This window comes from Flintibacter hominis, assembly GCF_014287965.1.
In the GTDB taxonomy this organism is placed as follows: domain Bacteria; phylum Bacillota; class Clostridia; order Oscillospirales; family Oscillospiraceae; genus Lawsonibacter; species Lawsonibacter aceti.
This window is the reverse complement of the sequence record NZ_JACOPO010000002.1, coordinates 338667-385111: the sequence shown is the minus strand read 5'-3', so window position 1 is coordinate 385111 and position 46445 is coordinate 338667. Positions and strand designations below refer to the sequence as shown.

46 protein-coding genes, 6 tRNA genes, 1 rRNA gene and 2 pseudogenes (1 of these 55 only partly in view) are annotated in these 46445 nt (G+C 48.8%); 19 read left to right on the top strand and 36 right to left on the bottom strand.

Features of this window, described 5'->3' with window-relative positions; translation table 11 throughout:
- Window positions 1-44 precede the first annotated feature (44 nt).
- The 7 genes from H8S11_RS05155 to H8S11_RS05125 all read left to right on the top strand — a co-directional run bounded on the left by H8S11_RS05155 (window position 45) and on the right by H8S11_RS05125 (window position 997).
- Window positions 45-119: transfer RNA gene (locus H8S11_RS05155), tRNA-Glu, on the top strand.
- A 120-nt stretch (window positions 120-239) separates the two neighbouring features.
- Window positions 240-355, top strand: a 5S ribosomal RNA gene (gene rrf, locus H8S11_RS05150).
- A 38-nt stretch (window positions 356-393) separates the two neighbouring features.
- Window positions 394-469 (top strand) — tRNA-Asn (locus H8S11_RS05145).
- A gap of 65 nt (window positions 470-534) precedes the next feature.
- Window positions 535-611, top strand: a tRNA-Ile gene (locus H8S11_RS05140).
- A gap of 3 nt (window positions 612-614) precedes the next feature.
- Window positions 615-690 (top strand) — tRNA-Trp (locus tag H8S11_RS05135).
- A 42-nt stretch (window positions 691-732) separates the two neighbouring features.
- Window positions 733-809: transfer RNA gene (locus H8S11_RS05130), tRNA-Asp, on the top strand.
- Between the two features lie 112 nt (window positions 810-921).
- Window positions 922-997, top strand: a tRNA-Thr gene (locus tag H8S11_RS05125).
- Between the two features lie 816 nt (window positions 998-1813).
- Here the strand turns inward: H8S11_RS05125 and H8S11_RS05120 are convergent.
- From H8S11_RS05120 to H8S11_RS05080, 9 genes and pseudogenes are all read right to left on the bottom strand, one after another.
- Entirely contained in the window at window positions 1814-2014 is a 201-nt protein-coding gene (locus H8S11_RS05120; protein WP_186852427.1) for a helix-turn-helix domain-containing protein, read from the bottom strand.
- The gene (locus H8S11_RS14355) at window positions 1986-2444 is read right to left on the bottom strand and encodes an RNA polymerase sigma factor (protein WP_186852426.1); all 459 of its coding nucleotides are present in this window, start codon (window positions 2442-2444) and stop codon (window positions 1986-1988) included. Before H8S11_RS14355 ends, H8S11_RS05120 begins: the two co-directional genes overlap by 29 nt.
- A gap of 296 nt (window positions 2445-2740) precedes the next feature.
- Window positions 2741-3824: pseudogene (locus tag H8S11_RS14350) on the bottom strand (tyrosine-type recombinase/integrase).
- Between the two features lie 158 nt (window positions 3825-3982).
- Window positions 3983-4246: a hypothetical protein gene (locus H8S11_RS05105; protein ID WP_186852425.1), complete on the bottom strand. Its 264-nt coding sequence runs from the start codon at window positions 4244-4246 to the stop codon at window positions 3983-3985.
- A gap of 12 nt (window positions 4247-4258) precedes the next feature.
- The gene (locus H8S11_RS05100) at window positions 4259-4894 is read right to left on the bottom strand and encodes a relaxase/mobilization nuclease domain-containing protein (protein ID WP_186852424.1); all 636 of its coding nucleotides are present in this window, start codon (window positions 4892-4894) and stop codon (window positions 4259-4261) included.
- A gap of 267 nt (window positions 4895-5161) precedes the next feature.
- Window positions 5162-5527: a helix-turn-helix domain-containing protein gene (locus H8S11_RS05095; RefSeq protein ID WP_186852423.1), complete on the bottom strand. Its 366-nt coding sequence runs from the start codon at window positions 5525-5527 to the stop codon at window positions 5162-5164.
- Window positions 5524-5733, bottom strand: a complete 210-nt coding sequence (locus tag H8S11_RS05090) for a helix-turn-helix domain-containing protein (protein WP_186852422.1) — start codon at window positions 5731-5733, stop codon at window positions 5524-5526. The genes H8S11_RS05095 and H8S11_RS05090 overlap by 4 nt, the downstream gene beginning before the upstream one ends.
- On the bottom strand, window positions 5720-5881 hold the full coding sequence (locus H8S11_RS05085; RefSeq protein ID WP_186852421.1) for a hypothetical protein: 162 nt from the start codon (window positions 5879-5881) through the stop codon (window positions 5720-5722). Before H8S11_RS05085 ends, H8S11_RS05090 begins: the two co-directional genes overlap by 14 nt.
- Before the next feature lie 1181 nt (window positions 5882-7062).
- Window positions 7063-8022 carry a LysR family transcriptional regulator gene (locus H8S11_RS05080; RefSeq protein WP_186852420.1) on the bottom strand — a complete coding sequence of 320 codons (960 nt, stop codon included), beginning with the start codon at window positions 8020-8022 and terminating at the stop codon, window positions 7063-7065.
- Window positions 8023-8188: 166 nt separating this feature from the next.
- On the opposite strand from H8S11_RS05080, the gene H8S11_RS05075 reads away from it, so the two are divergent.
- The 8 genes and pseudogenes from H8S11_RS05075 to H8S11_RS13900 all read left to right on the top strand — a co-directional run bounded on the left by H8S11_RS05075 (window position 8189) and on the right by H8S11_RS13900 (window position 14206).
- Window positions 8189-9190, top strand: a complete 1002-nt coding sequence (locus H8S11_RS05075) for a hydroxymethylglutaryl-CoA lyase-like TIM-barrel protein (RefSeq protein ID WP_186852419.1) — start codon at window positions 8189-8191, stop codon at window positions 9188-9190.
- 14 nt (window positions 9191-9204) lie between these two features.
- Window positions 9205-10167: a 2-hydroxyacid dehydrogenase gene (locus H8S11_RS05070; protein WP_186852418.1), complete on the top strand. Its 963-nt coding sequence runs from the start codon at window positions 9205-9207 to the stop codon at window positions 10165-10167.
- 30 nt (window positions 10168-10197) lie between these two features.
- A complete protein-coding gene (locus H8S11_RS05065; RefSeq protein ID WP_186852417.1) occupies window positions 10198-11598 on the top strand; it encodes a sodium/glutamate symporter in 1401 nt (466 codons plus the stop codon).
- 10 nt (window positions 11599-11608) lie between these two features.
- Window positions 11609-12751, top strand: a complete 1143-nt coding sequence (locus tag H8S11_RS05060) for an amidohydrolase family protein (protein WP_186852416.1) — start codon at window positions 11609-11611, stop codon at window positions 12749-12751.
- 46 nt (window positions 12752-12797) lie between these two features.
- Window positions 12798-13136, top strand: coding sequence for a hypothetical protein (locus tag H8S11_RS05055; RefSeq protein ID WP_186852415.1), 339 nt, complete (start codon window positions 12798-12800; stop codon window positions 13134-13136).
- Between the two features lie 156 nt (window positions 13137-13292).
- On the top strand, window positions 13293-13493 hold the full coding sequence (locus H8S11_RS14195) for a transposase family protein (RefSeq protein ID WP_186852414.1): 201 nt from the start codon (window positions 13293-13295) through the stop codon (window positions 13491-13493).
- Window positions 13471-13653, top strand: coding sequence for a helix-turn-helix domain-containing protein (locus H8S11_RS14190; protein ID WP_366460735.1), 183 nt, complete (start codon window positions 13471-13473; stop codon window positions 13651-13653). The genes H8S11_RS14195 and H8S11_RS14190 overlap by 23 nt, the downstream gene beginning before the upstream one ends.
- Window positions 13640-14206, top strand: a pseudogene (locus H8S11_RS13900) (ISL3 family transposase). The gene H8S11_RS14190 and the pseudogene H8S11_RS13900 overlap by 14 nt, the downstream one beginning before the upstream one ends.
- A gap of 493 nt (window positions 14207-14699) precedes the next feature.
- Here the strand turns inward: H8S11_RS13900 and H8S11_RS13775 are convergent.
- From H8S11_RS13775 to H8S11_RS04980, 12 genes are all read right to left on the bottom strand, one after another.
- Window positions 14700-14891: a hypothetical protein gene (locus H8S11_RS13775; RefSeq protein ID WP_207721908.1), complete on the bottom strand. Its 192-nt coding sequence runs from the start codon at window positions 14889-14891 to the stop codon at window positions 14700-14702.
- A gap of 102 nt (window positions 14892-14993) precedes the next feature.
- Window positions 14994-15659 (bottom strand): biotin-independent malonate decarboxylase subunit beta, encoded by a 666-nt coding sequence (locus tag H8S11_RS05030; RefSeq protein ID WP_207721907.1) that lies wholly within the window; start codon window positions 15657-15659, stop codon window positions 14994-14996.
- A 1-nt stretch (window position 15660) separates the two neighbouring features.
- Window positions 15661-15876, bottom strand: coding sequence for a hypothetical protein (locus H8S11_RS05025; protein WP_186852410.1), 216 nt, complete (start codon window positions 15874-15876; stop codon window positions 15661-15663).
- A 752-nt stretch (window positions 15877-16628) separates the two neighbouring features.
- Window positions 16629-17909: a TRAP transporter large permease gene (locus tag H8S11_RS05020; protein ID WP_186852409.1), complete on the bottom strand. Its 1281-nt coding sequence runs from the start codon at window positions 17907-17909 to the stop codon at window positions 16629-16631.
- Complete coding sequence (locus tag H8S11_RS05015; RefSeq protein WP_186852408.1) at window positions 17906-18403, bottom strand: TRAP transporter small permease; 498 nt, start codon at window positions 18401-18403, stop codon at window positions 17906-17908. The genes H8S11_RS05020 and H8S11_RS05015 overlap by 4 nt, the downstream gene beginning before the upstream one ends.
- A gap of 122 nt (window positions 18404-18525) precedes the next feature.
- Window positions 18526-19440, bottom strand: a complete 915-nt coding sequence (locus H8S11_RS05010) for a TRAP transporter substrate-binding protein (RefSeq protein WP_186852407.1) — start codon at window positions 19438-19440, stop codon at window positions 18526-18528.
- Between the two features lie 183 nt (window positions 19441-19623).
- Window positions 19624-20760 (bottom strand): amidohydrolase family protein, encoded by a 1137-nt coding sequence (locus tag H8S11_RS05005; protein ID WP_186852406.1) that lies wholly within the window; start codon window positions 20758-20760, stop codon window positions 19624-19626.
- Between the two features lie 11 nt (window positions 20761-20771).
- On the bottom strand, window positions 20772-21821 hold the full coding sequence (locus H8S11_RS05000) for an Ldh family oxidoreductase (RefSeq protein WP_186852405.1): 1050 nt from the start codon (window positions 21819-21821) through the stop codon (window positions 20772-20774).
- Window positions 21818-22390: an HD domain-containing protein gene (locus H8S11_RS04995; protein ID WP_186852404.1), complete on the bottom strand. Its 573-nt coding sequence runs from the start codon at window positions 22388-22390 to the stop codon at window positions 21818-21820. The genes H8S11_RS05000 and H8S11_RS04995 overlap by 4 nt, the downstream gene beginning before the upstream one ends.
- A 28-nt stretch (window positions 22391-22418) precedes the next feature.
- Window positions 22419-23030, bottom strand: coding sequence for an RraA family protein (locus tag H8S11_RS04990; protein ID WP_366460730.1), 612 nt, complete (start codon window positions 23028-23030; stop codon window positions 22419-22421).
- A gap of 112 nt (window positions 23031-23142) precedes the next feature.
- A complete protein-coding gene (locus H8S11_RS04985) occupies window positions 23143-23700 on the bottom strand; it encodes a 2-hydroxyacid dehydrogenase (protein ID WP_186852403.1) in 558 nt (185 codons plus the stop codon).
- 17 nt (window positions 23701-23717) lie between these two features.
- Window positions 23718-24131, bottom strand: a complete 414-nt coding sequence (locus H8S11_RS04980; RefSeq protein WP_186852402.1) for a Rossmann-fold NAD(P)-binding domain-containing protein — start codon at window positions 24129-24131, stop codon at window positions 23718-23720.
- Window positions 24132-24452: 321 nt separating this feature from the next.
- Here H8S11_RS04980 and H8S11_RS04975 point away from each other — a divergent pair, with 321 nt between their 5' ends.
- The 4 genes from H8S11_RS04975 (at window position 24453) to cas2e (ending at window position 28351) form a co-directional block, all read left to right on the top strand.
- A complete protein-coding gene (locus tag H8S11_RS04975; protein WP_186852401.1) occupies window positions 24453-25409 on the top strand; it encodes a LysR family transcriptional regulator in 957 nt (318 codons plus the stop codon).
- Between the two features lie 1023 nt (window positions 25410-26432).
- On the top strand, window positions 26433-26714 hold the full coding sequence (locus tag H8S11_RS04970) for a hypothetical protein (protein ID WP_186852400.1): 282 nt from the start codon (window positions 26433-26435) through the stop codon (window positions 26712-26714).
- Between the two features lie 363 nt (window positions 26715-27077).
- Entirely contained in the window at window positions 27078-28010 is a 933-nt protein-coding gene (gene cas1e / locus H8S11_RS04965; RefSeq protein ID WP_186852399.1) for a type I-E CRISPR-associated endonuclease Cas1e, read from the top strand.
- Window positions 28007-28351, top strand: a complete 345-nt coding sequence (gene cas2e, locus H8S11_RS04960; RefSeq protein ID WP_186852398.1) for a type I-E CRISPR-associated endoribonuclease Cas2e — start codon at window positions 28007-28009, stop codon at window positions 28349-28351. The genes cas1e and cas2e overlap by 4 nt, the downstream gene beginning before the upstream one ends.
- Window positions 28352-29507: 1156 nt before the next feature.
- On the opposite strand, the gene H8S11_RS04955 is transcribed toward cas2e, so the two are convergent.
- The 15 genes from H8S11_RS04955 to H8S11_RS04885 all read right to left on the bottom strand — a co-directional run.
- Window positions 29508-29783 carry an HPr family phosphocarrier protein gene (locus tag H8S11_RS04955; protein ID WP_147572919.1) on the bottom strand — a complete coding sequence of 92 codons (276 nt, stop codon included), beginning with the start codon at window positions 29781-29783 and terminating at the stop codon, window positions 29508-29510.
- 15 nt (window positions 29784-29798) lie between these two features.
- Window positions 29799-31526 (bottom strand): phosphoenolpyruvate--protein phosphotransferase, encoded by a 1728-nt coding sequence (gene ptsP / locus H8S11_RS04950; protein WP_186852397.1) that lies wholly within the window; start codon window positions 31524-31526, stop codon window positions 29799-29801.
- A 245-nt stretch (window positions 31527-31771) separates the two neighbouring features.
- Window positions 31772-32644 carry a Cof-type HAD-IIB family hydrolase gene (locus tag H8S11_RS04945; RefSeq protein ID WP_186852396.1) on the bottom strand — a complete coding sequence of 291 codons (873 nt, stop codon included), beginning with the start codon at window positions 32642-32644 and terminating at the stop codon, window positions 31772-31774.
- Between the two features lie 96 nt (window positions 32645-32740).
- Window positions 32741-34006 (bottom strand): PTS galactitol transporter subunit IIC, encoded by a 1266-nt coding sequence (locus tag H8S11_RS04940; protein ID WP_186852395.1) that lies wholly within the window; start codon window positions 34004-34006, stop codon window positions 32741-32743.
- A gap of 63 nt (window positions 34007-34069) precedes the next feature.
- Window positions 34070-34378, bottom strand: a complete 309-nt coding sequence (locus H8S11_RS04935; protein ID WP_186852394.1) for a PTS sugar transporter subunit IIB — start codon at window positions 34376-34378, stop codon at window positions 34070-34072.
- Window positions 34379-34400: 22 nt separating this feature from the next.
- Window positions 34401-34883, bottom strand: coding sequence for a PTS sugar transporter subunit IIA (locus H8S11_RS04930; RefSeq protein ID WP_186852393.1), 483 nt, complete (start codon window positions 34881-34883; stop codon window positions 34401-34403).
- Entirely contained in the window at window positions 34870-37098 is a 2229-nt protein-coding gene (locus H8S11_RS04925; protein WP_186852392.1) for a BglG family transcription antiterminator, read from the bottom strand. Before H8S11_RS04925 ends, H8S11_RS04930 begins: the two co-directional genes overlap by 14 nt.
- Before the next feature lie 2104 nt (window positions 37099-39202).
- Complete coding sequence (rbsD, locus tag H8S11_RS04920; RefSeq protein ID WP_147572906.1) at window positions 39203-39637, bottom strand: D-ribose pyranase; 435 nt, start codon at window positions 39635-39637, stop codon at window positions 39203-39205.
- Window positions 39638-39654: 17 nt separating this feature from the next.
- Window positions 39655-40722, bottom strand: a complete 1068-nt coding sequence (locus H8S11_RS04915) for a zinc-dependent alcohol dehydrogenase (protein ID WP_186852391.1) — start codon at window positions 40720-40722, stop codon at window positions 39655-39657.
- Between the two features lie 16 nt (window positions 40723-40738).
- Window positions 40739-41551, bottom strand: coding sequence for a sugar phosphate isomerase/epimerase family protein (locus tag H8S11_RS04910; RefSeq protein ID WP_186852390.1), 813 nt, complete (start codon window positions 41549-41551; stop codon window positions 40739-40741).
- Window positions 41548-42474: a shikimate dehydrogenase family protein gene (locus H8S11_RS04905; RefSeq protein ID WP_186852389.1), complete on the bottom strand. Its 927-nt coding sequence runs from the start codon at window positions 42472-42474 to the stop codon at window positions 41548-41550. The genes H8S11_RS04910 and H8S11_RS04905 overlap by 4 nt, the downstream gene beginning before the upstream one ends.
- A 98-nt stretch (window positions 42475-42572) precedes the next feature.
- Entirely contained in the window at window positions 42573-43607 is a 1035-nt protein-coding gene (locus H8S11_RS04900) for an NAD(P)-dependent alcohol dehydrogenase (protein WP_186852388.1), read from the bottom strand.
- A 24-nt stretch (window positions 43608-43631) separates the two neighbouring features.
- Window positions 43632-44936, bottom strand: coding sequence for a TRAP transporter large permease (locus tag H8S11_RS04895; RefSeq protein ID WP_186852387.1), 1305 nt, complete (start codon window positions 44934-44936; stop codon window positions 43632-43634).
- Window positions 44937-45479, bottom strand: coding sequence for a TRAP transporter small permease (locus tag H8S11_RS04890; protein WP_186852386.1), 543 nt, complete (start codon window positions 45477-45479; stop codon window positions 44937-44939).
- 88 nt (window positions 45480-45567) lie between these two features.
- Window positions 45568-46445, bottom strand: the 3' portion of a protein-coding gene (locus H8S11_RS04885) for a TRAP transporter substrate-binding protein (RefSeq protein ID WP_186852385.1). It continues 172 nt past the right edge of the window; only the last 878 of its 1050 coding nucleotides appear in the window; its start codon lies off the right edge, out of view; the stop codon is at window positions 45568-45570.

Sequence of the window (46445 nt, the reverse complement as noted above, 5' to 3'; positions counted from 1 at the left end):
TAATCAGTGGGTCCCGGGTTCGAATCCCTGAAGGCGCACCACACGGCCCGTTGGTCAAGCGGTTAAGACGGCGGCCTCTCACGCCGCAAACATGGGTTCGATTCCCGTACGGGTCACCATTTATAAAATGGTTCTTGACAATTGAGCAAAAACGGATATAATACTTACTGTTGGAAAGACGGTAAGGAGAGAAAAGGTAGTTTTTTCTTTGCTTACTTTCTTTCAAAGAGAAAGTAGTAGTTGGTGTTGATTAGGGCGAGGGTCCACCCGTTCCCATTCCGAACACGGAAGTTAAGCTCGCTTCTGCCGAAAATACTTGTCTGGAGACGGACCGGGAAGATAGGTAACGCCAACATAAAGGGTCCGGTCCATCCGGACCGGACCCTTTCACATTCCTCAATAGCTCAGTCGGTAGAGCATGCGGCTGTTAACCGCAGGGTCGTTGGTTCGAGTCCAACTTGGGGAGCCAGAAGCGGCTTGCCGCCAATATATGACGGCAAGCCGCTCTTTCCGAAATAATGTGAGAACGGTCATGGGCCTTTAGCTCAGTTGGTTAGAGCAGCCGGCTCATAACCGGCCGGTCCACGGTTCGAGCCCGTGAAGGCCCACCATATAGGGGTATAGCTCAGCAGGTAGAGCAGCGGTCTCCAAAACCGCGTGCCGAGGGTTCGATTCCTTCTGCCCCTGCCAAAAAAGAATATCAGATTTCATTCTGTTTCATATGTTTAAAATGGCTCGGTAGTTCAGTTGGTTAGAACGCCGGCCTGTCACGCCGGAGGTCGAGGGTTCAAGTCCCTTCCGAGTCGCCATTTTATAGATTTTCAACCATACGGTTGTTTAAATAGTCTCCCAGTTTTTTAATTATCTGTAAAAATTCTAAGCCATGTCCTGTTAGAATAGTTTCCGTTTGGGAACAGATTTGCTGCTATAGCTCAGTCGGTAGAGCGCATCCTTGGTAAGGATGAGGTCCCCAGTTCAAATCTGGGTAGCAGCTCCAAAAAGCCCTGAAAACTTCAGTTTTACGCTGATAAGGAAGTATTCACAACAACTTATCACTAACGCTGACAGACGGGGTGCAAACAGAAACAGAGAGTTAATCACTTTCAATAGTGGTCGGCTCTCTGTTTTTCTATCTTCACTTTGTTACGCAGTAGAACGTCATTTTTGAGGGTAGAAGTATAAAATATCGTCTAAGCGTTTTTCATGTTCTGCAAGCCGCATAAATCAAGCGTTTTTTACCCTCTACTGCGTAACATACCTATTCCAAAATCAGCAGTTTTATAAAGCAGGTGGATTAGACAGTTTTGAATACCGCATAACTTCCGGTGTTGGATTATCCGATATTGGATTTTCCGACATCGGTTTATCCGACATCGGAAAATCCAACGCAATTAAATAAAGATATAAATAACTAAAGAAATACCAAATACGGATTTAATCAAATACCCATTCCCTTCCTATCCTTTCCCTAATCCCTCTCCTTTGGGGGCAAAGCAAAGCGGCAGAGCCGCCGGAATGGAACGGAATGGAATAGAAACGGCAATATAAAAATATCGTTTGTTATGTTACGCAGTAGAACCTCCTTTTTAAGGGTTGAAGTATAAAACCCTTACCTCTGCCCTTATCTCCGCTGTAATGCCGCTTAAATCAAGCAAGAAGCATACCTATCGCATAACAGTCTATACTGGATAGAGAGCGTAAGCGGTTTATCCAATTGCGCTCTCTTGGCTGCCCGACAGCAAAGACAGAGAACACCGTCAAGGGCGCTTGCGTTCATTTTATCCTTGACGGCGTTTTCGGGTTTTGCTACTTCCTACCTAAAACGATACTTGAATAATGCCTGTATCAGTTGCGCTTCCAATCTGTCTTGAATATCGGAGTTATAATGACCTTGAAATACAGAAAGATATTTCATATACCCTCTGTAATGACATACGACATTGTGTATTGCTTCCGGTTCTCCTTCAACTACTTTTTCAATGATTTCAAAAGATATTCGCTTTTCGTTCTTCATGTTCTAACCTTTCCCATTCTTTTCTTAACTGTTTCAGTGCCGCCAGTTTCCAATAGTTTACGGTTGTACGGCTTCGTCCATATTTCTGCCCGATTTTCTTGTCTGTATATCTGAAAAAGAAATACAACACTAAAACTTCCTGCCGTTGTTTTGACAAAATAGAAAATGCTTTTGCCAGTCGCTCATTTTCAATTTCAATCCGTTCTCCACATACACTGAATATAGTCGGCTGTATTGGTTCTTCAAAGTAATTGTCTGTTACAGATGGATTGTAATAGCGTTCCGACATGAGATAGTCAAGAGAGATTTCATGCTTTCGCCGTCTGCCAATATCCCGATAAGCTGATAAAGCGGCGTTGCGTAGAACAACTTTACAAAAGGCGGCAAAAGTATATTCAATATGCTCCTTATGTTCTTTGGAATAGCTCATTTTTCTCACCCCCTTTCTTCCCAGTAGGGGGCTATTACAGCAAACGCCCATGCAGGCGTAAAACCGCATAGGCATTTGGTAATATGAGTTATTTAAGTAATTATGATGATTTGTGTATTCATCTTTATGGTCGCAAAATCTCGGTTTTTGAGGACTTTTTGTTGCGAATTTTGATTTTTCAGTGTGGGTCAAAATGCGGGTCAAACAACTGACCCACATTTTGACCCACACGCAGAAAGGGTTAAAGAGTGCCGGACGGGAAGTTTGCGCTTCCTGCCCAGCATTTTCTCTCTGTCCTACATAACCTGTGCCATGAAGCGTCCCAACGTTTGAGCGGCCTCGTCCTGTTCTGCCTTGTAGCGTGGGTATAGGTGTGGAGGGGGTGAACCCGGTATCGTAGTGCCCCAGCATGGAGGACACCGTTTTTTCATCTGCACCGTTCTGGAGGGCTTTGGTTGCGAAGGTGTGCCGGAGATCATGGAACCTGAAATGCTCCAGTCCGGCGTCCTTCAGGATCTTCTTGTGAAGGTTTACCACACTGCCCGGGTAGTATATCTCTCCGGTCAGGGGAAAGGGGAGCAGGTAGGGGTTGTCCGGGTGTTTGTCGTGCTCCTGGATCAGCAGTTCCACCGCCGTCTGTGGGATAGACACCAGACGGACCGAATTCTCCGTCTTGGGCCTGGTGAGTTCCAGACTTCCGTCAGGGTTTCGGATGTACTGCCTGCTCACTGAGATAGTTTTGCTCGGGATATCCAGATTGTCCCGCCGCTGTGCGGCTTCCAGATAGGCCCCTATCTGCTCTGGGGAGAGAACTTTCATATCCAGCTTCCGGGGCTTTGGGACGATGCAGTCGTTGCAGGGGTTTCGGGGAATGAGCCGCTCTTTCACCGCCCGGTCCAGGGTGGTGTGGAGCATCAGGCGGACGCTACGGACAGTGGTGGTGCTGAATCCTTTGCTCTGGCTCTTTCCGATGTGGATTCTGCCGTTTTCTAATAACTCCTTGTAAAGCTTTTGCAGGTGCCGGGTGGTCAGCTTTTTCAATTTGATATTCCCGATGCGGGGGACAGTGTAGGTGTCTATGATGAGCTGGTAGCGGTTTGCGGTGGCGGTGCGGACGTTGGGGTTGGCATAGAGCTCGTACCACATTTTAAGCCAGTTGCCCACCGTGTGCTCATCGGTTTCTTTGCTGACATCTAACCCCTGACACTCCGCCATAGCTGTTTGCAGTTTTTCCCGGACCTCTGCCTGGGTCTTGCCCAACACATTTTTGTTGACCCACTTTCCGGCCTTGGGATCGTACCCGGCGGTGTACCGCCCCTCCCAGCGACCGTCCTTACGCTTGTGGATATTTCCCTCGCCGTTGGTACGTTTCTTCGGCATATCGATTGCCTCCCATCAGCAACACAACATACTGCAGCCTCTGTAAAATAGCCACGATGTTGGGCCGGAGTTATCAAAGATTTTACAATTTTCTTTGTGGCAAAAAGGCTTATCTTTGTTTTGCGGCGCAATCCTTGAGGGGCTGCTCCGTCCTCCAGTCACTGCATGGTCTGCTGTTGGTCGGTGTCGTAGCTCAGCTTCTGCCCCAAGGCCAGCTTCTTCAACGCTTCCCGGCGGCGAAGCTTGCTGTCTGTCCAGACCGGCGGTGTGGGAAGCTGCGGGAGGTCTGCATCTCTCTCCAGCGCTCTGCCCAACTGCACCAGCCCGGCGGCCAGTTCCCCCATCCACTCCTCGTCCGGCTCCAGAGTGCCGGGGCAGAAGACTGTGGTCTGGCGGTAGGCGAACAGCTTCCAAGTTGGCACCCATCTGACTTCTTACCCCTCGTACTCCATGTTCTCGATAAAACTTTCCCGGTCGTCTGCGTACTCCAGCGCACCATTGATCGCCTGGATTAGATTCAGCTTCCAACTGTCACCACGGAGCCCCGCCTGATACTCCCCTGGCCGCATCTGCCGTTTCCGGGTGTGCTTCTTCGGCGGCTCCAGCACGCTCAGCCCGTGGGCCATACAGATTTCATTATTTACCTGCCGGTGCCGCTGAAGGCCGGCGGCATTTTGGTAGAGCTTTCTGCCATCTGCACAGCTCACGCTGTTGACTAACAGATGGTTTTGCAGGTGGTTGGTGTCCATGTGGGTGGCCACCAGGACCTCATAGTCCGGGAACTGCTTCTGTGCGAACTCGACTCCGATGGCGTTGACCTCCTGGGGCGTTAGATCATCCTCAGCAGAGAAGGACTGGGCCACGCAGTTGTGTCCGGTGACCATCCATCGGTCACCCAGCAGGGTTTTCTTGCCCTGGACCACATACTTCATCACGCCTGCCATCGTTCCCGCTGTTTGTTTCTTGTTCCGCACCGCTGTGACAGACACCATCACCGCCCCCCTGGCAATTTCGGTCATCCCGGCCTGTTTGGCCCGATGTTGGATCTCTGCCTTTATTTGTGGAGTCATCCTTGCGGTAATAATGGATGTTTTTTCTTCTGCATTTCGCTCCTTTCTCCCCCCTTTAGGGGGCAGGGGGTGCCGGGGCTCTGCCCCGGCGAGTGCGACCGGCGTATAGCCGGACGCTATGCTTGCCCCACCCGAAGGTGGGCATTGTCCTCCGACACCCCCTGTGATTCTCGTTACAAGCTGCGCTATAAGGCGTTTTTTAGGCATCGTATTGAGGGGTGAGGTTATATCCTCGTCCCCCAGCCCTGACAAGCCGCACACAGCGGCTCACCCCTGTATCGCCGCAACTCTCTGACGCACTGCGGCTATCTCCGGCTCCTCCATCTGGCGGTCATAGTGGGCTGTGATCCACTCCTGAACGGGCCAGAGAGTGTAGCGCAGATTTCCGTTTCGTTTCTTCCTGGTTGCTGTTACCACTTCGGTTGGCTCGATGGAGAGCGGTCCTCGTTCTTCCAGCCGCAGTGTGTACTTGCGCACTGTGTTCTCACTCATGCCACTGTGCCAGCACTGGTGCGTCCCTCGGTCTTCGCACCGGCGCAGGTAACTGTACACCGCCAGCTTACCGGGGCTCAGGCCCAGGAGGAATATCTCATTGGGCAGAGAGAAAAAATTTCCGTGGTCGTTGTATCTCATGTTCCACCGCCTGTGTGTTCTTTCACCCACTGGATGAACTGTTCCTTGGGCACCACGATACGGCTGCCGATTCGCAGAGCGGAAAAATCCTTTTCGTGCAGGAGATCGTAGGAGGACGATGGTGCGATGCCCAGGACCTTTGACACGGTTTCCGCATTGAGAAACAGAGGCAGGTCCTCGTAGGACTTATACTTAGATACTTTCATCCTGTTCCTCCTCTGTGTTCTCGGGATAGAGCATATCCAGAAACTCATCCATGTCTCTGACCACGCTGGCTTTCTTCATCTGCTGATACCGCAGCAGATCACAGCAGGTACGGAAGTTCACCTCCATGCACTGAAGCATCTGATCCATGATCGATACACTCCTTTTTATGGTTTTGCTGGGGTACTCTGGCTGCGGCCATTCAACCACAACCAGATTTTCAGAGATTGAGAATTTACCCTCTACTGATAAGGACGCTTGCAGCGGATTTGTAAACAAGAAAAATAAAAAAAGTTGAGGGGCCCTGTTATCTGACAGAACTCCTCAACTTTTCGTGGAGTATTTTCAGCCGCTTTTGAGATACCGTAGACCTTGCCGATCTCCCCCATGATCAGTTTCCTGCCATATCGAAGGTCGATGAGTTCGCAGCTTTGTTCTCCCAGATCCTTGACGGCTTTCCGCAGATTTTCAAGCCGGAGGTTCTAGAGCGCTTCATCTTCTACGGGATGCCTGACACATTCCGAACAGAACAGCACCGTTTCAAACTCACTTCTACTCAGATGCCTGTCGTCCTGCTTATCCTGTGCCTGCTGCCGTTTTCAATCCTGCTCCAGGAAGTGTGCGACCTCCTTTGGCACTGATACTGGCTCCCCATTATAAATCACAAAGACTGTGTCGTTCATTCGTGTTCTTTCCGCTCTCAACGGAAAAGTACACATCCGCACTGCCGGCACAGCACCAAATACTGAAGACCTTCATGGAAGTTCCCTTCGTTCAGGGTGGTCATTGTGCCCTACGAGGCTCATGAATGTCTGAGGTCCCACTGGGGTGTGGACCTCACCGGAAAGTTGCGAGTTTTGGCTTTCACCTTATCTCAATTATAGAACAAATATTCGGATGTATAAATCGTAACAAAATGACCTATGGCCTTTTATTTTGTTTTGCGGTTCAGGATTTGAGATTATTTCCTCGCCCACCCCTGATTGCTGCACTTGGCGTGGGTCGATTTTACCGCATAGCTGCACAACGGAGTCGAATGACACGGATACCACATTGCCTCTGCTTGTAGCACACAGCCCCTTATACAGCCAGGCAGGGCAGAAATCCTTTGAGAGTTAATGCAGAAGAAAAAGACTTTTCCTTGTATTGTAATCGAAAACTGACAAGCAGAGACTCATGATTGAAGCCGTTTTTTAATAATGTCCGCCTTTTGGGAGCAAAGTGAGTCATCTATTTATGCATGAAAAAGGCACACAGTAGTCCATAAGGGTGCCGCTGTGTTTGTGATGACTTATTCCAAGTCTATTTCTTTGAATGATTTGTTAATACAATTATTTAGAATAGATAAACTTGGAATAGTTGCGAATTACCATGCAAGCCACCTGAACAAAATCTGAGGCATAGCGCGGTAAAGGATAGTCCTTTCGGTATACCAGGCTGAAAATGCTCTTCTGCATGTGATCTCGCAAGGGAAAGATAAAAAATTCTCCTTCGAGACATTTTAACTCATCTCGAAACTGATAAAATGTGACCGGGGAGAGCAGGCCGGAAAACGCTCCATTTTTGGAGAATTGATAGATTAGATCCTGTTGCTCCGACTCAAAGATCAGCCTTGGCTTTCGAGTTCGGGTAAAGCAGAGCTCCAGTTCGTCCCGCAGTTTATTCCCTTGGCGGACCGTGCCGAAGGGCAAGTCGGCAATGCGTTCAAATTCGGCCCCATGCTTCTGGAACTCGGACAGGATGCCCCGCCAGGTATTGGGATAATACCGGATTAACAGCTCTTTGGAAAAACAACAGTGTATTACCTCCTGCGCCAGTTGGATCCGGTGCTGGTTGGAGGCGATGGGAATGTTGATGCCCAGATACAAGTCCAGTTTCCCTGCCTGTAGCAGTTCGTCCATATAGGCGCTGTTTCCACTGATTAGTTCAATGGAGATATTTTCGTGGCTGGAATAATAATATTTCCAGATATCCGGGAAAAACACCTTACTGCGCAATCTAGAGATCCCGACCTTTAAAGTCCCACGGCAGTTGGCGGAAATGTCGGAAAAGGCGGCCAGCATCTTTTTGTCTGAGTCCAAAATTTGTTTTCCGTAAAAGACCATTTGTTCCCCTTCCAGGGTAAGATGGAGAGATGGCTTACGCGCAAACAGCTGGACATGATACTCTTCTTCCAGTCGCTTGATATGGCTGCTGAGGGCCTGCTGGCTGATATAGAGCCGCTCCGCTGCTCGAGTAAAATTCATCTCCTCCGCAGTAATGAGAAAATACTCAATGCTTTTTATATTCAAAGTGCCACCCCCGCACAGAATGCTGTTGTGTTATTTTAACATGTTTGGAGGGGGACCACAAGATTTGTGTTGTCGAAATGTGAAAAAACTCCTGTTGGACATTTGCCACGACCAGATGCTATGATGCAGGTGAAAAGGTTGGCAGACAGAAAAGGAGAGCAAAAGCATGAGCGTAAGTTTAATGGACTGTACCCTGCGTGACGGTGCCAATGTGGTGGGCAAGGGGTTCTCAGCGGAGATTACCGACATGGTGCTGGACGGACTGACCGCCTGTCATGTACCTATCATCGAGTTCGGAAATGCGGGCGGCATCGGCGCCTATGAGGTGGCTGGTTTTACCAACGCCGAGACCGACCAGGCCTATCTGGACATTGCGCGAAAATATCTTGACCGGGGCTCTCAGCTGGGCATGTTCCTTAACGCCAAGCGGTATCGGGAGAAAAACGTGGCACTGGCCAAGGAGAGCGGCCTGTCCTTCCTGCGGGTGGGCGCCGACGCAGGCGCCGGCGACATTGCCGTCCAGGCCATCCAAGATATCAAGAAGGCGGGCCTGAAAGCATTCTACTCCGCTATGAAGGCCTACTTAATCACCCCCGACCAGCTGGCTGAGGAGGGCAAGAAGCTGGAACAGGCTGGTCTGGACGAGATTACCATTATGGATTCCGCCGGTACTATGCTGCCCGACCAGGTGGCGGAGTACACAAATAAGCTCTGCCAGACCGTGTCCATTCCCGTGGCCTTCCACTGCCACAACAACCTGGGGCTATCCGCCGCCAACGCGGTGGCTGCCTATGAAAACGGCGCCGCTATTCTGGACTGCGGCCTGATGGGCATGGCCCGCAGCGCAGGCAACCTGGCTACCGAGATGTGTGTGGCCATTATGCACCGCTATGGCCAGATGCAGGACATTGACCTGTACGGGATGCTGGACTTCATTGACCAGCGCCTCCAGCCCGCCATGGACGCCCACAACTACCACAACCCCGTCACGCCTCTGGATCTGGTGCTGGGCCTGTCAGGTTGCCACTCCAGCTTTCTGAAGAAGTTCAAGGCCTCCGCAGAGGAGTACCAGGTGAACCTGTACCGGCTGATCGTGGAGGTATCCGCCGTGGATCAGAAGAATCCCTCCGACGAGCTCATCGCCAAGACTGCCGCAGGGCTGAAGTAAGGGGGTGGAGCTACATGTTAAAGGTCGTTTTGGCGGGCCAGTATCCCGCCGGTACTTATGAGAAGCTGCGGGCCATGCTGCCTCCGGAACAGTTTGAGCTGCGGGCGGTGGACAAGCAGCAGGACTACGACGCCATGACCGACGCGGAGATCATGATCCTTCGGATATTCAAGGCGCCCAAGGAAGTAATCGACCGTAACCCCAACCTGAAGATGATCCTGCGATGGGGTGCGGGCTTTGACTCGGTGGATATCCAGACTGCCGGAGAGCGGGGAATCTTGGTGACCAACACCCCCGGCGCCAATGCTGGAGCCGTATCCGAGCTGGCGGTCATGCTGATGCTGGCGGTGGGGCGCAAGCTCCTCTGCCACACCCGGAGCCTGGAGCGGGGGGAGTGGAGCAAGAACACCTACCTCAACAGCTCCTTCTGCCTGAATAACAAGCTGGTAGGCGTTGTAGGCGGCGGCAACATCGGTCGCCAGGTGGCCCGGAAGGTCCAGGCTTTCGGCGCTGCGGTGCAGTATTTTGATACCTATCGCCTCCCTGCTGAGATGGAGGAGGAGTTCCAGATGACCTATGTCTCCCAGGACACCCTCATCGAGACATCCGACATCATTACCCTCCATGTGCCCCTGCTGGACTCCACCCGCCATATGCTGGGAGAGAAGGAGATGGAACGGATGAAGGACGGCACCATCATTATCAACACCGCCCGGGGCGGTTTGGTGGATGACGTGGCTCTGGCAAAAGCGGTGCGCAGCGGCAAACTGGCTGGCGCCGGCCTGGATGGCGTGGAGCGGGAGCCCCTGCCTGCTGGGGATGAGTTGCTCCTGGAGCCCAACATCATCGTCACCCCCCATATCGGAGGGGGGACGGCGGACATCGGAGACGTCATCATTCCCATGTTGGCCAAGGACATCCGGGCCTTTGCGGAAGGAGGGGAGCCGGCGCATATGGTGAACCGAGCATACTTATAAGGACAAGATTGAAAGAAGTGAGGGAAGAAAATGAACGAGATTGCAACCGTTATGTACGATCTTGGTATTTTGAGTGTTCTTTTGCTGTTAGGTATTTTTTTGAGAAAAAAGATTAGATTCTTCCAGAATATCTACATTCCCGCCTCCCTCCTGGGTGGATTCTGCGGGCTGCTCCTTGGACCTCAGGTGCTGGGACACTTTTTCTCTGTCAGTCTGCCCATCGGCGGAACCATTGGGAAGTGGCCGGGCGTGCTGGTCAATATTGTTCTGGGCGTCTCCTTCTTCGGAGCCACCCAGAATAAAAAGTTCGGGCGGACGGCCCTCTCCGCAGTAACGGTGGGCGGGATTGTCCACCAGGTGCAGGTGGTGGCCGGCCTGATTGTAGCGATGGTTATGATGATGTTTTACACAGAGCTCCCCCTGGCTTTCGGACTGACTCCAGTCTATGGATTCCATGGCGGACATGGTACGGCCAATGCCGCCGGGGCGGCCCTGGAGGCGGCTGGCTGGGCGGACGGCGTATCGGTTGCCAACACCATGGCCACTGCCGGTTTGCTGTCCGGCATCATCATCGGAATGGTGATTATCAACATTGGCGTGCGCCGGGGCTACGCCAAGCTGGTGTCCAAGCCTCAGGACGTACCCCGGTCCGTTAAAGAGGGAATTGTACCCATGGGAGAGAGGACGTCCATCGGCATGGGAGTCACCTACAACGACGCACTGGATCCGCTGGCCCTCCAGCTATCCTTTGTAGGAATCATTCTCCTTATGGCCAAGCTGCTGGCCAAGGGCCTAATCGCCATCCACCCCATTCTTAGCAACGTTCCCGATTTTGCCTGCGCCATGATTAGTGGCGCCGTGCTCTCCTTCATCATGAAAAAAGCTGGCCTGAGCCACTATATTGACCGAGCCACCATTAACCGGATATCCGGTGTGGCTTTGGATTTCCTGGTCTGTTCCGCCATCGCAACCCTCTCTGTGAAGGTGTTTGCCCTGTATTTTGTCCCCATGATTACCACCATTGCGGTCATCATTGTGCTCAACCTGATCACTAACTTCTACTTCTCCTGGAAGGTGTTTGATGACGACTGGTTCGAGCGTGCCATTGCCAGCTACGGCCTGGAGAGCGGCGTGCTGGCCACCGGACTGATGCTGCTCCGAGTTGTGGATCCGAAGTTTGAGACCACCGGCCGGGAATCTGCCGCAGCCTCCGCGGCGCTGTGCTACCCCTGGTCGCTGCCCTATGTGATGCTGATGCCCGCACTGGCATTTTCCCTATCGCCTATGACCATTTTGGGGTTCAGCGTGCTGTTGCTGGTGGTGTTCCTGGTGGTTGCGCGGGTGTTCTTCTGGCATCCAGAGCGGAAGTTCAGCGACATCCTGAGCGGAAGCAGTTCTCGGCCCGTCCAGAACGAAGAGGCCCTGAGATAAGGAGCAGACTATGGTAGATTTGATTTTAAAAAACGGTCAGCTGATGGATCCGAAAAACGGCCTGACGGGAAAACGGGGAGATATTGTCGTTAAAGACGGAAGAATCGTTGCTGTCGGAGTGCTGGAATGCCAAGAAGCCGCACAGATATTGGATTTGGACGGACTGACGGTCACCCCCGGCCTGATAGATTTCCACGCCCACTTTTACAGTGGAGGCACCAATACTGCTCTGGAATTTTACCACTACCTCCCGGACGGAGTGACCAACGCCGTGGATGCCGGGAGTGCTGGGGACTCCAACGTAGAGAGTTTTATCAGTAGCTTGTCGGAGCGGGAGCGGAGGAACGTGCGGCTGTACTTGAACCTAGTATCGGAGGGGCTGAGTTGTCTGGGGGACCACAGCGAGAATGTAAATCCCGCATACTTTAATGAGATGAAAATTCTCCGGCTTTGCCAGGACTACCCCGGGGTGATCATTGGACTGAAGCTACGGATTAGCAGCGAAATTGTGGAGGCCTGCGGGACTACCAGCTTTGCGGCCCTCCGCCGGGGAATACAGATCGCCGAGAAATGCGGGCTACCGCTCTCGGTTCACATACCGGCCTTTCAGGGAGAACTGAAGGAATTGATTGACATTCTCCGTCCGGGGGACATCTTCTGCCATGTGTACACCCCCCAGAAGGGAATCCTGGAGGACGGGAATGTTTCCCGGGAAATGGAGCGGGCGGTTCAAAAGGGGATCATACTGGAATCGGCCTGCGGGAAAGGACATTTTAGCCACGACTGCGCCGCTGCGGCCCTGGACGCTGGCATCAAGCCAGATATTATTTCAGGGGACTTTACCCGAAAGACATACCACTATGAGCCGTCCATCTCTCTACCCTACCTGATGTCCCGATTCCTGGCACTTGGGATGTGCTTTGCGGACGTGCTGACCTGCTGCACCGCCACACCGGCGGAAAAGATGGGCATGAAGGACGAGATCGGATGTTTGAGACCTGGCGCCCGGGCAAATATTGCGGTGTTTAAGCGGGAACTGGGCGAATTTGTGTTCTCAGATGTGCGGAGCAGTAAAGTGATGGGGCATGAACGGCTCGTCCCTATGCTGACGGTCTGGGAGGGCGATATAGTTTATCGAAACGGAGAATTTTAGACGATCAGTTTGACCTATACCGTGACCCACACGGGAAAACGAGCGGATGGAAACAATGGAGACAAGAGTGCCGGAGGCCTTATCCTTTTGGAACGAAAATGTCCGGAAAGCGTTGAAAATCAAGGACTGGAAGACTCCTAATCAGTTGGTAAGGATGAACTCTCCGGTTCAAATCCGGATAGTAGCTCCACAAAACCGTTCTTTTTGGTTAAAAAGGGCGGTTTTACTTTGCTTTTTGTACTTTTTGGCTTTCTTAAAATTTGCGGTCAGGGCTTTGACCACAGAACAAGCCACAGACAGAAAAAATCAAGGTTCCGGCGGTGCTATTCCGCCGGGGCCTTGTGCTTTTTCGGGGCTGCGACATTTCATGTATATTTTCAGATAACAAATAGAAATCGCTCTTACCCTATTTCGACATACCGTGTGATATGTTATAATGGTTATCACGAAAGATTGTGTTTTTATGGGTCCTCTTGCTCCCACCGGATTAGTGGAATTTGTATGCACTTAGACTTTATAAGCCGCAGATGGGAATTGTTTGATGTACGAAATTGAGGCGGTAACAAAGCTTGAACGCTGCCCCGAATGTGGAGTTGTAGGCTTGCAGACGGCCTATGGCTATAAAACTCGGTACATAAGTGATTTGCCGAATTCTGGTATGCAGGTTACTTTAAAGCTTCGTGTCCAGATATTTGTGTCCGTCTTGCGGTGCGACCTATATGCAGGGTTACAAGACGCTTGATAAAACCAGTATGACTTTAAGACTGCGTACGAAAATCGTCAGCAGAGTTTTGCGGCGCGAACCGTTTACCCGCATCGCAGATAATTATGGAATTTCAGACAAAACAGTCCCAGGGCGTTTGATGACTGGGCGAAAAACATCGCGGTATGACGATGTATAGTACTCCAAGGGTAATAGGTATTGACGAAGCTTATATTGACAGGCATTTCCGTCTAATTATTACAGACCAGGAAAATAAGAGACTGCTTGATATGATACCGAATAATAAACCAGAAACCGCTTACTGTTACCTGCGTAGCCTTGAAAATCCAAGTGCTGTCCGGGTAGCCACGATGGATTTTGCACCGTTATACGCAAAAGCTGTAAAAGACATGTTCCCATGTGCAACAGTTGTTATTAATAGATTCCATGTCATTCAACTCGTAAATAAGCACATGGACGCCGCTCGGAAGAAACTGCACGATAACAAGATAGTCAAGAAAAGGTTGTAGCGTGAGCGTACTTTATTCATGGCTGACTTTGAAGCCTTATCGCCGGATGCGAAGCATCAGTTAACAGCGTGGCTCGACATATATCCTTCACTGAGCCGTGTCTACTGGGCAAAAGAACAATTCCGAAAAATTTACGAATCAGAAAGGCGTGTACAAGCTGAGATCCTGTTTGAAAATGGTGTGATACCGTTAGTTCGAGTGTACCGGAGTTCAGCAACTTAAAGAAAGTGCTTGTCCGGCGAAAGTACGACATACTATCGTATATCGTACTTTGATTATTGCTGTACAAATACCTATACCGAATCCGTAAACAACATCATAAAAACGATTGAAAAGCAAGGCCATGGCTGCTCATAGGAGGTCCTTCGTGCCATGTGTCTGATGTCGGTCAATCATATTTCGGAAGAAGCTTATTTACGGGGTTCCAGTCCAGCAAAGATAATTTTATAGAATCATGGGAATTTTGAAGGTTTTATGGATTTTTAAGTACGGCCATTTTATCTTCATTTCACGTGGTTCCACATAATGGTATCGTTTCCTGACACCTATTTATTTTTTTCTCTGGCCTCGCCGCAATTTTGGGAATTTGAAGACATTAGGTTTGCTCAATTTTCTATCGATTTTCTCCTCCCCACATTTGTGAATTTTTGTTCACATCTGATGATTTAAGCCAAATCTACACGATTGGTCAAATACCCTATTTTTTACATCCATCCTACTGTACCTCCCTGGGTCTACAGTGTACCGCTCTTAAAAATTCATCTGTCTCCAATTCGGGCAGCAGGGCGGGGGCAGAGTTTCCATAGAACTGCCAGACGTCTTTGGTATCGAGCTGGGCCGCCTGGGTAACCAAAGACATTTGCTCCTCTACCAACTGGTAGGAGCCGATGCGGCGGCATGCGCACAACTGCTCATAGCTCTGGGCCAGCAGACCTTCCAGGCTCTGGCGGAAGGCACCTGCCTAGTCCCTGTTAAGGACGTTGCAGTCGCCCATGATATACTTGTGTTTTCACCCGGTGGTGCGGGAGATGAGGGATTTGTCGGAGGCGTCAAATTTCTCCTTGCCTTTCCGCTCGATGACCTCCGAACCGGTGGGACCCAGGCGGCCTTGGGGGCTCATAATGATGGCGTCAGTGGCGGTAGCCACGAATCCTATGCCGCCAAAGTAGCCCACCTTGCTACCGATGACTGAAATAACGGGTGCTTTGCCATGGCAGGCCTGGATCTGATCCATTACTTCGGTGCGGGCAAGCCATCCAGCATTGGCTTCGTGGAGGAGGACGCCACCCGTCCCAAAGGAGATAATCATGGCAGGACGGTATTCCTCCAGATCACCTGGGTGCTTGATTGCCACCTGTTCGTAGGCGGCCAGGGCCAGGTTGAATATGCCCACTATTTTTGCGCCGTGGACCTCTCCCACTGCACCGCCGATGAAGCGGCCCTCCTGTGAGATGACGAATACCGGACGGTTGCCTACCATACCGACGCTGGTTACCACATCATCATCAAAGGAGACCGCCTCACCTAGTGTGGGCAGATGGGGGCTGGTCAGTTTGTCCTGGGGACCGACTAGTTCGGTAAAAGTACCATCGTTCACCAGACCGTAGGCCCGCTCCTGAGCGGTGGCCTCTAAAAAGCTCTTGTCCTGAGCTTTGTGTAGTTCATCCCTGCTCACCTCATCGGGCATCCAGCAGGGTCTGGCGCAGGCGGAGCTGGACGATAAAAGGTGTAGCGTTGTTGTCATTGATTTCCAGATCCAAGTCGCCGCAACCGCTGTCGACCACGGAACGCTCCAGTACCCTGGCCCACATGCGGTCGAAGCCGATTACTAGGGTATAGGCCTTAATGTTGACTTTTCCCGCCTGTTCCCTACGGAAGAGTAGGACCTCCATGCCGTCAGAGGCTATATGCCACTGTGGAACCAATCCTGAGAGATTGAGGCGCCAGGGGTGCCGTCAAAGGAAAAATTCAAATTCAGAAGTGCCATCTTGCGCTCTCCCTTATCAATTCTTAAATTTATTGGGGGGGGGTGGAACGGAATTGATGGGGTGTTCATACTCTTCTATAAGTTTAGGCACCATTGCTAGGTCTACGTCATCCTTGGAACGAAAATCCAATGTAATATTCGCAAGAGCACCGTGACAAACAATTGATACAATGGGCTTTTTGGTCATCGTCACCGTCTGGAGTGGTTCCTGTGTCCCGCTGCTGAAGTGTAGCGAATATTTAAGGAATATGTGCGCTTTTGGGCGGCCATATTCATTGAGTTCAGATATATCGATGAACTGCTCTGTTTTGTTGGTAGCTTAGGACTGTACAATTTATCGTCTTGCATAATTTTTGCCTCCGTTTGAGCTGATTTTCATCGCCTACATTATACCGTTATGGGTATGAGCTTGTTGACGTGATTCCTGTAAAAATACAAAAAATTCAAAAAATAATAGTAGCTGAAATGGAGAAGACTATCAAAAAATCTGAGCTACAGAAGTTGTCAGATTCAGAAGAAAAGACAAAAAGCCTGTGCGCCAGACTCAACTAATCATCATAGCTAGTGTGACGCACAGGTAAGTAGGAGGCAGGCTGAGATCTGTTAAGGACAGCCGATTACCGGATTTTAAGTGTTCTCATGTGAAGATTAGGTATGTCACGAGCCATACATAAGGCTTGGTAGCCATGTAATCAATCCCGGCACGAACGCACAAACAGAAACACAAACCATCATGACGACCATGAAAGGCAAAACGCCCTTGACGACAGAGTCATATGACTCGCCGGTTGTCGAAACTGCGGTAAACAGATTGATACCAAAAGGAGGAGTTACGAATCCGACCGTTAATGTGATACAGAACAGCACACCCAGATGCAATTCGTCCATACCAAATTCGATGCCAACGGGCACCAGAATGGGCGCAAGAATCAGAATGCTGGGGATTGTGTCCATCAGGCAACCGACGACAAACAAAATAATCATCAAAACGGCAGTGTAAACCCATTTATTGGGGATTACAGACATGATTGCGCCACCAATCACGGCAGGCAGACGCGTGGTAGAAAGAACCCAGCCAAATACCTTTGCTGCACAAATGATGAAAATAACGGTGGCAGAAGTAAGTATAGTCTTATTAAGGACCGTCCAAATCGTCTTGGGCGTCAACTCACGAGTCGCCAAGCCATAAATGGATGCATACACAACGCTCAGCACAGCGGCCTCGGAGGGAGTAACAATACCACCATAAATACCGCCAAGAATCATGACGGGTAGCACCAAGGTGGGTAGCGCCTTATAGATGCGGTTCAACCGTTCCCTTTTGCTATAACGCACATCAGGTGATTTGTAGCCGCATTTCTTAGCGATTACTAAATTAACCAGACAAAGCATTGCGGCAATAAACAGGCCGGGTACCACTCCACCAATAAACATTTTTGATACTGAAAGACCCATGGCCGCACCATAAACGACCATGTTCGCACTGGGCGGGATAATAGGGCCAAGAGCACCACCAGAAGCGATCATACCGGCCGATGTCTGCTTTGAGTATCCACTTCTTGTTAGGGAAGGCATCATAATTGCGCCGATAGCTGCTACGGTTGCCGGGCCGCTTCCGGTAAGTGCCGCAAAAATAGCACAGGAAACAATCGTTACCATACCCATACTTCCCGTCACATTGCCAAGTAAACATTCCACGAAATCGACCAGGCGGCGGGACAAGCTGGTCTGTTCCATCAGATATCCAGTACAGGTGAACAGCGGAATGGCCAGCAGAACGAAGCTGTTGGCACCGGCTACCAACTGCTGGGCTAGAATGACCAGCGGCACATCATTGCTGATTATGTAGGTAAGGCTGGCCACGATGATGGAAAAAGCAACTGGGAGTCCGACCAACATTGCAATGAGAAGCGATTCGAATACCAAAACTCCAATCATACCTCATCCATCATCCTTTCTTTTGACGCAGTCAACTCTTCTAAAATTTTGCAAACAACGACAACTATCATTCCAAAACCGCTCATAGCTATTGACGCATTCAGATAGGACAATGGCAGACGAATTGCGGGGCTAAGCATTTTGGTGGTGGCCATGGTCAACTCGTAGCCTTGAACTAACATAATCATTGCTACGGTCAGGATAACAAGGTAAGAAAGCACATCATAGATCTTGCGTGCCTTTCCTTTAATTCTATCTGAAATAAATGTAACACCAGCATGAAGCCCTTTGTCCAGCGCTATAACAGCACCTAACATGGTACACCAAACAAAGACAAAACGCGCACTCTCTTCGGTCCACGTTGCGGATGCGTTCATAATATACCTTGTAAATACCTGAACAAAAGTTGCATAAATCAAAAAGAGCATAGCCGCCGCGGCAAGAGAGGAATAGACTAACAAAAGTATGTTTTTAGCTTTAATCAATGTCTTCATGCGCAGCGCTCCTTCGCTTCAAAATATTTCCTACCGGAGGTGGAGAGTCATCCTTATGCAGAGACAGCTTTCCGTGCTATACCCCGGATAAACCTAAGCTATCAAAAAACAGTTGTTCTTAATCAGCTATTAATAAATGCCATTGCACGATCCTGTAAATCGGCGCCAATCTCATTACGGTAGAAATCATAAACATTGGCGGCGGCATCACGCAAAGCAACAACATCGACATCGTCCACGATAGTACAGCCAGCCTCGGCCATAGCATCTTTCATTTCCTGTTCCTTGCCGGCGAGCCACTTGCGCTGCTCGGTACCTGCCTCGACGGCGGCTTCCACAAAAATTTCCTGTAGCTCTGGGGACAAGGTCTCCCACAGCTTGGTGGAGATAGACATGGCCAGACCATTATAGAAGTGACCAGTCAGATTGTAATGAGAACAAACCTCATAGTAGGAGCCGGTATAGGCGCTGGCCACAGGTAGTTCCAGACCGTCGATGGTCTTTTGCTGGACGGCAGTAAACACTTCGGAGAAGGCCATAGGGGTGGGGTTGGCACCCAGGGCCTCAAAGGTCTTCATAAAGGTGTCGGATTCAGGTACACGGATCTTCATGCCCTTAATATCGTCAGGGGTGCGGATGGGCTTCTGGGAGAGAATGTTTCGGAAGCCGCCCTCAGCCCAGCCCAGGACCTTGACTCCCAAGCTGTCATACATGCCGTCAGTGACTTCCTTCATGATGTCACTGTCAAAGAATGCGGCAGCCTGCTTGGAATCAGCGAACATGAAGGGCATCTCACTCACCTTAGAGGGGCCGTTTACAGCGGCATAAGCCAGGTTGGACATAACACTCATCTGATGGGTGCCCAGCCCCATGCCGGTAATGACATCGCCCTCAGCGCCGAGTTCACTGTTACCGCAGATTTCAAAGGTCACTGCGCCATCGGTGGCGGCCCTTACTTTTTCGGCGAACAGAGTGGCAAACTTATGATACTGGTCATCATCGGTGGTGGGGTTCACATGAGCAATCTGGATGGTCATAGAGGGGAAACCTGCTTCTTGCCCCCCGCCTTTGCCGGAAACCGAGGGATCAGACACAGGCGTGGAAGATGAGCCATTACCACAGGCAGACAAGCTGAACAGCAAAGTGGTAGCCAACAAACTGCTTAAAATTTTTCTTGCCTTTTTCATCTTTTCATGTCTCCTTACGATTTATTTTTTGTCTTACAGGAATGTTTCGTTTCGGTAAAGAACTGATCCGTTTTTTATTGTCATTTGTGTTTGAATCAGCTGGTTACCGGCGTACTCATTATTGTATCGGTCAACATAATGAATATCCTGCTCGACTATTTTAAAGACCGCGATATCCGCAATCTGACCGACACGAAGAAAACCATTGTGTGCGATCCCCATCAGTTTGCCCGGGATATCTGTACAACGACGTATGATCTCCCGGAAGCTGACCCCGAGGTTCAAAAGCTCCGACAGAACGTAAGTAAACGAATGTGTGGGCGCTTTATACAAAGACAATAAGCTCAAATCTGAGCTGATAATATCCGGCAAGAAGCCTTGTTTGATGGCGGCCACAGCCACTTTCCCCGAGAAATTAAAGGCACCGTGCCCTAAGTCAAATAACACACCTCTTTCTCGGGCCGCCCAAACCTCGGAAAGAACCCGACCGTTTTCGTCCAAGATTGTTTTGCCTTTTTGGTGGTACATATGACAGAAAATGTCTCCGGGCCTCAAATGCTCCAAAGTTTCCTGTACTTCGCCAGGAGAGTCAGATGCATGGACAGAAATGGGGAGACCGATCTCGTCTGCCAATGCCACAGTTTCCCTCAGTGGTTCCAACCCAAAAGAACCAACGATATCCTTGCTCTGCCTGAGCTTCAAGCCAATAATTTGATCTGGATACTGTTCACACAACATCTTGATGCGCTCGCGGTCAAATAATTGAGGATCAATATTTTCCGTGAAACGATGTGTTAACTGCCCCATTGTGCTCACATGTAAAAAGCTTTTAACTGTCATCTGGCTGTTGGCTACATTGTTCCGGTAAAAGGTTTCAAAGTTTGCGGCACCTACGGAACCTGCATCTACCAAAGACGTAACTCCATGAGGAATTTGAACTAAATCCGCTGGCATCGCAAAGTCTGTGACCCCAAGAGCAATATGACAGTGGAAATCGATCAGCCCTGGGGTCACATAACATCCCGACGCATCAACAATCTGCTTTGCCTCGTTACATAGCAGTTGACCTACTGCCACAATTTTACGACCTTGAACAGCAATATCTCCCGGACCCTCTATTTCTCCTTGAGGGTCCATCAATATGCCATTCTTTATGACCAAATCGTACATAAGCCCTCTTTTTAAAAGCCACAAGGAACGGAGAAGTGCTTTCCAATACTCCTTAGTTCCTCCAGAACCACATCTCCATATTCAACACCGGGCTGATAATTTGCGTGGAACTTATTATGTTCAATTTCGCCCGGCATCATGATTTCAATCACTCCTTCAGCCTTCGGCGCATTTTTGAATTCATCAATAATGTCATCGATCCGGTTCAGGTATGTATCATAAGGCATAAATTGATTGACATCAAAAGCGCCCATAAAATAGCCGATATTCTGAGGATGTTCGAAATCGTACCAGAAACTGGGGGTGTTTCGACAGTTCAGAGATCCACCCATTGCGCTGCAGAGCATGTCAATAATCAGCGCCATTCCATATCCTTTTGGACCTGCCATCGGTGACATGGAACCTCCGTTCAAAATATCCTCCGGATTTGTGGTTGGGTTGCCGTTTCGATCAACACCCCAACCAAGAGGGATGCTCCGCCCCTCTTTTTGCGCTAGCACCACCTTGCCCCTGGCTACAGCACTGGTTGCCATATCTAACATAATGGGCGGATACCCATCTCCTGTGGGCAGGCCTACGGTAACGGGATTTGTTCCCAGCATGGGTGTTGCGCCGCCAGTAGGGACTACACCAACTTCGCCGTTTGCCACAATTACGCTAGCACATCCAGACTCCATAGCAACACGCGAATAATAAGCTCCCACACCAAAATGGTTCGCATTGCGCACAGTTGCAAAACAACAACCAGAAACTTTTGCCCGTTCCACACACAAATTCATTGCCTGCATTGCGACTGAGGCACCAATGCCATTTTTCCCGTCTATCACAATTGCGCTGGGGCTGTCGTTCAGAATCTCTACCCTGACATGGTTTGCAATGACACCGCACTCTACACGTTTAGCATAGGTCGATAACCGGCTGAAACCATGGCTTCCCACACCTCTGAGATCCGCAAAAATTAAGCTATGGGAAAGATGTTCTGCCTCATAGTCATCTAGACCGGCAGCTTTCATGACATCGATTCCGAATTGATGGATCGTTTTTACAGAGACTCTCATCATTCCACCGCCTTTTTTGCAGGGAAGAAGTAATTGACCATACCAAACTGAGCAGTGTCAATCCTTTTCATCAGAAGCGCCTCTGGGCACTGATAGGAGCGATCACCTTCAAAACTGTGAGTTGCAATAATTTGCACCAATTTGTCCGGCAGACCATGCTTGGAAGCCAACAGAGCGCCCGCCAAAGGATGCCGCATCAACTTTGCTTTTTCGGTATAAACAGGCTTGCCCTGATCATTTACGCCATACTCGGTAAATTTACCGACATCGTGCAGAAGTGCTGCGGCAATAATTATGTCCCAATCAACCTGCATGAAGCTATAACGGGGAAGCAGCCAATCGCACACTGCTTTGCACATATTGGTAACATCATGAATGTGGTCCAAGTTGTGAACGGGACAATCAGCGCTCATTTCAGAAACGGCAATGGGGCACTGGTACACTGTTTCTTCAGTCCAACCTCCGGCCTCGATTCCTTCCTGTAACACAGCCACACATTTGTCTCGAAGTTCTACATCTTCAATCCAATCGAATTCCGGAAATTCTTTTCGAATAAACTCTTTGCTGATCATTTGCAACCCTCCAGACGTCTTTGCTTTTTTATTCTTGGTTGATGATGTCGCAACCAATTTCCTTAAGTTTTTCATCCACCCAGGGCCGGATGTATTCGCACTTAGCAAGAATATCATCCATGATTTTGGCCTCTTTATCAATGGTAGCCTGTGTCATGGAAATCAGGACCTCTGCGACTTCGGGGTCGATTACTACAAGCCCGTCTTGATTACCTACCAGAACATCGCCGGGGCGGACCGTCTTGCCGCCGATAACCACGGGTGTATTGATTTCGCCGGGGCCATTCTTATAGGGGCCGTTGGGAGTGACACCCTTGGCGTAAATAAGCATATCCATCTGACTCAACGTATCATAATCGCGGATCGCTCCGTCTACCACCAGACCAACCACGCCCCGGGCCTTGCAGTAATAGGCCATAAGCTCACCGAAAATAGCACGGTTACTGTGGCCCCCTGCATCGATGACGATTACGTCCCCGGGTTTGGCCATGTCCATAGCTTTGTGAAACATGAGGTTGTCACCCTCGGGCACTTTGACGGTAAAGGCTACACCCAACAGCGGGGTCTTATTCAAAGGACGAATGCTGGCGTGGATGGCTGCGATACGGCCCATGTTGTCATCAATGTTGGCCACAGGCATACCTCAGAAACGTTTAACAAGTGCGAGGTCAGGTCGTTGGAAATCGGCAATAATCTTGCATCCAATGCTCATAATGTTTACCTCCGAAACATAAACATTTATCTACCCTAAATCAAATCTGCTTTAGCTCAGGAAATTTGTCCAAAACGAAGGGGGTTGCGACACAACGAGCCTGAAAAGAACCGGAAGTAACTACGGTTTGGCTCAGATTACAGACCATGCAGATTTGAGTTTTTTTGCTACCGATTCCATAAAATCCGATATGAGGACTGAGGATGACATTATCCATCTTAAGCAACGGATTGTTCGGAGTAATAGGTTTTTTCTCCACGGTATCTAACCCTGCGTAAAGAATCTCACCTTCCTGCAGTGCCCATACCAGATCTTTTTGATTAATGATTGGTATGCAGGCAGTATTGATGACCATTGCGGTGTTTTTCATCTTACGGAATGCCTCTTTGTTGAAAAGATGGTTGGTTTCAGGAGAAAGAGGAACATGAATGAAGATAATGTCGCTTCTTTCTAATAGGATTTCGAACGAAACAAATTTTACATTTGGATATATGCTTTTGACTGAGTCTGATGCGTATGGATCAGATACTATCACCTTTGTCCCGAATCCGTTGTAGAAAATGTCATGCAAATGGCGTCCAGCTGCACCGAAATCCATACAAGCCCAACGTCATCTCACTTACATCTCCCGGCATTCGGACACGCTCCCTTTCTGATTTCTCGGTCGTAACAAGTTGTGTTGTGAATTAAACCCATGATTGTGGCTATTACTAAGTTAGCCAGTTCGTTGGTGCAGAAGCCGGGTAGATTTAAAATTATCTTTCCTAATTCAGTTGTAGCATCCAAATCAATGGAATTGACCCCAACACCACATCGTTGAACAAATTTTAGTGGCGAGAAGGGTGCCATCACATCTCTTGTGATGGGGGAATTTCCGGTCGCTAAAATCGCAAATGCATCCTGACACCCTGCAATGATTTCTGCCTCGCTGTTAAAATGCTTCGCTTCCAGCTCAATTCCAGCTGATTCATATGCCTTTCGTACCCCATTCAACTCTGAAGCGGACACACTCCTGTAGTCTTTATCCACTGCAAATAATATTGAGGCGGAAAACCCATTACCTTTTAGGTGTTAGGGAGAATGCCTCCATCCCTTTCTTAGCCTTGCAAGGTTATGTATTTTTCTATCGTGGCCGTCAAAACAGGCGCTCAAAGAACTTTATATATTCTTTCTCTCGAATTTGTTGTTCGTTTGGTTAAAATATTAGAAGCTCATAAATATTTCAAATGATTATTTGTGCTTTAATTATAGCAATATATTGAAAAAAACGGAAAGATATGTTATTCTATACAAACATAGCCTACCGGCTATAGTTTGCGCTTGCACCAACTGCTATGAGGGGATATCTCTATGCTAACCGAAAAGCTTCGCTATTTTTTGACAATTGCTGAATACCGAAATATTACAAAGGCGGCTGAATCATTATTCATTGCGCAGCCCTCCTTAAGTAAATATCTCAAATGTTTAGAAGCAGATTTAGGGGTTCGTCTCTTTGCGCGCACATTGCCTTTAACCCTCACCCCAGCAGGGGAAAAATACTACAAATTTGCACAGAACGTGGTGCTTGAGGAGAAAAAACTTAACGCAGAATTATTTGCGCTCTCTCATAATTCACAGAGTCTGCGGGTGGGCATTCCTGTCTGGAGATATTCTTTACTCCTGCCAAAACTCTTACCGCTGGTTTTGAGGCAACTGCCAAACTATGATATTCAAGTGAAGGAGATTTTTGGGTTTGAAGAAGATTACTTCGCCCTTTTGGAGAAGGACGAAATTGACTGTTGCGTTTGTATTCCGCCAGTTAAGCTTGATAGCAAATACTACGCCTATCCTATATATAAAGAAAAATATCTGCTTATTGGTAATAAAGAACATCCCGCAGTTCGAAAAGCTTTGTCCGAACCAGAACCCTCACTTCATGGTAGGTATCAATACTTTGACATTCGAAACTTAAATGGGGAAACTGTCATAAACTATAAACCGGGACAAAGCATGGAAGAGCATTTCCGCACAGAGCTCGAACGCAACAAGGTTTCACCAAAAGGTATCATTACAACAACAAATGTTATAACCGCAATCAATATGACAAGTGCGCACCAGTCTTTTTCAATCATTCCGGAATTAGGTGAACGACTTTCACCTTTGCCCTCAAATGTTGCCTGTTTTGTAATCGGCAATCCTATTTTTACATGTGATTTCTCCGCAATTGCTCTTTCGTGCTATGCACAAACAGAAATATTGCAGGATTTCTTTAAGATTATGTCGTACAAAATAAATGAAATCTGTGCCTCCAATAACACCTTTCGGTAATGGTATAGGTTGACGCAAAAAATTGCCGAGAAAATGAGTTCAAAATAGTCAATGCTGTATTAAGAAAATAAAAAAGCGCAGAGAACGGGTCAGGGGCCTGAACCTGTGCTTTTACTATCTCCTTTCCTGTATGGCGTCTTTGGCTGCGTCTTGGTTATGCCGTACGTTGGCTCTGGCGATTTGTGTATCGAGCCCTTTTTATTTTGCTAAGAACAAATGAAGCGGTGCCGAGATATGTAACCTCATCAGAATAGTCACAATTATGTGCGCCAATGGTAAATTGACTTGACATTTGACCTTTGTTTTCCCCGTATGACCGAAAAATGTTTCGTGGCTACCTGAACTGCGTTCATAAAGATTGTTCATAAATTCAGACGAAAGTGGGTGCCCGGGCGTCTCATGTGTAAGCGCCTGGTTCAGACAGCAGTCCATAAATGAGATCTGCTGGTGAACGACATCCAGTGTATGCTCGGCTTCGTTATGTACAGATTTGTTGGTGCCCGGTCCAGAACAAATCAGCAGCATGGCCTTATATTCAGCGGCACGAAACTTTTGCCAAGCTGATTATTGATGTGAAAAAGAGCCCTGCTTGTAGCAATGCTGTTCGGGTGGGGAAGAGAACTGTTCAGTTTTGGTAAACTTATTTTGAACAATTGTTATGCATATTGACAGCTTTAGTGGGCTTACGTTATCCTGTACCTGACCGTAGTAGTCCATTTTAACGATACTTTTCGTTTTTAACTGATTTTACAATTCGTGTTGCTCTCCCGACATGTAGATGAGTGCCTTAGAAGCGCATGACAAAGACTTTCAAGCCAGTGGAAATTTTTGTCATGCGTTTTTTGCATTTGAAATCCGGCAAATACACATGATGTGAGAAACAACGATAAAAACAACGAATATCGCTGACAAAACAAAGACAGAGTTTGATGTCGCCATACGTAAGGCTATTGAGGACCGGAAGCACGATACCAACGAAAAAAGAAATTATTTCTCAAGAAAAGCAAACTCGACAGAGTGACAATGATTAAAATGATTTGTCTTATAGGAGGAAACATTTTACGTAAGGAATTGTACGATTATCACGCAGTAAATATAGCTGTATCCAGTTTCTCCGAGCGCCGCACCGCTATCGACTTGGAACTGATTGTTTTGCGCCGCTTTTCTGATATAGAAAGCGGCAACGAGGAATTTCTCTGCAAGGGGCGTAAACTGATTACCATGGACGGTGTAAACTTCAACACTGCGCACAACAAAAACATGCCATCTTTTATGTCTGCACCAAATACCATAAAGGGTGGATAAAACCAATACAAAGCAACAGCAATGTTAGATTTGCTGTCGCACCAAACAGTAGATATGGCGCTAAATTCTATTAGCGCACAGAATGAACACGCAGACGCAGAATTTTGATACAATGGAACGATTTTCCTCCTTGCATTATAGTCTGTGACAGACTATATCTGTGATAGTCCGCAGGGCCAAGCATGGGCTTTGATAACATCTCAATATCCTTATCAGGGGCATAGTCCCTTATAGGCCGTAGTTTGATTCGTAAACCCCGCATGTGTGGGGATGAACCGCCTGCCGGGGCCTGGCCGAATACAAACATAACCGTAAACCCCGCGTGCGTGGGGAAATTTCCAAAGAGAAAAGGAGGAACACGGAATGAAAAATTTACAGGAACTTCCTGAGTTGGGGGACAGTATCAACTATTTGTGCCTAGAACATGCGGTGATTGAGCAAAATGACACAGCTATCGTTGCCATTCAGAAAGAGGGCAGGACGCCCATCCCCATTGCGGCAATGACCTGCCTTTTGCTGGGACTGGGGACCAGCGTGACCCATGCGGCAATCCGTACGATTTGCGAGAACGGATGTATGGCCATCTGGTGTGGGGAGCATGGAGAGCGATTTTATGCCTCTGGTGTTGGGGAAACCAGAAGTGCCAAAAATCTGTTAATCCAGGCCAAGGCCTGTATGGATCAGGAGCGGCATTTGGAAATCGCAAAGCGGATGTATCAGATTCGCTTTCCCAATATGAAGACCGATGGCCTGACCCTCCAGCAGCTGCGCGGCATGGAGGGAATAAGGGTTCGAAAAGCCTATGAGCTGGTGTCGAAAACGACAGGGGTCCGATGGAAAAAGAGATCCTATAAGGCCGAGGACTGGGATTGGGCCGACCCGGTCAATCAGGCGTTGTCTGAGGCCAACGCACTGCTGTATGGTTTGTGCCATGCGGCGGTGGTGTCGCTGGGATATTCACCAGGGCTTGGTTTTATCCATACGAGGAAACAGCTCTCTTTTGTGTATGATGTGGCAGATTTCTATAAGGTAGAAACCACGATCCCGGCAGCTTTTGAAGCGGTCCGAGAACTAACGTCTGGAAATGACCAGAAGAAACTGGTTCGGATGAAATGCAGAACGTATTTTGCCAACGCCCATATTTTGTCCTGCGTCGCCCGTGACCTGACGTGGATGCTACAGGGAGAAACTGAGGAGGAACAGGACAATGGTTTGCGGGTTGGAACACTCTGGGATGACAAGATGGACACAGCATTCGGAGGAAGAAATTATGCGGGTAGTGAGGTAGAGAAATGACGGTCATTGTCATGGATGGCGCGCCGGAAAGCGTTCGTGGAGAGCTCAAACGGTGGTTTCTGGAATTGAAACCAGGAGTATTTGTTGGTCGTGTGAATGTACGGATCCGAGAGCTGTTGTGGAAACGGATTTGCGGTACGGACCGTGCGGCTGGCGCGGTCATGTCATTTTCCGCTCCGACAGAGCAGGGCTTTGAAATGCGAATGCGGGGAGACCCTAAACGACGTGTGACAGATTTTGAGGGGAGTCAACTGGTCACAGTTTCAAATCAGGACGGTATTGACGAAGACGAGGAAAAGCTTCCGGGATTTTTCATAAAGCTTAATTTACTGGATGAATAAATCCCATGCTTCATTGTTTGTTACCTTGCAAATCCTGAGCTGCCTTTGGGGAAAGAATTCGCTTTGTTTCCTATTCCGGATGGTCAAGAAGTAGCGGAGAACGAGTTTTACCTGCAACGGGCAAATGCGTGAGTTGCGGCTTACCACATAACCAGCCATAGACTGAGGTGGAATATACAGAAGTGGTATGGCCAAAGAGTGATGGAAAGTATACTGATTAAATGGGAAAGTGCTGAAGATAAGCAAAATAGATTGGGAAAATGTCAAATCGGCGTTGGTAAGGATGAGGCCCCGGTTCAAATCTGGCCAGTAGTACCATTTCAGCAAAACCTGCGTCAAAATCGAAATTCATAATTGGCTATAATTAGATATTACAGTATTGGCAAGCAGATTTAAGGAAGTTCATTCCCTCTTAAACCTGCTTTTGTTTATGTTTTAAAGCGTGAGGCAGCCAAAAAACTTCCTCATGGCTATGTTTTAATTGACTAAGAAATTGTTGCGCATGAAAAAAGTCAGGTGCTGTTAGCGGAATATTTGGGTATCATCCTGCTAGATTCAGTTTAGGAAAAATTGTTAATATACTTTTTGAAAAAGCATTCCTTCACTGCCTGAAAACCTAAAATGACCTAGGCGGTCGTGCACAAGCTCCTGGATAATAAGAAATATGTTCCAATTGTTGCTATGAAAGCAACTTAATTTGGAAAGATAGTTCAAGGAAGGGACATAGCTGCAAAAAATGACGGAGTAAATATTATTACTTTAACAAACCCACAAAATCATCTATTTTCTTCAAGCGAGTATGCTATGTATGAGGCAGAAATAGTTGAGAGTTTCGCATAATTTTGATTTTGAGTAGGCCTTTCGGTGGGATGTCCTGAGGTTGACCAACAAAAAGAATTACAAGCCATGTAAATTGTTACGTCCTAACAGATGCAAAGTTGCATCTTTTTTGTTAACGAACGGCAGAAAAGAAGCACCTGTCATGCAGGTGCTTCTTTCTGTTTCAATCTTATCGCTCAATTGATAGACCGTTACCGGAGCGGCAAGCAACAGATCCCTGTTTGCGGACGGCCTCTCCTCCAATTCCAGATAGCGTACAGTCCATGCAGCTCCTTTCCAATGTCCTCCACACATCCAGTGGAGCGTGATTGGACTTTCAGTCCTCGCCAAAGCCGCTTTCAATCAGCGCGGTCAGTTCAGCCACAGCCTCCTGTTCGTCGGGACCTTCCGCCGTGATTTCAACAGACTCTCCCTGACAGATACCCATGGAGAGCAAAACGATGATTGATTTGGCGTTTCCAACTGGTTTGTCGCTCTCCATGCGGCGGATGGAGATCTTAGACTGGAAGCCTTTCGCCCGAGCCACAAATTCAGAGGCAGGGCGGGCATGGAGTCCAGAAATATTTTGAACAGTAACAGAGCCACAATACATTGCGGATCACCTCATTCATTCTACTGAATATTCAGAATATATAGTTTTCTTGAGATAACGCTTGACTTCCTCAGCTGAGGTCATCATACACACGGCATCTGACAGCGCGGCCGCTTTTTTCAAATCGGTGGAAAGGATCATCTCTTTCACAGAAGCGACAGAGGAGATATTCATGGACAGTCGGCGGATACCGCTTCCAATCAGAACCGCCGCAGCCAGTGGATCTCCGCCCAGTTCCCCGCATACACTGACCGGCTTGCCTTGCTTTGCAAAGGCAGAAACCACATGACGGATCAGGCGGAACATAGCCGGATGATAAGGCTGATAATAGGAGCTGACCGCTGGATTTCCACGATCTACCGCCATCAGATACTGGGTCAGATCGTTGGTTCCAATACTGGCGAAATCCACCTCTGCCGCCGCCTGGTCAGCCAATATAGCAATGGATGGGATCTCTACCATGATTCCTGTTTTGAAGTCAGGCTGGAAGGGATGACCCTCAGCCTTCAGCTCTGCCTTGACCTGCTCCAGGGCAGCCTTTGCCATATAAATATCGTCCATACTGGCCACCATAGGAAACATGAGCCACAAATTTCCATAGGCTGAGGCCCGCAGCGCAGCCCGGAGCTGTGTGTGTAGAAGCTCCGGATGCCGGAAGCAAAGCCTCAAGGCCCGATTGCCCAGGAAGGGATTGCTTTCCGTCGGCATATCCAGGCATTCTAAGGGCTTATCGCCTCCAATGTCCATGGTCCTCAGGACCACGGGACGGCGCTGAAAGGTCATCAGAACCTTTCGATAGGCCTGAAACTGCTCCTCTTCCGAGGGGAGCGTATTGCGCCCCATATAGAGAAACTCTGTGCGAAAAAGCCCTACACCATCGGTATACTTGGCCCCGGCCAGGTTATCCGGATCGGCGGCGGCAATATTCAGCTCCACCTCGATACGGACTCCGTCCGGTGTAACAGGCTCACGGTCAATAAAGAGTTTTGTGTGGGTGCGCTGTTCCCGCTCCACCGCTCCCTTGGCCTGGTAAACCTCCAGAAGCTGATCGTTGAGCTCAGTGAGAACCACTCCATCCACTGCGTCCAGGATGATCGGTTGTCCGTCTTGCAACTGAGATATGGCACCGGTAACGCCCAACACGGCGGGGATCTCATAGTTACGGGCGATAATTGCGCTGTGTGAGGTAGTGCCGCCAACCTCGGTAATAATGCCGCGCACATTATCCCGGTCCAGCGTGGCTGTGTCTGAGGGCACCAAATCCCAGGCCACCACGATGGTATCCGGCGGGAGAACTGAAAGCTCCTGCTCTGGAAGACCCTCCCAGCAACGTAGCAGCCGGATCTCGATGTCCCGCAGATCGGCCGCCCGTTCCCTGATGGTCGGATCGGGTAACTTTTCAAGCATATTAGCATATTGTTCATACACCGTTTGGATTGCTCGCTGTCCGTTCATGTCTCCTGACTCTATCAACCCCCGAAGCTCCTCATCGATGGTCTCATCTCCCAGGATCTCCAGGTGAGCGGAGAGGATATCCGCTTTGTCCTGCTCATTCTTGTTTTGAAACCTCTCCCGTAATCCCTCCATCTCCTCCCGGGCAAGCCGGCAGGCCTCCAGATAGTGGGTCAACTCCGACGCCGTACTCTCTGGGGACTCAGAGGAGAATATAGGAACAAATCGTTCATATCGATATACCTTACCTACCACGACCCCAGGAGAAACGGCGGTCCCTTTTAATGTCATACTGCCACCTCCTTGTATTATGTCACGAACCTGATCGATCACCAACAGGCTGGGAGATACCTATGATCCACAGCTGACTGTAAGTCTTTATCTGATGCAGGTAGCCAATCATCCCATACCGATCCACTCTGTAGGGATCCGGAGCATGGATGATCCACCATGGGTATCTCAGAGCCTGCTGATCCTTGCGCTTGATACAGACCCGGCAGAGAAAAAGACATCGTGTCTAGGGGTTCCCCGGCAGATCACAGGCCAGAAGCCGGGCCGGCCTGATGGAGCATGGGGAGGAGGATCTGCTCTACACATTGTCTCACCCCATGTTCTTGGTTGGAACAAACCAGGCGGTCGGCGACCGCCTTTAATTCAGGCTCCCCATTGGCTACGGCTACTCCTGTACCAGCCCATTGGAGCATACCCATATCGTTCATGCTGTCCCCAATGGCTACGACTTTATCCTGGGAGAGATGGAACATTTCTGCCAGACGGCGCAGTGCAAGTCCCTTTCCAACCCGGGGACCGTTGAGCTCGATAAATTGTCCTTCACTGATCACCAAGGTGACCGGATCTGGGATATTGGCCTTGAGGAATTCCCCACAGAGCGCGATCTGATCCTTAGGACCAGCCGCTACGATCTTGTTCCAGGGAACCGGAACCGAGGCTATAGGGAGAAGGGGGGCTTGGTATTGTTCCCGATTCCAGGATATCTCTCTGGTATAAGCGTTTTCCCGGACAGCACATGTAAAATCATCCTCCCCCCGAAAGATGAGAAATCCCACCTGTTGAAAACGCGCCAAAGCTTCCGACAGAGAAGGTCGGACAGATTCGGGGAGAAACTGCCGCCATAGGACCCGTCCCGCCTTTACATCATAAATACATCCACCATTGTAGGTGATGATGGGCAAATTTACAAGCTCCATTAGCTCCGGGTACAGCATAGCGCCTCTGGTAGGGCGGCCGGTGGCTACGGTAAACAGCCCGCCCTGCTCCACAAACTGAGCCGCCGCTTCTAGACATTCCCGGGGAACCTGGGCATTGTCATCCAAAAGGGTCTTATCTAGATCGGTGACAAACAGCAGCTTTTTTATAGGGACCTTATCCGGTTTCACACTTGGATCCATACACGGGAGACTCCTTTTCTATTGATGAGACTTGCCCCCGCCCACACCGCCGCATGGAGGTGTGGGCGGGGACAATGTGTACAGGGTGAAGCTGGTTCAGCCACCGAAGAAGCTGAAGATCTTATATAGTAGGTCAGGCAGAAGCTCCTGGCCCATGACCAGCGCGGAGGTGTGGGTAATCCCCTCGGCATAGACATAGCCGGACTGGACGGCCATGATATCATGGATGTTGGTCATAGCGGTGGCAATCAGCAGAATCACGATCCCCTGGATAATGGCGCTGACGATTCCGCGGAAAATGTTGTCCTTGGCGGCCACGGGGCACCAGCAGAACCAAGAGGTGAGCACCGCCAGGTCGGCAATAGGCAATACCCGATTCCCTGGGACAACAGCGGCCAAGACAAGCATGATGGGGATCATAATGACGCCTACAACGATGACGCTGGGACGGCCCATAAGAATGCCACCGTCAATCCCAATATAGAGCTCCTTGCCCTTGAGGAACTTCATATTCTGGGCCCAGGTCTGTGTGTACTGGGCGATGGTAGACAAGCCCTCCATCAACAGGGAGACCATTTTGGGCAGAAGAAGGAGAACCGCGGCAATATTCAATGCGCTGGCTAGAATTTCTGAGGGGCCTTGGCCCGCCAGCACGGACAGCACTGCACCTACTATCAGCCCGATGAACATGGGGTCTCCAAAGAAGCCGATTTTCTCCTTTAGGTGCTCCGGATCGGCATCGAGCTTGTTAAAGCCGGGGATCCGGTCATACAGTTTATCCATAAATTTGGCATAAGGCATCCAGAAAATCGAGCAGGTGTGAGGAAAGCTAATGCCCGGATAGATGTGCTGGGTAACAGGGGCTGCGTAGTCAGCCAGCCGGAATGTCACCGCCGCGGTGATCAGCGACGCCAGCAGGCCAAAAATCACGTTGTTGGTGCTGTAATACACCATCGCACCGGCCAGCATAAAGCCCCAGTAGTTCCAAATGTCCACATCCAGAGTGCGGGTGAAGCCGGCGACAATGAGTATGATGTTCAGTGCAAACACGCCGACAAAGATCAGTGGCGCGATGGGCACGGCCCAGGCAAAGGAACCGGTTACGGGCCACCCTACATCGATGACATCCAGGCTCAAATTGAACTTTTCAACAAGCCCTGTGGAAATGGGCCCAATATACTCGGCCAGCAGGTCCATAACCATAAATGTGCCGATGAATCCGCAGCCCACTGTGACTGAGGCCTTCAACAACTGTTTGATGGGAACCCGAACCACAAGTCCGATGATGAACACAAAGATGGGCATCATACAGGCGGCGCCAAGATTCTGCATAAAATTGATAAAACTTTGGATGACTTCCATTGATCTGTTCCCTCCATTCTTTCACTGCTCTTTTTGTTTCTTCCTCCCCTGGATGCCGTTAGATCAGGCCTCCAGCTTTTGGATCATGTCATACAATTCGGCAAGGGTCTTGTCTCTGCCTACTCCAGTGAAGATGCTCATCCCATCATGGTGTAGGCCCTCACGCATCTGGAAGGGAGGCTGCCCGACCGTATAGACAAAATCCGGGTTCCAGGCCTGGATCTTGTTCTGCAATTCGTAGAATGTGCACTTCTGAATGTCATAGCTCACTTTTTTCTTGTCCAGGTAGCTGGAGATCATCATTTGCAGCATACTAGACTGGGCGATAGCCGCTCCACAGGCCACCAGGATGCGAACTTTTCGATTGACCATAAGAATCATTCCTTTCGACAATTCATTCGGCGGAAGCGCCGTTAAATATATTGCTGAATTCCAGGGGAGTCGATGTTCCCATCAGAGAAGCCAGCGTCTCCTCATTGGAAATGGTAGTCATCAGCTTTTGCAGAAGACTCAGCTGCTCCTTGGGATCCTTAAGAGCCAGGACAAAGATGATGGACACATCCACCTTCCCATCATCCGCGGTACCGCCGCTCTGAGCGAATTTTACCGGTTGGGACAATCGGCAAGCCGCGATCTGCGCCGTGATCACATGCTGTGGGGTCAGAGAGTGCGGAATGGCGACTCCTACCGGCTCGGTTGGCAGCCCTGTGGCCCACTGCAGTTCCCGTGCGATTACATCCTCGTCATAGCCCTCTGTGACAAACCCCTCACCCATCAAAGGGCGGCAAGCCTTTCGAATGGCATCTTGCCAATCCTGGGCCTCTACATCCAGTTGGACACAGGAGGAATGGAGCATCATACTGCTAGCTTTTTCCATGATCAACACCACCTATCGTAAAATCCTCTGTTGTACCGATGGGAGTACCGGCATTTTTCTCTTCTTTTTGAAGGATGTTAAGCACATCCTGTTTGGTACGTGCCCGGAAAAGGGCCTCCCGTACCGGCTTTTCCGAGATCATGTTGAATAGTTGGATCATAGCTTCCATGTGAGAGGAGCTGTCCACAACGGACAGGGTAAAAACCAGCTTGACCGGGTCGTTGCTCTTATTTCCAAAGGAGACAGGACTACGCAGACTCATAAACCCAAAGCCCAGCTTCCTGCAGCCATCTGCCGGGGAGGCATGGGCGATGAGGACACCGGGAAACATCACCATAGCGGGTCCGAACTCCTGCAGGTTGCGAACAATAGCATGTTTGTATGCCTCAGTCACATATCCCCCCAGCTCCAAGGTCTGGGTAGACTGATAGACTGCTTCCTGCCAGTTTCGGCAGGGCACATCCATGCGCATTAGTCCAGGCAACAGCAGGTCCTTCAGATCCCATATATTGTCCTTTTTGGGGGACGGTTTCTGGATCCGAGTATCATGGAGCAGGAGGGAGAGAATATCATACCGGAGCTGTTCGATATTCCGGTTAGCGCCATGACCCTGGGCGATCCGCACAAGCTGTTCGGTCAATTCCATGTACCGATCTGAGGAGTGATTGGCCTGGCGTGCGTCGATGAATTGCAGGATGTTTCGATAGTCCTGCCGCGTGAAAATGGGGTTTACCCGAATGTAAAGCTCGTTGGGTAGCTGGGGTAGATCCACTGTACTAATGATATAGTCACAGTGCAGTGACCCCTGTTTGATCTTCTCACAGACATCCCGGCCGGACAGGATGTCAGCAATCTCCACATTGAATAGGCTTCTCATCTGAGAGACCACCACCTGGGCCGTGCCATAGCCAGATCCACAGGCAATGACGACCCGTGCTGGGCGAATCACCTGAGGGTCTCGCTGGTTAATCGCGGCCAAAAAATACAGGGCAATATAGGAAATCTCCTGGTCGCTGATGGGACCGTCACAGCACTGTTCCAGAGGTTTTACTGCTTCGGCGGTATTGCGGAGTAATTGCCCGTGCTTGGCCACCAGATCATCATAAAGGGGATTTACAATGGACCGGTGGTAGCGGATGCGGTAGATCGTAGGGATGAGATGGGCTTTGAGGTGCTCCACCAGCTCTGTCCTGGTTGGACCAAAATCGATCTGATAGAGGCGTTGAATGTTGTCTACCACTTCCTCGGTCACACGATCCAGCCGGCTGGATCGCGTCTGATCTCGGCCCAGCCGCCCTTGTCCGCTAACGATGCTTTTGGAGCACAGCAACTGAGCGGTGAGATAGTACTGTACTCCGGCTGGAAAACTGACCTCATACTGTTGGGACAGAAGTTCCATCATCATCCCCGCCGCCTTATACTCCTGCGTCATCATCAGGGTGTCTTTTCCATGGGCAATCCGGATCGGAGTAATGGTTCCGCTACGGGCCCGCTGGGTCAGCAGGGCAAGGCAAAAAATCAGTTTTCCAAAGGCCTCGTCGCTGAAAATTCGGTTGAGAATACTTTCCGCATGCTTCGGAATATCTCGAAAAAGATCAACGTCCAGGTTGCGGAACAGGTCCTCTAGCAGCAGAGTGGAAATCTTTCGTTCCAGAGGCTTGCTGTACAAATACCGATCAAATTCCGCCAGGGAGATGTGATTATTGAGCGTCTGAAGGCATACGCCTAGGATAGTTTCCTCATCGCCCTCTGCCCGCAGGCCTACACGGGCACGCCGGACCAGAGAGATGCTTTGTGCCTCCAGTTGCCGCTCTACAACTTCCAGATCACCGATCACCGTTGGATATGAGACGATCAGCCTTTTCGCCAGTTCCGGCACACTGATATAGGGCACAATGCCGGTAAGAAGGGCCATCTTAATATACAGACACCGCTCCTGAGTGCTATATTTATACTGATATGGGGTGGTTGTGGAGAGAAAGCCCTGCAATAGAACTTCTAGTCCTGGTGTATGCTCTAAATAGATGCCAGCACCAAATCTGCGGCTTAACGGAGGAAGACTATTTTGTTGAAAAAATTTGTCCAAAAGATCTAGGTCATATCGGACAGAACGCTCCGTTTTTCCCATTTGTTCGGCCAGTTTGTTGATAGGGACATAGTCCTGGCAGTTGTATAGGATCTTCAATAAAGAAACGCAGGTATGATTTAGTTCCATGGAATCGCTCCTTATGGATGCTATTCTAATCCAGTCGATCAGATTTCTACAATATAATCATCATAAATTTTCTGTAAAAATGAAAATGAAAAATTGAATATTTGGTAAATAAAATACGATTTTTACACTAATATATTATGCGACCTATACAAAAACATCGGAAGGCGGGCGACATAACGCCGAGTATGGGAAACGAAGAACCAAGGGGTGTTTTGAATACGGCTGCTCTCTGATTAGATCCGGACACATATGCCCCGTGTATCTGGCCTCAGCGTTCGACCAGCTGGCTTTCCTCCGGCCGCATCAGATCCAGTATGGGGATTTCCAGATAATGTCAGAGGCTTTCCTCGTATATATGCTGTTCTACATCGCTCATTTTTACTTCTCACACCCTGCTTGTCGGGCGCAAATTTGGTTCCCCATTCAGCACTCCATGCAAGACCAAGAATTGGTGCTACAAGGGATAATGCAAAACGCTAACAGAATACTCACAGTTTTTCGAAAAGTGAATATGCCGCTTGTTGATCGGACAATTGATTTTCAATATATGGAGGCATAACCAAGTGGTTAAAGGGGGCGGATTCGAAATCCAGTAGGTCGGCTTCTCCGGCGCAAGAGTTCGAATTTCTTCACCTTCGCCATTGTAGAAAAATAGTAACTTAAAATTGGCTATAATTGTATATCTACAGATTGCGGTAAGCAGATTTAAGGAGATTTTTTCTCTATTAAATCTGCTTTTGTTCATGTGTTAGCAAAGAAAGACTGCTATGATATTTCCATATGGCTATGTACTTGATCGGTGGGGAGATTATAAACCGCCCTTTGTTTGTTGCTTACAGATTATCAGTGTCCCTGATTTTTAATTACACTTGGCGCCTGGGGGACAGAGTAAACCTTGGTCATTGAATATGCAATAATCTACCGCCTCTACCCCGCACCCGCCGCGTGAGTGTCCAGCCGGCCCTGCATCTTTTTTGCAACTACCCTCCATAAAAATAACCACACTGATAAGTGTGGTTATTTTTATGGATACCTGAGAATTTTAAGATGCTGGGATGAAGTGAATTCGTCCCGCGCGGAAGGCTCACTTGTACGACGCAAAAGCACCGCCGGCTCTTTTTTATTAACGCAGGACATGGTAAGTTGACAAACCTAAAAAGCCAGAAAACGGCATATATCAAGGGCTTGAAAATTTTCTCTTCCTGTAGAAGCGGGCGTAAGAAGTGAAAAATGGATTTTGAGTAAGTCGAACCCTCTCTCGTTTCAGTATAAAGTATAAAACCGTCGGATTCTGGGATATAGAATCTTGACAAAAGAAAATGTGTTATGTATTTGCGATAAAATAATTTGCTCGAAGCAAATTGTGGAGACTGAAATCTCCCAGCCCCCAGCGCATTTATAGATTGCTGAAATGTATGCTATAAGTCGTACATCGACACTGAATTTTCAGAATCAATTGTTGGTTTATGAAATCCTCCTCCAATTGGTAGAAAGAGAACAAATAATTATTGCTTGCACCCAAAATCCAAATCATGTAAAATGGTTTTGCGATGGAATTCTGGTTCTGAAGAACGGCATGGATTTATGCCAGAGTACTGTAAACGACACGTTGCCGTATAGTTGCCTTAAGGAATTTTATGGAGAAGTCTGTAAGTTTTGGCACGGAATAATCGCACCTAACTAGTATAAGTTGTGGTAGTATTCAAAATACTAGGTAGGATCGTCTTTTCGCAAATAAACGATTCGGTCAGTTGAAACGCAGGGCTGGTATCCATTTACGGGATATCGGCCCTGTAGTCTCCATATTGGACATCGTTTTGCTCTTTTAAGATATTTGATGACAATTATTCCTTTTTCAGTACACGGATTATGTTTGACTGACCTTCGAATGAGGATTTATTGCAGCACCGGGGAAAAGAAAACGAAAATTCTGTTCGGTTAATCGGGATAAAGTCAGAAGTTAAAACATAAAAGAGTATCCGCAAGGCTGTCCTTGCAGATACTCTTTAAGAATGGCCTTCCTTTCCTTGGCTCTGTTTATGCATATCAGCCCTATGAATAGCTATTTGGAAAAGAGATAGACTCCTAAAATAAAAGAAGTAGCCTACTCTTTTATAGATATATCATATAGTGCCACTGCTTGCGGTGTTCCGGAGGCTGAGGCAAGCATCAGATTAGAGGCGGACCGCAATTCTCCTGTCCGAATGAATAGCTTTACATCCTGGGCTAAAATAATAAATTCTTCCATTGGTACCTCAACATGTGTTTGTGCTTGAAAAAGCTGAGTTATCAACTGATAATATTCTGGGTTTTTTTCAGCCAAGGTGTTCATAATAACGTAGCTCTCAAAAACCATTTCATTGAGAACTGCTTTCAATGTCTGTGGAAGATCAGGGATCCCTCCTACCAAGGAGATATCCACTACATTACCCCCGACAGGAATTGGAAAGCCAGCGTCACAGATAAGTAGTTTATCCCCATGACGCAGCTTTGTCAGCTCGGAGAGAAGCTGCGCATTTAAAATTCCGGACTTTTTCATAATGGAATCTCTCCTTTTTAAAATTCAAAAATGACTTTAATGCCCTTACGACTTTCCACTAGGCGAAACCCCTCCTCCCACTGCTCCAAAGGGAGCCGATGGGTAATAACATCACGTACATCTAATTTGCGTAGTTCCATGAGTTTCAGGCAGTTTTTCCAGCCTTGATAGTCATAAGCAAAATGACCCTGAATTCGGATTCCCTTATTGACATAACGGTCTAGAGAAATGCCTACTGGCCCAGCATCATAACCGACTTTGATAAATTCACCGCCCTTTTGTAGCAGGGCGAGCGCTACCTCAAGAATCTGGTTTTGACCAGCACAATCAATCAATACCGGAACCATTTCACCGTTTGTAATGTAAGACACCCGTTGGAATACGTCCTCCTCCTTAGAGCAAATCACATGGGTAGCACCGAACTTTCGGGCAATTTGGATACGATCTTCATTGCGAGAGCGGTTGACTGCGATAATACGTCCGGCACCCATCAGATGGGCAATCTTTATCGCAAGGAGGCCAATCGTCCCTAACCCGAAGATCAGGATATCCTGACCTGGTATTAAACTGCTTTCTTCTACGACGGCCTTATAGGCATTGCAGATGGGGTCCATGAGACTTGCTTCCGCAAAGGAAACATTGTTTGGAATAGTGTAAAGTGACTGAGGATTAACGGATAACAGGTGCCCGGATATTTTGACGTAAGGGGCGAAACCTCCGTCCATGCCGGAACCTAGACCTACTCTGTGGGCACACATTAAGTAATTGCCTTTGGCACACATATCGCATTTACCACACAGGTCACCACTGTTGTCGGATACTACTCTCTGACCGATCTCAAAGCCTTTGATGTGTTTGCCCACTGCGGCGATTACCCCGGAAAACTCATGACCCAGAATCACAGGAGGCCGCAAATTTTCTGAGTTCCCCAGATTCTTCATCCGTATATCAGAGCCGCAGATTCCAGCCGCCTTTACTTGGACTAACAGATCATCGTCCCCAATTTGAGGGACAGGGCGTTCCATGAGCGTGAGGTGCCCTGGACCTTTTTCAGTCTTAACAAGAGCTTTCATTATAGTTTCCATTTGACACCTCCCCTTGTTAGAGTTTACGCATAGTATCCAGGTCACGCTTCGCTGTCTGGAACACACTCCCGGTGTTACCCATGGGGGGAAGGTGATAGAAATTTTCCGTGATGTACCAGCCGTCGTATCCAATCTCATGCAGTGCGGCAATACTATCTTCAAAACGGCCATAGCCCTTGCCAAGCTGGCAAAAGCCAGTCATTTCCTCTGGACAGTCTTTTAAATGGACGTGGTCGATCCACTGTGTCCCAAAATGCCTGATTTCTTCCGCGGGATTGCCTTTCAGAAATTTGATGGGATTCAGAATATCGTAGCACAGTTTGATCCCAGAACCCACATAGTTTAAAATTTCCTTGATATAATGCTCCTGGAGGATGCTTTCGTAGACTAGTTGGATGCCACAGTCCTCCGATATATGGGCCGCTTGTTTTAGCAGCTTCGCAGTACATTCTATATCATAGCTATTGATAATACTACAAGAATCATAGGAGGTCACCAGTAACGCGGGGATATTCATGGCCTGGCAGGCCTCCAATCCCTTACGGATACTATATAGCGCATGCTTGCCCGCCTCACTATCCACCGGTTTCTGGAGCCCACCTTCCCGAACTAACGTGAACAGGTGCATGGATTGTAGTTGGACCTGGAAGCGACTTGATGCTTCCAGATAGGTCTGTTGGATGTGGGGATCATTCAGTGGAAAACAGTTCCTTGCTCCACCAAGATCGCCGATCTGGATACCATCAAAGCCAATTACCCCAGCGTACTCAATAGCGGAAGGACCTGTTACGGCAAATGACCACTCACAAATTCCGCATTTTTTGCTCATTTGCTTGCTCCCTTCCGTGTTAGGCGTCGAGTACGTAGCTGTCGCATCACCAAAGCCATTAGGAGGGTTTCCTCTCCTTCGAGAGCAAACTCCGGCCCCAAATCCACACCAAAATGGAATTTCATCATGGCCTTTTCCTGATTTACCAGCATGCCCATACCGTTGAGAACACGCAGCCCTCTGGCCTCTGCACGGGCTAAGATGGAGGTGCGCTCTGGATTAAAAATAACGTCTGCTACACAGGCATCCTTGGGGAGAAGATCTATAAAGGTTAAGTCTTCATAATCACCCTGGTGTCCGCTCATGCCCAAACTAGTACACTGAACTACTAGGTCAGCTTCTGGAGCACAGGAACACAGATTCTCCAGCGTCATGGACATTGCTGTAGCCTGAAGTGTAGGGAAATATTTTTTTAAAGATATGGTAATTTTTTCCGCCTTAGATACAGTGCGGTTCAGAATGACCACAGAGGATGCACCCCGCTGGCATAACTCTGCTGCGATAGGACCGGAGACCGCTCCAGCGCCCAGCATCAGGACTTTAGAGCCATAAATAGGAAAGCCGGAGTCTTCGATAGCCATGACCATACCAAGACCATCTAGCCCCACACCGATCAGTTTCCCATCTCGAATCTTTACATGATTCACGCAGTTGAACTCCCGGCTAAATGGCTCTACTTCGTCGCAGAGGGGAATAATGTCACTTTTGTGGGGCATAGTGATATCAAACCCCTTAACACCCAATTGCTTACAGGACTGAATGAACGCCGGTAATTCTCCTTTTTTGACCACCACATTCAAGTTCACTGCATTTAGATTAGCCAACTCGTACATCCGGTTATGGATAGTGCAGGCACAGGCGTGATCCAAAGGATCGCCGATCTGAAACAATAGCTGAGTATCTACATCGTATTTGACTCGCATTTGTGTTGACTCCTTTTCCAAATAGTGGGAAGCCTCCTGGACCTGCTTAGATCTCAGGAGGCTTCTTCCTTCCTGACCAGAAACACGAAGTTTCTAGATCAGAATTTTAGGATACATTTGACGACTTCGTTGCCCCTGTTGATAGCCGTGTCAAAGGCCTTGTCTACATCCTCAAAGTCGAAAATATCAGGGTCTACTGCCTTGAGGTCGATATCACCCTTTTCGATTAGCTTAATGGCTAGGGGGAAGATATTGCGATAGCGGAAGACCGAGCGAATGTCTGCCTCGATTTTTCCGAGCTCATTAAATTGGTAGGGAACTGGATCTGCAATGGTACCGACTTGGACAATTACGCCGCCTCTCCGAACTGCAAAGACGTTCTGCGCAGCTGTCTGGGCCCGTCCGGCTGTTTCAAAGACGACATCCGCCCCCTTCTCGTCGGTCAGTTCCTTAAGCTTTTCAAGCATATCAGTTTCGGCTACGTTGATGGCGTAGTCGGCACCCAACTCAAGGGCCTTCTCTAATCGGTTCTGAAATATATCCGTGACAATGATTTTCTGCGCATTCATTGCTTTACAGGACAGCAGAGTCATTAGACCTATGCAGCCCATGCCGGTGATTAGGACTACCTTAGAGTTGTCTACCTCGCCCCGGCGGGCAGCGTGCATTCCCACGGCCAGCGGCTCAATCATAGCACCCTCCAAGGTGGAGACGCTCTCAGGCAACTTGAAGCAGCCACGGGCAGGATAGGCCATGTATTTCTTAAAGGCTCCGTTATAGGGCGGAGTGGCCATGAATTTCATGTCCTCGCATAGGTTATACCGCCCGGTCATGCAGTATTCGCAATGTCCACAGCCCAGACCTGGCTCCATGACGACCTTGTCACCTACGGTCACATTGGTGACCTTAGAGCCAATCTCTAACACCTCGCCGGTACATTCATGTCCCAGGACATAGGGAAAGGTGACCTTACGGCGACCAATCCCACCAAAGCGGAAATAATGCACATCGGAACCGCATACACCGCAGTATTCCATCTTAACTAAGACTTCATCGTCTTGAATGACCGGCATTTCGCAGGGGAATACTTGAATTTTTCCTGGTTCCAACAGTAGAGCTTCTCTATTTTCCATCAAAAAGACTCCTTACCATGTGGTTCAGATCCCAAGCGCGGCAGGCAGCCAGGTGATGGCCTGAGGCACATAGGTGGTGAACATCAATACGGTCAACGCCCATAGGAAGAAGGGGGCTAGGTCCTTCAAGAGCTTATCAATGCTACAATTTGCCAAACGGGCGGAAACGAACAGATTGCCAGCCATAGGTGGGGTAATCATACCGATTTCCATATTCAGCAGCATGATAGCAGCAAAGTGGATGGTTTCCACACCATAAGCGTTAGCCACAGGCAACAAAATGGGACCCAGCAAAAGAATAGCGCTGTTGGTTTCCATAAACATACCGGCTACCAGCAGCATCAGATTTACCAGCAGCAGAAATATGTATTTGGAGTCCGTAACCGACATCAGAGCATCGGTTACTTCCTGTGGGATCCCTGTCAGGGTGACCATCCGCCCAGTAATTGCGGACAGGCCGATGATCAAAGTAATACTAGCGGTGGAGACGGAGGAATCGCTGATTACAGTCAGCAACTTTTTCTCAGGCCAGCGTTTTTGTGCCAGTGGAAGGAATGCCCAGCCGACCAGCAACCCATAGAATACGGCCACACCACCGGCCTCGGTGGGAGTAAAGATGCCGCCATAGATACCTACAAAGATGATCAAAGGCATCAGAATCGCGGGGATGGCCCGCCAGGTATTGATTCCAATATTCTTGACATAGGGGCCAAAATTGAAAGGCTCAGTACATTTGGCCTCTTTCCGCCCCATACGAAAGTAGTTGATGACGATGTATCCAGCACCTACCAGAACACCCGGTACGATGGTGACACACCAGACAGCCATCAGGTTGGAGCCAGACATCATGGCAAACATAATGCCAGGGATACTAGGAGGAATCAGGATACCTAAAAATCCAGAGGCGGCAATCAATGCGCCGGAGTAGGGCCGGGAATAGCCCCGCTTTTCCATCTCAGGAATCATCATAGTGCCAATAGCGGTACAGGTAGCCAGGGAGGAGCCAGTCAGAGTGCCAAACAACAGGGAACAAACCACGGCGGTAGCTCCTGTGGAGCCCCGCAGGCGGCCCACCATGGAGTCCACCCAATTGAGCAGAGAGTTTGAGATACCAGTGACACCCATTATATCACCGGCGATGATAAAGGCTGGGATGGCCAGGAAGGTAAACGAGTTCAGACTATTAAAAACAGATGTGCCAATAATTCCAAAATTGACACCGGCACCAGCCATGGTAATGAGAGTAGCTAAGCTCATACTGACAGCTACTGGAATACGGAAAATGGCAAACAGCATGAACAGCCCTAGAAACACAACGAGCCAATGCATTTACTGCTTTCCCTCCTTCATTTCCTTCAGGTCCTTTGAAAAAATACCTGCGGAGGTGAAAATTTCTATAAAGTAGTGGACTGCACATAGTACCATGGCAGCCACTACCGCGTAGCCGACATAGCATAGGGGAATAAGCATAGCGGTAGAAAGGTGATTCTTCGCCTGCAGGTCCAGGGAATAGGTGAACATCACGCTGCTCATATAAATAAAGAATCCACAACACACTATGCTTACAAGAACATCCACAGCGGAAAAAATTGCCTCCTGCCGCTTCTCGCCCTTGACGAACTTTCCACAAATAGTACCGAGAAAATCGATGACAACATGCTTGTGTTCATAAGTAGCACAGGCCGCACCAAAGTAGCTGGTAATGACAAAAAGATATCGCATAGCTTCTTCGGACCAGGCCAGAGAGGATTGGACTACATAACGGAAAAAAACCTGGATAAACATGATGAGCATCATGGAGATAAAGGTAACTATGGCAATAACCCGCTCTCCCTGGTAGAGCCGCTTGCTGATGAGTTGCAGTACATTCATAGATGCCTCTCCTTGTTCTGTTTTGCCGTGACAGGTGACGCTCTGCCCCACCTGCCACGGCCGGTAACCCAAAAGGTGCGATTCCAGTTTAGCCAGCGAGGTTTTCGTTAATATAAGCCATAGCATCCTGGTTGAACATTCCAGTGATGCTTTCGTCAGCCCATACCTTAGTAGATGCTTCCTTCATAAAGGTACTTAGTTCCTCGGTAGTTTCAACGATATGCATCCCGGCCTTTTCCATCTCCTCACAGAAGCCATCAATTGCGGCTACCTGATACTCATAGGCTAAAGCGGTATAAATCTCGGCCTGTTCGCTCAAAATCGTCTGCTGATTTTCAGACAAGGACTCATAGACATCCGTATTAATGCACAGCATATTGGCGGCATAGGCGTGGTTTGTTTTGGTCATATAGCTCTGGAAATCATAGAACCCGTAAAAATAAGTGTTCAGGGGGCCGTTGTCCTGACCATCAATAACATTTTGCTGGAGGGCAGCGGCCACTTCGGAAACAGACATGGCCACAGGATTACAGCCCAGATTCTCGAAGAAAGAAACATACATAGGGGAGTCTACTACACGGATTTTGAGGCCGGATAGGTCACTGGGAGCCTGTATCTCGTGTTTCGAGTTGGAAATCCAACGGAAGTCGCCCTCAAGCAGTTGGCCCAGAATGGTCATGCCATTTTCAGCCATCACGCTGCGATAAATATTGCCCAGTTCACCATAAAGATAATGATCTTCTGCGGATTCACGGGTGGGGAACAGGTAGGGCAGATTTACAAAGCCAAGCTCAGTAATAACGCTGCCAATGCTGATATCAGCCATATGCATCATTTCGACAGAACCATTCATAACACCCTCGATAATCTCACGGTCGGACCCCAATGCTCCGGACAGATCCAGAGAAATCTTAATAGTACCGCCAGACTCCTCCTCAACCGCTTCAGCAAAGGCCTGTAGAGCCG

What these genes read in the sequence shown, in the direction of transcription:
- H8S11_RS04945 (WP_186852396.1), bottom strand. Translation starts at nt 32,644, where the DNA reads ATGGATCCAAGTGTGAAACCGGATAAGGTCCCTATAAAAAAGCTGCTG.
- H8S11_RS05100 (WP_186852424.1), bottom strand. Translation starts at nt 4,894, where the DNA reads ATGACTCCACAAATAAAGGCAGAGATCCAACATCGGGCCAAACAGGCC.
- H8S11_RS04900 (WP_186852388.1), bottom strand. Translation starts at nt 43,607, where the DNA reads ATGGAAAATAGAGAAGCTCTACTGTTGGAACCAGGAAAAATTCAAGTA.
- H8S11_RS05010 (WP_186852407.1), bottom strand. Translation starts at nt 19,440, where the DNA reads ATGACCATCCAGATTGCTCATGTGAACCCCACCACCGATGATGACCAG.
- H8S11_RS04915 (WP_186852391.1), bottom strand. Translation starts at nt 40,722, where the DNA reads ATGGAAACTATAATGAAAGCTCTTGTTAAGACTGAAAAAGGTCCAGGG.
- ptsP (WP_186852397.1), bottom strand. Translation starts at nt 31,526, where the DNA reads ATGACATTAAAAGGGACCGCCGTTTCTCCTGGGGTCGTGGTAGGTAAG.
- H8S11_RS05020 (WP_186852409.1), bottom strand. Translation starts at nt 17,909, where the DNA reads ATGATTGGAGTTTTGGTATTCGAATCGCTTCTCATTGCAATGTTGGTC.
- H8S11_RS05120 (WP_186852427.1), bottom strand. Translation starts at nt 2,014, where the DNA reads ATGAAGAACGAAAAGCGAATATCTTTTGAAATCATTGAAAAAGTAGTT.
- H8S11_RS14190 (WP_366460735.1), top strand. Translation starts at nt 13,471, where the DNA reads ATGCAGGGTTACAAGACGCTTGATAAAACCAGTATGACTTTAAGACTG.
- H8S11_RS04990 (WP_366460730.1), bottom strand. Translation starts at nt 23,030, where the DNA reads ATGCCTGTGGCCAACATTGATGACAACATGGGCCGTATCGCAGCCATC.
- H8S11_RS04910 (WP_186852390.1), bottom strand. Translation starts at nt 41,551, where the DNA reads ATGAGCAAAAAATGCGGAATTTGTGAGTGGTCATTTGCCGTAACAGGT.
- H8S11_RS05000 (WP_186852405.1), bottom strand. Translation starts at nt 21,821, where the DNA reads ATGATGAGAGTCTCTGTAAAAACGATCCATCAATTCGGAATCGATGTC.
- cas2e (WP_186852398.1), top strand. Translation starts at nt 28,007, where the DNA reads ATGACGGTCATTGTCATGGATGGCGCGCCGGAAAGCGTTCGTGGAGAG.
- H8S11_RS04890 (WP_186852386.1), bottom strand. Translation starts at nt 45,479, where the DNA reads ATGAATGTACTGCAACTCATCAGCAAGCGGCTCTACCAGGGAGAGCGG.
- H8S11_RS04955 (WP_147572919.1), bottom strand. Translation starts at nt 29,783, where the DNA reads ATGTATTGTGGCTCTGTTACTGTTCAAAATATTTCTGGACTCCATGCC.
- cas1e (WP_186852399.1), top strand. Translation starts at nt 27,078, where the DNA reads ATGAAAAATTTACAGGAACTTCCTGAGTTGGGGGACAGTATCAACTAT.
- H8S11_RS04985 (WP_186852403.1), bottom strand. Translation starts at nt 23,700, where the DNA reads ATGGATTTCGGTGCAGCTGGACGCCATTTGCATGACATTTTCTACAAC.
- H8S11_RS05025 (WP_186852410.1), bottom strand. Translation starts at nt 15,876, where the DNA reads ATGGAGGTCCTACTCTTCCGTAGGGAACAGGCGGGAAAAGTCAACATT.
- H8S11_RS04925 (WP_186852392.1), bottom strand. Translation starts at nt 37,098, where the DNA reads ATGGAACTAAATCATACCTGCGTTTCTTTATTGAAGATCCTATACAAC.
- H8S11_RS04940 (WP_186852395.1), bottom strand. Translation starts at nt 34,006, where the DNA reads ATGGAAGTCATCCAAAGTTTTATCAATTTTATGCAGAATCTTGGCGCC.
- H8S11_RS05005 (WP_186852406.1), bottom strand. Translation starts at nt 20,760, where the DNA reads ATGTACGATTTGGTCATAAAGAATGGCATATTGATGGACCCTCAAGGA.
- H8S11_RS14355 (WP_186852426.1), bottom strand. Translation starts at nt 2,444, where the DNA reads ATGAGCTATTCCAAAGAACATAAGGAGCATATTGAATATACTTTTGCC.
- H8S11_RS04995 (WP_186852404.1), bottom strand. Translation starts at nt 22,390, where the DNA reads ATGATCAGCAAAGAGTTTATTCGAAAAGAATTTCCGGAATTCGATTGG.
- H8S11_RS05065 (WP_186852417.1), top strand. Translation starts at nt 10,198, where the DNA reads ATGAACGAGATTGCAACCGTTATGTACGATCTTGGTATTTTGAGTGTT.
- H8S11_RS05090 (WP_186852422.1), bottom strand. Translation starts at nt 5,733, where the DNA reads ATGAAAGTATCTAAGTATAAGTCCTACGAGGACCTGCCTCTGTTTCTC.
- H8S11_RS05085 (WP_186852421.1), bottom strand. Translation starts at nt 5,881, where the DNA reads ATGGATCAGATGCTTCAGTGCATGGAGGTGAACTTCCGTACCTGCTGT.
- rbsD (WP_147572906.1), bottom strand. Translation starts at nt 39,637, where the DNA reads ATGAAAAAGTCCGGAATTTTAAATGCGCAGCTTCTCTCCGAGCTGACA.
- H8S11_RS05095 (WP_186852423.1), bottom strand. Translation starts at nt 5,527, where the DNA reads ATGAGATACAACGACCACGGAAATTTTTTCTCTCTGCCCAATGAGATA.
- H8S11_RS04975 (WP_186852401.1), top strand. Translation starts at nt 24,453, where the DNA reads ATGCTAACCGAAAAGCTTCGCTATTTTTTGACAATTGCTGAATACCGA.
- H8S11_RS04895 (WP_186852387.1), bottom strand. Translation starts at nt 44,936, where the DNA reads ATGCATTGGCTCGTTGTGTTTCTAGGGCTGTTCATGCTGTTTGCCATT.
- H8S11_RS05015 (WP_186852408.1), bottom strand. Translation starts at nt 18,403, where the DNA reads ATGAAGACATTGATTAAAGCTAAAAACATACTTTTGTTAGTCTATTCC.
- H8S11_RS05060 (WP_186852416.1), top strand. Translation starts at nt 11,609, where the DNA reads ATGGTAGATTTGATTTTAAAAAACGGTCAGCTGATGGATCCGAAAAAC.
- H8S11_RS04970 (WP_186852400.1), top strand. Translation starts at nt 26,433, where the DNA reads ATGATTAAAATGATTTGTCTTATAGGAGGAAACATTTTACGTAAGGAA.
- H8S11_RS04935 (WP_186852394.1), bottom strand. Translation starts at nt 34,378, where the DNA reads ATGGTCAATCGAAAAGTTCGCATCCTGGTGGCCTGTGGAGCGGCTATC.
- H8S11_RS05075 (WP_186852419.1), top strand. Translation starts at nt 8,189, where the DNA reads ATGAGCGTAAGTTTAATGGACTGTACCCTGCGTGACGGTGCCAATGTG.
- H8S11_RS04905 (WP_186852389.1), bottom strand. Translation starts at nt 42,474, where the DNA reads ATGCGAGTCAAATACGATGTAGATACTCAGCTATTGTTTCAGATCGGC.
- H8S11_RS05055 (WP_186852415.1), top strand. Translation starts at nt 12,798, where the DNA reads ATGGAAACAATGGAGACAAGAGTGCCGGAGGCCTTATCCTTTTGGAAC.
- H8S11_RS05070 (WP_186852418.1), top strand. Translation starts at nt 9,205, where the DNA reads ATGTTAAAGGTCGTTTTGGCGGGCCAGTATCCCGCCGGTACTTATGAG.
- H8S11_RS14195 (WP_186852414.1), top strand. Translation starts at nt 13,293, where the DNA reads ATGTACGAAATTGAGGCGGTAACAAAGCTTGAACGCTGCCCCGAATGT.
- H8S11_RS04930 (WP_186852393.1), bottom strand. Translation starts at nt 34,883, where the DNA reads ATGGAAAAAGCTAGCAGTATGATGCTCCATTCCTCCTGTGTCCAACTG.